This window comes from Pseudomonas sp. FP215, assembly GCF_030687795.1.
GTDB lineage: Bacteria > Pseudomonadota > Gammaproteobacteria > Pseudomonadales > Pseudomonadaceae > Aquipseudomonas > Aquipseudomonas salmasensis.
Genome location: NZ_CP117447.1, coordinates 4,241,263 through 4,298,339, shown reverse-complemented (window position 1 = coordinate 4,298,339; position 57,077 = coordinate 4,241,263). Strand labels below are relative to the sequence as shown.

Genomic DNA, 57,077 nt, shown 5'->3' with positions numbered 1-57,077 from the left:
TTTTCGAATGTTTTTCATCGTGTGCCCGTAGTGCGCGGGATTTTTAACCTCTTAGGAATGTTTTTGTTTATTCTAAAACATCGGAAAGAATATGATATTTTTTTGGCGAACTATAATTTGACTGCATTCCCGGTTGCGTTCGGTGCTTTAGGTACTGGTAAAGGTTTTTATTATATTCAAGCCTATGAGCCCGACTTTTATGATAAGAAAAGTTTTATAGGGTTTTTTGGCTATATTATGGCTTCAGTTTCTTATTTTTTACCGCTTCGACGAATTGTTAATGGCGAAATATATAAAAGTTATAAGCTGCTAGAAGCAGAGTGTGTTGTTGAACCGGGCATAGATCTTGAGATTTTCAAATTTTCTCCTAGGCCGGTTCCTTCTGAAAAAATAGTATTAGGCTGCATAGGTAGAGAGCTAGCATGGAAAGGTACATACGAGATTGTGGAGGCAGTAAAAATAGTTAGGGCAACCACAGGTAAGAACTTAATTTTAAAATTAGCGTTCGAGCTTCCGAAAAATGTAGCTTTGAAAAGTTATGACTTTATCGAGATGAGTGTGCCTCATGGAGATGAGAACTTGGCAGCATTTTATAGCGGTGTTGACTTGTTTATAGCCACAGGACTCCTTCAAGATAATGCCTTTCACTATCCGTGTTTAGAGTCGCTGGCGTCGGGGTGTATAGTTATTTCAAATTACGGGCCGGCCAGTAAAAGTAATTCGTTAATTGTTGAGCAGGTAACGGTTGAAAAAATAGTTTCTCAGATACTGCATTACCTTCAATTAGATCAGCACGCTTTGGCCACCATGCGGGCTCATGCAGAGCGTGACGTGAAAGCGTATGATTGGTCAGCGATAGCAAAAAAAATGCTCGATTCATTCGCTTTTTTACGTTAATTAAGTTTAAGAAAATAAATATGAATACTTCCGTTGCCGCAGTAGTAGTGCTTTTTAAACCTGATCTGATCGTGCTTGATAGGTTGCTGCTCAGCATCTATGAGCAAGTGCAGCTTGTGTACATTATTGATAATACCCCCGGGTCAAATATTGAGGATTACGCGGGTAGGTTTGATGATCGAAAATTGTTTTATAAATCCCTCCACGATAATTATGGTATCGCCCGTGCACATAATGTTGGTGCTCAGCTGGCTGAAAGTGAAGGCTATTCACACGTTTTGCTGCTCGACCAAGACAGTGAGTTATTACCTGGCACCGTTCAAACATTATTAGCTGAAGAGAAGAAGCTGCTCGATAAGGGCGTTAAAGTTGGTGCAATAGGGCCCGTATTCGTCGATGAAAAAACAGGCGATGCTGCTCCTATACTTAGGCCATCATTTTTTGGCACTAAGAAAATTGATATTGATTTAAGTTCTAAATTACCTGTGCTCAGTAACTATATTATCGCCTCAGGGTCATTGATCCGCGTTAGTGTTTTTAAGGTGGTCGGGTTGATGCAGGAAGATTTGTTTATTGATTGGGTCGATATAGAATGGGGAGAGAGAGCTTCTTCAGTAGGTTATGGTTCATATTTGACTCCGTTTGTGACAATGCGCCACAGCATTGGTGACGAGTTCGTAACTTTGATGGGTAAGCGAATTACGCTACACAGTGATTTTAGAAATTACTTTATTGTCCGAAATGCCGCTTACCTTGCCATATGGAGTAAGGCGCGTATTCAAACTCGCCTCGAGTTTGCGCGAAAGGTCCCTTATTATATTATTTGCTATACGCTTTGTTCTAAGAGGAGGTTTTACTCTGCGAAATTATTGTGCCAAGCTCTTTATGATGGCGTAGCGAAAAACATGTTTAAAGGCAGATTTTGATGTTGTACTTGTCAGTTTTTTTGACTGCTTCAATGTGCAGCTTTTTTTCTTTGGTTCGCAGCCAGGAAAATATAATAGCGATTTCACGCGCTTTGTTTGTACTTTTATTTTTGTTTTTGGTTCTCTTTGCGGGGCTGCGTGCGCCAGATGTGGCACCCGATTATTCAAATTACATTGACTGGTTGTATCGAGTCGGAAACTCATTCGAGTCCATTTTTGAAGAGTTTAAGGATCCTGGGTTCTTACTTGCTTTCGGTTTTATACATTGGTTTGGCTTTCCGGATTATATATTTTTCTGTTTTGTTGCATTTGTTTCTTTGTATGCCAAATTAGTATTTTCAAACTTGGCCTTGCGCGGGTTTTTCTCTTACTTGCTTTTTTTTATGATCTTGTCTCGATTCTATATCGTTCACGACATGGTTCAGGTTCGTGTTGGGGTCGCGATATCGCTGGCTTCTTGTGGCATAATGTTTTTTTATATGGGGCAGAGAACCAAAGGCCTAGGTTTATATTTTTTAGCGCTTAGTTTTCATCTTTCGGTCATAGTATTTGTTCCTTGTTTTGCTCTGGTAGTGTTGGGGTTTAGGTACATTGGACGAGTTGGTATTGCTGTTTTATTAGGCTCGGCTTTTGCGTTGAGCATATTGATTTCTGGTTTTGCTGATCGTTTAGTTGGGTTCAGTCGTCTGGCACCTTATATTAATGGTGAATATCATACGAGTGCGCTGTCTTTATTATCCTTCTATTTTATTTCTCGCATGGTGCTGATTTCTGCGATTTTGATTATGCTTTATCAACGACTTACTGATGTCGAACGCTTTATTTTAAGTTTGTCTGCCATCGGTTTGGTTCTGCAGATTTCTCTCTCATGGAATGATTCGTTCTCATTGAGGGCTGCCGAAATTTTCGGTTTTTTCGATATGACGTGTTTTGTCATGCTGATGCGATTATTTGACTATAGAAGTAGAGTTTTCTATTGGTTAGCTCTTGTGGGGATGTCTGCCGTTTTCTATTTTTCATCGTTGAAAATGGTTGAAGATTATCATTGGATATTGTCTTGAATTTTACGAAGGTATATTGTGAGTCCTAATTTTCTTGTTCTTCTCGCTGCTTATAACGGCATGAAATGGATCTCCGATCAAGTTCATTCCATACTCAATCAGAACGGGGTTTCGGTAACACTGATCATCAGCATTGATAGCTCAAATGACGGAACGGAGGAGTGGGCTCTTGCGTTATCGGAGCGCAATCCGAAAGTCCTCGTTCTTGAAACGGGCAAAAAGTTTGGTGGCGCAGCACCTAATTTTTTCCGGCTAATCAATGAGGCCTCGCTCAAGGAATTTGATTATTTTTCTTTTGCTGATCAAGATGATATTTGGTTGCCTAATAAGTTAATTGAGGCTGTTGAAACTATCTCTTCCGCAGGTGCTCAGGGGTATTCAAGTAATGTCACCGCATTTTGGCCTGATGGTAAAGAAAAACTTATCGTTAAGTCGCAACCACAAGTGCAATTTGACCATCTGTTCGAGGCCGCGGGGCCTGGTTGTACCTATGTGTTTTCAAAAGAATTGTTTCGTGATTTGCAGCAACATATTTCTAATCAGTTTTCGGAAGTTCAAAACGTTACCCTTCATGATTGGTACTGCTATGCGTTCAGTCGTACTCACGGGTACAAGTGGGTCATAGATAGTCGCTCTCACATGCTTTATCGGCAGCATAGTAACAATCAGGTTGGAGTGAATACCGGCCTAAAAGCTTTTAAAGCGCGCCTATCGCAGGTTTTCAACGGTTGGTGGCTAAATCAGGCCGCTTTGATTTCGAGGTTAGTCGGTGTCGAAAATACTCCTTTCGTTCAACGTTGGATAAGCTTGCGTCGGGTCGCCCTCATTCGTTTAGCCTTCTCCGGTTATAAGTGCCGTAGGCGTGTTCGCGATAAGATCGTCTTTTCGGTATTGTGCGTTATACTGGCGGTTTTGAGACACAAGAAATGACCAGAATAGTGGTTACCGGTGGTAGTGGGTTTGTGGGAAGGCGCTTAATTGAAAAACTCATAAGCGTTGCGGATTATCAGGTAGGCGCGATTGTTCGTCAGGTACCCGCGCAGCCTCTCAACGCTGTCGTTTATCATCATGTGCCCGATTTTTCCACTATAGAGATGGATCACGATGCGTTAAAAGGCGCTGAGGTTGTGATCCATCTAGCATCACGGGTCCACGTCATGAACGACACTGAAGTTGACCCTTTGGGTGCTTTTCGATTGGTGAACGTTGGATATACACTGAAATTGGCGCGCAGTGCAGCGATGGCTGGCGCGAAGCGGTTTATCTTCATAAGTTCGGTAAAAGTAAATGGGGAGGGCTCCGGGCCTGGGCTTCCTTATCGGGAAACTGATGTTCCCGCCCCCGTTGACCCTTACGGTATCTCCAAGATGGAAGCCGAAGCAGGCTTGCGCCTGATCGCTGCCGAGACAGGCCTTGAAGTTGTCATTATTCGTCCAGTACTCGTTTATGGTCCGGGAGTAACCGCCAATTTTGAAAGCATGATGAAATGGTTACGAAGAGGTATACCGTTACCATTCGGTGCAATACATAATCGACGGAGTCTGATCGCTTTGGATAACTTGGTCGACTTTATCATGACGTGCGTCAGTCATCCTGCGGCTCGCAACCAAACCTTTTTAGTGAGTGATGGCGAGGATGTTTCCACTACGCAATTACTACAAAAACTTGCAAATGTGCTTAACAGTCCCGCGCGACTGCTATCTGTACCTGAGTGGTTACTGAAAGCTGGCGCTAAGTTTTTGGGTAAGGGAGCACTTTCTCAACGGCTCTGCGGTTCTCTTCAAGTAGATATTACCAAAGCTCGCAGCATGTTGGATTGGAACCCTGTGATCAGCGTGGATCAGGGATTGCGCAAAACTGCAGATCACTTTCTCAACGAGCGAATTAAATGAAGTATTGGTATGTTTTTTCAATAGTCGCGCTGTTATCTTTGCTTTTGACGTCGGTTTTACGACGATACGCGTTGCGCCGCAGTATTATGGACGTCCCCAACGAACGTAGCTCCCATTCAGTTCCAACTCCTCGGGGTGGGGGAGTTGCGATTGTTGTCACGTTTTTAGTTTGCTTAGTCTTGCTCGGGTATCTCCAAGTACAACCTTATGTCTGGCTAACTGGCTTACTAGGTGCCGGCAGCTTAGTCGCAGTGATCGGTTTCATGGACGACCATGGGCATATTGCTGCACGCTGGCGCCTGTTGGGGCATTTTGTTGCTGCGCTATGGGCGCTATTTTGGCTTAATGGATTGCCAGCGTTCTATATTCTAGGGTTTTCTATTAATTTGGGCTGGGTAGGTCATGCGCTTGCAGCGTTTTATCTAGTATGGATGCTCAATCTTTATAACTTTATGGATGGTATAGACGGTCTAGCTAGTGTTGAGGCCATCAGTGCCTGCTTAGGTATGTGTGCCATTTACATTTTTTTCGGCTTTGAAAATTTGGTTTGGACTCCAGCGATACTCGCGATGGCGGTAGCCGGCTTTCTTTTTTGGAACTTTCCGCCGGCTAAAATATTCATGGGCGACGCAGGTAGCGGTTTTCTGGGGATTACATTGGGTATCCTGTCGCTCCAAGCGGCATGGGCTGAGCCGGGTTTTATCTGGGCTTGGCTGATTATGCTCGGCGTATTTATTTGCGATGCGACCTTTACCTTGGTCCGCAGATTGCTGCGTGGGGAGAAGGTATATGAGGCCCACCGAAGTCATGCTTACCAGTTTGCATCGCGTAATTTTGGTAAACATTTACCTGTTACGATGGCCGTGCTTTGTATCAATATTTTTTGGTTGTTGCCGATTGCTTTTTTAGTCATGGAGTTTCGATTGATAGGTTTTGTTGGGTTGGTTATTGCGTACGCTCCGCTCATTTATTTGACGGTTAGATTTAACGCGGGCGGAGTTGAGCGTTCTAACGTAAAGTAAATTGAAGAATTTGGTTTTCATAGTGTGCCCAGGGCACGCGATGCACGTCTCTGGATGCTCAGAGGCAGATAATAAAGAACGGCGGGCAACTTATGGATAAAGTCAGATTGTTTCTATTGGGGCTTTCGCGCCGACAAAAGCGTTTCATCCAGGTTGGGACGGACGTAGTGCTGGTCTGGTTATCCTTGTGGATGGCTTTTCTCGTTCGCCTAGGCATTGACGAAATGATAAATCCCGTCAGCCGCCATCTCTGGTTGTTTCTCGTTGCCCCAGTGGTATCCGTCCCTCTGTTCATTCGCTTCGGGATGTATCGTGCGGTAATGCGTTATTTTGGTAACGACGCGTTAATAGCAATCATCAAGGCCGTCAGCTTGTCAGCCCTTATCCTTAGTGTAGTTGTTTATTGGTACAGCAATCATCAAAACGTGGTTCCACGGTCGATCATTTTTAACTATTGGTGGCTTAGCCTAATCATGATTGGTGGGCTGCGCCTAGCGATGCGTCAGTATTTTCTGGGCGACTGGTTTGCCGCATCGCAACACGTGCCGTTCACCAATCGTGACAATGGTCTCCCACGTGTTGCGATTTATGGGGCAGGTGCTGCGGGTAACCAATTGGTCGCTGCTTTGCGCATGGGTAGAGTTATGCGGCCGGTGGCGTTTATTGATGATGACACCAGTATCGCGGAGCGTGTCATTTCAGGCCTGCAGGTCTATAAACCCAAGCATATCCAACGCATGATCGATGCCACTGGCGCGCAGGAGATCCTACTTGCTATACCGTCTACCAATCGTGTTCGCCGGCGTGAAATCCTTGGTTTTCTCGAAGGCTTTCCACTACATGTTCGCAGTGTCCCCGGGTTTATGGACTTGGCCAGCGGCCGGGTTAAGGTGGATGACATTCAGGAAGTTGACATCGCTGACTTACTTGGACGTGATGCTGTACCTGCGCAGAACGAGTTGTTGGAACACTGTATCAAGGGGCAAAGCGTACTGGTGACAGGGGCCGGTGGGTCGATCGGTTCAGAGCTCTGCCGGCAGATTCTTACCTTGCGCCCGACCATATTGCTGCTGTTTGATCACGGCGAGTTCAACCTATACAGCATCCTTTCGGAGCTGGAGCAACGTATCACTCACGAGTCGCTGCCAGTGAAGTTGTTGCCGATTTTGGGATCTGTTCGCGATCATTCCAAACTGCTGGATGTGATGAGCACATGGCACGTAGACACTGTTTACCATGCTGCGGCTTACAAGCATGTCCCGATGGTTGAACACAATATCGCCGAAGGTGTGTTGAATAATGTAATCGGCACTCTCAATACAGCACAGGCAGCGTTGCAGGCTGGCGTATCGAACTTTGTGCTGATCTCCACTGACAAAGCGGTGCGTCCGACCAATGTAATGGGTAGTACCAAGCGCCTAGCAGAGCTGACCTTGCAAGCGCTCAGTCGTGAATTGACGCCGGTATTGTTCGGCGACGAGTTGAACATCTCAAGAAATAACAAGACCCGCTTTACCATGGTGCGTTTCGGCAATGTCTTGGGCTCTTCGGGCTCTGTAATTCCGCTTTTTCACAAGCAGATCAAGTCTGGTGGCCCGCTCACGGTGACCCACCCCAAAATTACTCGCTATTTTATGACGATTCCCGAAGCTGCACAGTTGGTGATTCAGGCTGGGTCAATGGGGTTGGGTGGTGATGTATTCGTTTTGGACATGGGCGAGCCAGTTAAAATTGTCGAACTCGCAGAGAAAATGATTCATCTGTCTGGCTTGAGTATTCGCTCTGAGAAGAATCCTCATGGAGACATTTCAATTGAGTTCTCGGGGTTGCGCCCAGGCGAAAAGCTTTATGAGGAGTTGCTTATTGGTGACAACGTAGTCGCAACGCAACATCCTATGATCATGAGTGCTAACGAAGATCACTTGGTTTGGGATGCTCTTAAACTCAAACTGAAGGAGCTGTTGGTAGCGGTGGAGCAAGATGACTATCCACGCGTTCGCCAGATATTGCGCGAAACTGTAAGCGGCTATGCCCCAGACGGCGAAATCGTTGACTGGATCTACCAGCAACGACGTCTGGAGCCGTGACAGTATTCGAACCACTCCGTCCTGATCATATTATTTAATGACTTGGCTGCTTCCGAGCGGCTTTGTTGTTTCGTAAGCGCTCCATGAACCCCACATTCTAAAAGATGGGGATCTGTTGGCGCTGATTGAAAACTGACCCACCCAGCCGATTGAAAATTGACCCAGGACGGATTGCTGATTTCTGTCCCAGCAATTGTGGATAAGCTTAGCAGCAGTGTTCCGATTAAAGACGCATCAAGCCCCACCGCATGCAGCAGGGCGTTTATGGTGCGGATCAAAAGTAAGCGCTCCATAAACCCCACCTAGTCAAAAATGGGCTGTGGGATCCGGGCTTGCTGTTCCACGGCAACAGAGCTTCGTAATCTTCGAGCGAGGATGCCTGTGGTAGGCGCTCCAGTGCGTGGCGCAGCCACGCATAAGGCTCTTGACCGTTGGCTTTGGCGGTCTCGACCAGGCTGTAAAGTTGAGCACTGGCCGTCGCGCCTTTGGGCGTATCGCGCTGAACAACCAGTTCTTCCTTCCGATGACGAAAGGCCGGATTGCGCGCTCGGCGGTATTGTTGTCGATGGGCAGGTAGCCTTGTTCGACGTACCGTTCCAGTTTGCTCCAGTTGTTTGCCAGATAGGTCACAGCCTTGCCCAGTGCATTCTGCGTGGTCATGTATGGGAGCGTTTTTTCCATCCAGGCCTTCAGCTCACTCATCACCTTGAGACTTAAATCCTGACGTCCATTTTTCCGCCCCTCATCGCTGCTCTCTTTGAAGGCGATCTCGATGCCGTATAGCTTGCTGATCAGCTTCAGCGCTATATCCGCCCGGCCTGTCTTGCCTTTGGGTTGCACTTTTTGCGCTTCGACAAACTTACGGCGTGCATGAGCCCAGCACCCTAAACGCTCGACTCCGTCCTGCGCGCCAAGCGCGTTGTAACCGGCGTAATCATCGCTCATGAGATAGCCGCAGTAGCCATCGAGCAGGCGCGTTGTAACCTCCTGCGAGCGGCTGGTGGAGTAGTCAAAAAGGATCACTGGTTTGTCTGGCGGGCCGCCGGTTTGCACCCACATCCAGGACTGACTGCTTGGCTCCCGGTCAGGCTCTTTCAACACCTGCACGCGTGTTTCATCGCAGTGGATGACCCGACTGGCCAAGAGGCTGTCGCGCATTAAATTCAGCAAAGGCTGAAAGTGCTCACCGCATTGGATAACCCAGCGAGCCAGGGTCTGACGTGGAATATCGATGCCATGGCGGCCCAGTACTTTTTCAAAGCGGTGGAGCGGCAAACCGTCCACGTATTTGGTGGTCAGCAGCATCGCCAGAACACTTGGGCTAGCCATGCTTTTTTCAATCAGTTGAGCCGGCTTGTCCGCAATGACCGGGGCCGTCTCGCAGTCGCGGCAACCGTAAACTTTACGAACGTGTTTGATCACTCTGATCTGCATCGGTACGATTTCAAGCTGCTCGCTGACTTCCTCGCCAATGACGTGTTTGCGGCAGCCGCAGGCACACGTCAGTTCATGCTCGGGAAGTTCGTGGATGACTTCGATACGTGGCAGGTCGGCAGGCAGCGGCTTGCGTTTGCCGCGACGCTTGGCCGGAGCGATAACCTCTTCTTCAACGTCTTCGCCGACAGGCTCGGCGATGCTTTCCGCCTCGTTGAAAAGGGCTAGCTGAGGCGTTGCCAGATCGGTTGTCTGCTCGGACTTACGTCCGAACAGGCGCTGGCGCAGCAGCGCGTTTTCTTCTTCAAGATGAACGATGCGGCCCTTGTTAGACTCGCGCTCAATCAGCATCTGCTCTAGCAATTGCTTGAGCAGCGCAGGGTCGTCAGGAAGGTCTTTGGGCATCGAAATCATGCCCTGGATTATACCGAATCAGGCCACGAATCGTGGCGTCAAAACCTGATGGGGACGGTTACGCCAGAGGTCAAAACCGTCGAGCATCCAGTTGAGTTCCTGGACGGTCAGGACTATCGCCTCGTCGCTGGCATCGGGCGATTTTTTAAAGCGCTCGGATTCGAGGCGCTTGAGCCATAGGCAGAAGCCATTGCGCTCCCAATATAAAATCTTCACTCGGTTGCGGGGCTTGTTGAGGAAGACGAAAAGCACGGGGTCAAAAACCGCGACCTTAATGTCCAACTCGACCAGCGCAGCCAAGCCGTCGGTGGACTTTCGGAAGTCGACGGGTTTGGGATACAGATATACTTTTTCGACTTTTGCATCGGGTCGCATCATGGCGAACGAGCTTCAGAAAGAATCGGGAGCACAGCATCCGGGATCAGCTAAGCGCTTTGAATGTTGGGTTCATGGAGCGCTTACGTTTCAACGATATGGCAGTGGTGTATCAGCCGATCCAGCAGAGCCGTAGTCATTTTGGCGTCGCCAAACACACTCGACCATTCCGAGAAGCTCAGGTTGGTGGTGATGACCACGCTGGTGTGTTCGTACAGTTTGGACAGCAGGTGAAATAACAGGGCGCCACCGCTTTGACTGAAGGGCAAATATCCGAGTTCATCCAGTATCACCAGGTCTGTGCGCAGCAGTGCCTGGGCGATTCGCCCTGCCTTGCCATCGTACTTCTCACGTTCCAGAAGATTCACCAGATCCACCGTGGAAAAGAAGCGCACGCGTTTGTTGTGGGCCGTGATTCCGGATACAGCCAAGGCACTGGCCAGGTGTGTTTTCCCGGTTCCAGGGCCGCCGATGAACACGATATTCTGCGCGGTTTCAGTGAACGCCAAGCTTGATAGATCGCTGACCAGCCGCGCATCAGCGCTGGAAGCGCTGAAGTCAAAGCCAGCTAAGTCACGGTGCATGGGGAGTTTTGCCATGTTCATCTGATGATTCACCGAGCGCACCGCACGATCCGCATGTTCCTGCCGAAGCAGATGTTCCAGCAGCCATTTCGATGAAGCCGTCGACGCTGTTCCTTGAGAGATCAGTTCTTCCCAAGCACTGGCCATGCCGTGCAGGCGCAGTTCTTTGAGTTCAGTCATCAGGTCACGCATTGCGATTCTCCTCATCGGTCGTACGGAGCCGGTCGTAGCGCGCCGTATTGGCAACAGGCGCGACCTTGAGTTGCAGGCTGGTTTCTACACAGGGAGGTGGTGCGGTGGAGGTCAGGCGGGCAAGGACATTGAGGATGTGATCTGCGCTCAGACTTCCCGATTCAAGTACCAGCTCCACCGCCACCAGCACAGGTTCGAGACCCGCAATTGGCACAGCAGCCAGTACCTGCATCATGATTCGATCACCGTTGGTGTGACGCCTCAGTCCGCGTTTGAGAAGCTGTAACGGTTTTGGCAGATCCGCAAATGGAGCGCCATTGCGTAGTGCACCAGGCTTGCGTTCGATGAGTGGGATGTAGTGCTGCCAGTCAAAACTGACCTGATCTCGATCAAAGACGCGCTCATGGCTGGCGATCACCGTTTCGTCGGCAATGACCACGACCCGCGAAGGGTACAAACGGCTGCTGACCCACTGACCAACACGCTCGCAAGGCACCGAATAACGATTGCGCGCCACGCTGATCAGGCAGGTGCTAGAGACACGGACGGTGCGTTCCACGTAGCCATCAAAGGCCGTCGGCATCGGCGTCATTTCAGCCTGCTCCAGCTCCAGGACTTCTGCCACCGTCAAACCGTTGTACTGCGGATGTACAAGTTCGGCCCAGAACGTACGACAGCGTTGGCCGAGCCAGACGTTCAGCTCCTCGAAGGTATGGAACATGCAGTTTTGAGCATCGAGCCAGATTCGTCTCTGGCTGTCCTGCACGTTCTTTTCGACGATGCCTTTCTCCCAGCCAGAGGCCACGTTGCAGAAGTCCGGATCGAACAGATAGTGCGCGCACATCACGGAAAACCGGGCGTTGACCGTGCGGCCTTTGCCTTTGTTGACCTTGTCGACAGCCGTTTTCATGTTGTCGTAGATGCCGCGACGTGGCACGCCACCCAACGCTCCAAACGAACGGGTATGGGCATCAAACAGCATCTCGTGGCCTTGGCTGGGGTACGCAACCAACCAGAATGCGCGACTGGCGCACAGCTTCATGTGGGAGACCTGGATACGTCGAAACAGGCCACCGATCAGCAGACTCTCTTCGCTCCAGTCAAATTGAAACGCCTCGCCGAGCGCAAAAGTCAGCGGTACAAAAGCGCGTAAAGACTTGCCTTGCTCACCTCGCCAAGAGCGTACAAACGCCGTGAGCTGGCAGTAGCCGCCGTCGTAACCCTGGGCCTTGATCTGCTCGAAAAGCGCTTTGGCGCTCCTGCGGTTGTGTTTTGGCCGGAACGAATCGGCCTTGAGCGCCTGTTCCAGCGTCTCGTGGAAAGGGCCGAGTTTGTTGAAGGTTGCGCACCGTTGGTACGCCGGTTGAGTGGCTTCGGGCGCTCTGACTGTTTCTAGTAAGCCGGTACGCTTGGCTATCTGATGCAGCGAGAGCTTGTCGCGGAAGTACATCCGCCGGATTTTCCCCAACATTTCCATGCTGATCACCCTGTGTTCTCCTGCTCAAAAAGTGAGCAGAAGCAGTTGAACACCTGGGTCAGTTTTCAGTCGGTAGAACAGCCTCTACTGGGTCAGTTTTCGGTTAGCGGCAACAGGGGATCTATGCTTATCTTAGAATTTGCGGTGAATAGTTCCACGGCAGCAAGGCCTTGAAGTCTTCTACGCTTGAGGCTTGCGGCAGATGCTCTAGTGCGTGGCGCAGCCACGCATAGGGCTCTTGACCGTTGGCTTTCGTCGTCTCGACCAAACTGTAAAGTTGAGCGCTGGCCATCGCGCCTTTGGGTGTGTCGCTGAACAGACACTTCTTGCGTCCGATAACGAAGGATCTGATCGCACGCACTGCCGCATTGTTGCCGATCGACAAGTAACCGGCTTCGGTGTAGCGCACCAACTTGATCCAGTTGCTGGCAGGTGCTGGCTTTGCCCAGTGCATTCTGCGCCGTCACTTGTGGCTGGGTTTTCTCCAGCCATGTGTGTAACTGCGCCAACACCGGCAGGCTGTTTTGCCGTCGGCTTTCGTGGAGATGTTCATCGCCGACTTCTTTTAAATCTCGCTCGATACCGTACAGCTTGTTGATCAGGTTCAGGGCGATATCCGCCCGCCCGGTTTTGCCTTTAGGATGCACCTTTTGCGCTTCGACGAACTTACGTCGAACGTGTGCCCAACGGCCCATACGTTCGACACCAGGCCGCACACCCTGCGCGTTGTAACCGGCGTAATCATCGGTCATCAGGTAGCCGCGATAACCTGCGAGCAAGCGGGACGGAACCTCCTGCGCTCGGCTGGTCGAGTAGTCAAAAAGGATCACCGGCTGATTCGGCGGCCCGCCGGTTTGCACCCACATCCGGTGCCGACTCACAATCGCGGCAGCCATAGACCTTGCGCACATGCTTGATGACGCGGATTTGTATCGGAACGATTTCAAGCTGTTCGCTGACCTCCTCGCCGATGCCGTGTTTACGGCAGCCGCAGGCACACGTCAGCTCATGTTCGGGAAGTTCATGGATGACTTCGATTCGGGGCAGGTCGGCGGGCAGCAACTTAGGTTTGCCGCGACGTTTGCTCGGCACGACAATTTCTTCTTCGCAGGCTATCATCGATAGGCTCTGCAACGCTCTCTGCTTCATTCAAGAGCGCTAGTTGCGGCATTACCGGATCAGTCGTTTGCTCGGACTTACGCCTGAACAATCTCTGGCGCAACAGCGCGTTCTCTTCTTCAAGATGAATAATCTTGCCTTTGTCAGACGCGCGCTCACTGATCATTTGCTCAAGCAATTGCCTGAAACAGGATCATCAGGAAGGTCTTTGAGCATGGAAATCATGCCGCGGGCGAGATATCGAAGCGTCAAAACTTGAAGCGGACGGTTGGGCTACAAATCAAAGCCGTCCAATAACCAGTTCAGTTCCTGGACGGCCAGGACAATGACCTCGCCGGTGGCTTCGGGCGATGTTTTGAATCGCTCGGACTCCAGGCGCTTGAGCCAAAGGCAGGAGCCGTTGCGTTCCCAATACAAAATCTTCACGCGGTTTCGGGACTTGTTGAGGAAAACGAAAAGCACAGGGTCGAACACGGCGACCTTGATATCCAATTCGGCTAGCGCGGCCAGGCCATCAATGGACTTTCGGAAGTCCACGGGCTTGGAGTAGAGATAGACTTTTTCGACTTTTGCGTCGGGCACCATGAGTTGCTGGCTCCACAGGGAATCGGGAGCACAGCATCCGGGATCATCTGGCCGCTTCGAATGTGGGGTTCGTTGAGCGGTTACGATTGTTTTCCACGAAAGGTTTGTCCTCCGTGTTCGGGCTGGTCCTGAATCTACAAGGATCAACAAAAACTGCAAGCACAGGGAATGCGATAGTTACCATTAACGGTACTCCGGTGGCAACAATACCTGTCGCCCAGCTTGGAACCGGATTGGTGAAACTAGATATACAGCTGCAGACCATTGCCCCTGCGGACACCTACACCATCAACCCCGCTGACATCTGCGGCGACATGGGATTTGCGTCGGCGGTGTTTGAGTTGCAAACGGTAGAGTCATGACGCAGGATCTAGCAAAATAGCCGATGTCGCAGACGGCAACCGATGATGGTTGCCGTCCACCCTAATTCAGGGCTCAGTCCCGAATGAGCGGGTGACTATGATCGCGGACATCCCTTAGTGTATTGTTTGGCTCCACTGGAAAACTCATAAATCATGCAAGTTACGATTTCGCCCGACTCAAGCTCAGTCTGCCAAACACTCACCCCTCCACCAGATTCAGCGCGAATCCTCCCGGAGGAATAAGGTTGATTATCAAGCTTGAAGGTCCTGTATTGATTGTCTTCTAGAGACGAAACGTCTAAATCTAAGCCTGTCTCCTTACCATCCTTCGTTGTGAATGTGACCTTGGCTGCCCCTTTGTTTTTGCGTACGTGTGTTGCAAACAGAACGCTAACAGAACGTAGGACTGCGTCGCTTTTCAGGTGCTGTGTGTCGAAGCGTAAAATTATTGGATCGGCTGTCGACAATTGCGCGCTGGGTGTAATTTTTGCTGGAATGACTGGTTGTTGCTCGGCCCCAATGAAATATCTGGATATTAAAAGCGAGCTAGTAACGTACGTTGAAAAGAGGAATAGGATGGCTAGCATTCCTGCGTTTAAATATCGGATTACGACGTATTTTTTGTTTTGGTCGTTTCCTATTGAATATGCGAATAAAAGTGCCGGTATGAGTAGATACCTACCTTGCACCCCCTGGATTAGCGTAGCTGGATGTTGTAATGCGTTCCACTGTATTAGAAGCGCTACAAAGGTTAATCCAATAGATGCAATGCCACACGCAATCAAAAGCGCTATGTAAATGCCTACGTTCTTTACCCTGGCTGTCAGAATGGATAGCGCGAGAATTATAATTATCAGGGTATATATAGTTTCGTATATTGTTAATGAAAACTTGGTATCAAGCCAACCTAGAATACCCACAAAGGATTGCAAATAAAACGTTCGGAGCGTGTCATCCATAATTGTGTGGAATATTACTCGGGCGAGCGCTATAGGGTCCTTTATGTAGTAGGCAGCTATTGTAGCCGCAGATGGCGCTCCCTGGAACGTAATGTTGGTAGTTAGCTTTATCGAAACTAACATCCAAGATATCACGAATACCAAACAAGCCAAGCTTGCCGCAAGAGCTTTTCTATCTCGTGTATAGAAGTAAGATGCAAATATTAAAGCGAAAAGTGGCAATGCATGCGCTCGACTTGACGTTACTATTAATACGCAAAATATCAAAGTGTAGCTTAAATATTTCTTTGATCTCTGTCGGTCTATTGTTATTCGTGAAAAACACGAAATGGCAAGTATAAATATTGCTGTGGATATTCCATCTATTGTCGCTGTGGAAAATTGAAATAGGCTCATTGGCAGCACCAAAAGCGCTACAGCTATGATTGGTGGGCGATGAATTAAAAATGCCCATGCCAGCACTAATGCTGTGCTGACAAGCACGAAGAACCTTGCCATTCTATAGGATGTATCGACAGTGAACCCGAATGCCTCTCCAGCGGCTAACCCTATCGCCTGCGGCGTATAAATCAAGGGGAAGTAATATCCTGTTCCTGACGGAGCGTCGAATTCTTTATGTCCAGTCCATCGCAAATTGTTAGCCTCATCTATCTCCACTTGTGACATTTTGGTATCAGGTCTGGAAATAAATTTGCTGTAAGCTTGCAAGTAGGCACGCAGGCCTGAATCAATCATCCCCCCCGAGGAGCTACCCTCGGGTGTTTCGAGCATTAATTGCCCTTTGCCAAGCAGGTAAATTCTTTCCAGATGCGCTCCCTCGTCGGGCGACTGAAGAGGGGGTATTAGCATTGATAAAATAAAACACGTTATGAAGAGTGCGGCGGTTAGCGGTGCCCATGGCACGTGCCGCTTCATCGTGGTTTGAGGTGAACCCGTCATGGTTATTGTATTCTCCATCATGATCTAAACGTCCTTAAGCTTTTACAGTAACTACAATGCCCACAATTATAAGCGCGACGCCAACCATATATTGTGGCTGAAAGCGTTCGCCGAAAACGAAATGGCTACCAATCGGGACTATTACAAATGCCAAAGCCATGAGGGGATATATCTTTCCAAGGTCCGCTCGCTGCAATACGTAGACCCATAGAATAGTTGTCAGTCCATATAGTGCGAACGCAGAGAAAAGAACTGTCAGAGTTTGCATATCAAACCATGATCCCGACTTACTAAGAGATGATGAACTCATCTTGAATAAGATCTGGCCGGCGGCAATTCCAATTACACAGACTATAGCTAACAGATAAGTCACTTCAAGCTCCTTTTCTTGTGAAATGGTCGTTTAGGTATTGATGCAATATCATATCCGATAAATGCAAGCAATAACTGTACTCCGAGTATAAGAGGGAGCGATGAAATCATTACCTTACCTGCTGTAGCTGGCGTTCCTTGCTGTATGGATTCAATCCATCCAGAGATGCCGTACGAAAGGCCAAACAATATCAATAGAAGGCCGATAGGTAGCTCAAGCGAAGCCAGCGACATATCGCGTAAGTAATAGTTGTAGAAAATTCTCTTGCCAAAGTTTCTAACGTGTTTTACGAAGAACTCACCCACTATCTTTGAGATTTTGAGGTTTGATTCCTCGTCCTCGTATTTTGCTTCCATTGGCATATCTACGACTACTGCACGGACAGTATTTAATCTGAATAGTATGTCAGTCTCGAAAAAGTACCGCTTACTGATTTTTTCAAATGGAAGATGTTTGGCTACGTCGGCATGTATAGCGGTATAGCCATTGGTTGGGTCGAATAAATCCCAGTAGCCAGACGACATTTTTGTCATGAAAGAAAGCACAGCATTGCCAAAGAGTCGAATTCTTGGCATCGCTCGGACGCTTTCCAAATCGAAAAATCGGTTACCCTTCGTGTAGTCAGCGTTACCTGAGATGATTGGCTCAACGAAATATGGAATTAGACTAGGGTCCATTTGCCCATCACCGTCCACTTTGACGATGATATCAACGCCTTCTTCAATGGCAGCTCTGTAACCAGACATAACTGCACCACCCACACCCTGGTTTACCTCATGGCGAATTATTCTGACGCGAGGATCATCACAGTGCGCCTCCACAAAGTCTCCTGATTGCTCAGGACATAGATCATCTACGACGTAGATTCTTTCTACCTCATTTCCTATCCCGGAAATCACTTCAAGTATGTGTTTCTTGACCCTGTAGCTAGGGATGACAACCGCGATGCGTTTATCGGCTTCCATTAAATAAGTCTCGCTTAGTTGGTAGAGCGGGTGCTGGTTAGCAAGGTCGATGGAGAGCCCTTCGAATTCCGTTTGCTGGTCATAACCGCTCCATAAAATGCTCAATTTCGTAGGGTGAACACGTTGGGGCGGAGGGCAATGATCGCTTTTTTTTTACCAAAAGTCCCGTATCAGATACTTATGGCTATTGGGCCGAACGTGTGTGATGGCGGTTAGGAGCTGCCTCGCTCGGTTGGGCGGTTTCATTGTGAATTTACGACTATCTTCGTGAATCGCGGTTGCGCACTGTTTGGGCATCGTTGCAGTGAGTGTCAGGCGCATTTAGCGAGCGGTACAGATTCCCGCTTGCATGAGGTGCTAGGAACCGTGAGTTAACACTCTGTTACTCACCCATTTTTGACACCCTCCACCCATCGCCTAACGTAGAAAAGCAGCTTCGGAAAAGCTGCTTTTCTCTTACCGATGTCATGGAGCGTCACCAATGCAAAACCTCTACATTTCCTCCCTCATCTTCGCCTTCCTCACCAGCCTCTCCGTCGCCACCACCGCTGCGCCGCCCATCAAGCCGGAACCCCCAACCCCGATCTCCACCCAAATGACCAAGACCGAGCAATCCACCAAGGTCAACCTCAACGCCGCCGACGCCGAAACCCTGCGTCGCGATCTCTTCGGTATCGGCGCTTCCAAGGCGAAGGCAATCATCGCCTATCGCGAAAGCAACGGCCCGTTCACGGCGGTGGATGAGTTACTGGAAGTGAAAGGCATCGGCAAGGCATTGCTGGAAAAGAATCGCGACAGGCTGGTTATTAATTGAGGATCTGAAAACAGCGCGGAGGGCCGGTCATACACCGGCCTTTCCTTTAACTAACGGACCTTGCGAATTCCTCACTGACGCAGCATTGGCACGAAACGTGATTACCTCTTCCTCAGTGATTGTTCAACAATCTCGAGGTAACAATGCCACTCACTTTATCTTTAGCCGACCAAATCGCCCTGGAACTACGCGCCGACATCATCGGCGGCCGGCTGTTACCTGGCATGCCGCTGATCGAGGCCGACCTGGTCAAAGCCTACAACGCCTCACGCAATACCATCCGCGAGGCGCTGCATCGTCTCGGCCAGGAGGGCCTTACCCGCTATGTCCGCAATAAGGGCGTGATGGTACGGCGATTGGAGCGAGCAGAAGTGCGCGACCTCTTCGTCGTCCGTCGCACCCTGGAATTGCAGGCCATAGCCCAAAGCGGCCCGCTGACGGAAGCTCAATCGAGGCTTATGCAAAACGCCATCGACGCCACCACCCTGGCCCGGGAGCGCGAAGATTGGCGAGCCGTGGCCACCCACAGTCTGATGTTTCACCAACAGATCGTCGCGTTGATGGGCAGCTCGTTGTTCGACGAGTTCTTCGCCCAGGTGATTGCCCAGTTGCGCCTGGCGTTCTGCGCCGCGCCTGACGAGCAACGTTTCCAATCACCCTGGCTGGAGCGTGACCATGAGATATACACATTGCTAACCCGCAACCAAACCCAGGCCGCCAGCGAGGCGATGAGTCTGTACCTGGATGACTCGGAACACCTTTCTCTCGCTTTGTTTGATCAACCTTGATGGAGGATTGCCCCATGTACAAAGACTATCCCGCCGCGTACCAGGTCAGCAAAGGTTCGGCGTTGCAGGTGGATACGGCGTTCTATGAGCGCATTCGTGATCAGAAAACCCAGCGCACGTTGATCGAACAGTTCGAGGTGCCGATTCGAACGGGGAGGGCGTGGAAGGTGCCGGCGGGGCATGTGTTTCGTGTGACCACGCCGGTGGGTCCGCAGGTGGGGGATTTCAATGTCTGGAACGCTAACGACCCACGCGAACGTTTGTGGGCCGCGCGCACCCGGCAGCTTCAAGGCGCCCATGTCAGCACCCATGATCGGTTGTGGTCGAACCTGCCTTTTCTACGGCCCTTGGTCACGATCACCGATGACAGCCTGGCCAGCTACGGCATTGATGAGCACGGTGGGCGTTTGCACGATTTGTTGGGCACGCGATGCGACCCCTATGTGAACCGTATGTTGACCGGGGAGGACTTTCATCACCATTGCCACTCGAACCTGACCCGTGCGGTATTGCCCCATGGGCTGACGGAGTTCGATGTGCATGACGTGTTGAATATTTTCCAGTGCACCGGGCTCAATCACGATGACATGTACTTTATGAAGGCCTGTCCGGCGCAGAAGGGCGATTACCTGGAGTTCTTTGCCGAGATTGATTTGCTGTGTGCGTTGTCGACGTGCCCAGGCGGGGATTTGTCGTTGCCGATGTGGGGGCCGGAGGCGCAGGACCCGTTGACGGTGTGTCGGCCGTTGGGGGTTGAGATCTATAGGCTGGAGGATGAGTTGCTCAGTGGCTGGAGCCAACCGGAGCGTGCGGCCTATAAGGGGCAACATGGGTTGCATATTGCCAAGGCGGATTGGGAGTAGGGGGGGGCTGCTTCGCAGCCCAGCGGGAGCAAGCTCCCTCACCACGGGGTTACGAGCGGTTTATCTGTCTTGGGCATCCTTGGCATCCGCCTGCGCATTGCGCTCGGCCACGCGTTTGCGTTGTTCGTCGGTGAGTTCGACTTTGTTGGCGCTGTCGCGCAGCATCATCAGCCCTCCGACGATCGACCCGATCGCGACTACCATAATCAACCACGCATACCACGGCATAAGGCTCTCCTTGAGGCAGATGTCCGTGAGAAAGCTTCCCACGGTAATGACTGCTTTGAGTCACGGGCTTTCTGAGTAGTTCAGTGTAGGCCCGTTCTGCCTCATAGGCGCTACTGTCCGGTCAACATTGCATCCGCCGGCGCATCGATGCGGTCTTGTGCGGTCATCTGGAAGTAGATAAAGCCCACCGCCATAAAGCCCAGGAAGATCAGCCCGATCAAGGCATTGAACCAGGCCATCGCCACCAGGCATACCACCGCTAGCGCCAGCGCAATACCCGGCACGATGGGGTAGCCCGGTGCGCGGAAGGTGCGCTCCAGTAGCGGCTCGGTCTTACGCAGTTTGAACAGGCTGAGCATGCTCATGATGTACATGACGATGGCGCCGAACACCGCCATGGTGATCATCGCGGCGGTCAGGGTCATGCCGCCCAGGTTGATCAGGCCGTCGCTGTAGATGGCGGCGATGCCCACCACGCCGCCGGCGAGGATGGCCCGGTGCGGCGTCTGGAAGCGTGAGAGTTTGGCCAGGAAGGACGGCAGGTAACCGGCACGGGCCAGGGCGAAGAACTGGCGCGAGTAGCCGAGGATGATGCCGTGGAAGCTCGCCACCAGGCCGAATAGGCCAATCCATACCAGCATGTGCAACCAGCCGGAGCTGTCGCCCACCACGGTTTTCATCGCTTGTGGCAATGGGTCGTTGATGTTCGACAGGGTGCGCCAGTCGCCTACGCCGCCAGCGAAGAACATCACGCCCATGGCCAGGATCACCAGGGTGAGGATGCCGCTGATGTAGGCTTTTGGAATCGTGCGTTTGGGGTCCTTGGCTTCTTCGGCGGCCATGGCGGCGCCTTCGATGGCGAGGAAGAACCAGATGGCGAAGGGGATGGCGGCGAACATCCCGGCAATCGCCGGGGCGCCGAAGGTGTCAGAACCGGCCCAGCCGTTGAGGGCGAAGTGGCTGAAGCTGAAGGCCGGGGCGACTACGCCCATGAACACCAGCAGTTCGGCGACGGCGAGCACGCAGACTACCAACTCAAAGGTGGCGGCGAGTTTCACCCCGAGGATGTTCAGGCCCATGAACACGACGTAGGCGCCAACGGCGGCGTGCTTGGGGTCGAGTGCCGGGAACTGCACGTTCAGGTACGCGCCAATGGCCAAGGCAATCGCGGGCGGGGCGAAGACGAATTCGATCAAGGTGGCCAGGCCGGCAATCAAGCCGCCTTTTTCACCAAAGGCGCGACGGCTGTAGGCAAAGGGGCCTCCGGCATGGGGAATCGCGGTGGTCAGCTCGGTGAAGCTGAAGATAAAGCAGGTGTACATCGCGGCGACCAGCAGCGAGGTCACCAGAAAGCCCAAGGTTCCGGCGACGCCCCAGCCATAGCTCCAGCCGAAATATTCGCCGGAGATCACCAGCCCCACGGCGATGCCCCAGAGATGCAAGGTGCCCAAGGTGGGCTTGAGTTGTGTGTTCATTGTGCTGCGCTCCCTGAACCGTTTGGAATGATTCAAGGTGTTGCAGTGGCTATGCCAAGCCTCAGAACTGTGTCGTAAAGCAGTGCCTATGTCGCCGGGGGGACGGTTTGGCGTTTGAATGTGGCATGAGTTGCACCACATAAGTGCGGTGGTGACTTGGCGGGCGCTTTCGCGGGCAAGCCCGCTCCCACACTTGACCGAGTGTTAACTGAAAGAATGCAGTCGAATGTGGGAGCCGGGCTTGCCCGCGATGAGCATAGGTATCTACACAACTCTGTAGCGCTCAACGGTAACCACGATGCGAAGCGAGCCGCTCTTGATCTTGATCTGCTTGTGATCTTGATCTTAAGCGCCCCGTTAAACCACGCTGGCCGGAATTCGACAGGGATTTCGGGGGTAAACCGGCAGGGATGCCGGTTTAGCCGCCCCGCGCCATGGATGGCGCGTGGCGGCGGCCCCCCAAATCACTGGCGGATTACGGGCACACCGAGCCTAAGCGAGGTGCCGAGTGGTGGGGCAAGAGCCTTTTGCTTACTTTTGGGCTCTTTTCAAAAGTGAGCCGCTGTCAGAGCGGAACCCTAGGTGGCCGTTACCGCAGGGATGGATATGTACACCATCCAACTGTGTTGACTGTCAGGCCGTCTTCGCAGGCAAGCCAGCTCCCACATTTGGATCCTGGGGCGTCAGGGAGATAGGCGCCGGCCGTCAGTCCGCCACGGGAGCAAGCTCCCTCGCCACCAGTCCAGCGTCACACCAAAGTTGTGTAGATACCTATACCGCGATGAGGCCCTCCCAGCCACTGCACATCTCCCTGTAAACCCCGCATAAACCCACTCTTTACGCCATCTTTACGCCCCACCCAATACCTCGCTCTCGTTCCTTTACACCGCTCCTGCGGACAATGCCCCCACACGCGGCAATCGCCGCACGAAGGGGAGACTTCCATGAGCGTTCTGGACGGGGTGTCACTGCTATTGGCCGTGGCGCTGTTCATTTATCTGCTGGTTGCGCTGTTACGCGCGGATCGGAACTAGGAGCGGGCTATGCACAGTTATGACTATTGGCTGATCATCGCCTTCTTCGCCGTGGTACTGGTGCCGGCACCGTTTCTGGGGCGGTTCTACTACAAGGTGATGGAAGGCCAGCGCACCTGGCTTACGCCCGTATTGGGGCCTGTTGAAAAGACCTGTTACCGCCTCTCGGGCGTGGATGCGCAGCAGGAACAGAGCTGGCAGAAATACATGCTGGCCTTGCTCGCGTTCAACCTGGCGGGCTTCTTGCTGTTGTTCTCGATCCTGCTATTCCAGGGCTCCCTGCCATTGAACCCGCAGAAATTGCCCGGCCAGGAATGGACCCTGGCGTTCAACACCGCCGTCAGTTTCATGACCAATACCAACTGGCAGAACTACAGCGGCGAGGCGTCCTTGAGTTACCTGAGCCAGATGGCCGGCCTCACGGTGCAGAACTTCGTCAGTGCGGCGACCGGTCTCGCGGTCCTGGTCGCGTTATGCCGTGGGATAGGGCGCAAATCTGCCCAGACCCTGGGCAACTTCTGGGTCGACATGACCCGCGCCACCCTCTACGGCCTGCTGCCGTTGTGCCTGGTGCTCGCGCTGTTTTTGGTATGGCAGGGCGTGCCGCAAACCTTCGCCCACTATGTGGATGCCGTCACCCTGCAGGGCGTGGACCAGGTGATTCCCCTGGGGCCGGCTGCCAGCCAGATTGCGATCAAGCAACTGGGCACCAACGGCGGTGGCTTCTTCGGCGTGAACTCGGCGCATCCGTTTGAAGACCCGACGGCCTGGGCCAACCTGTTTGAAGTGGCCTCGATCATTCTGATCCCGGTGGCGTTGGTATTTACCTTCGGCCATTACGTCAAGGACCTGCGCCAGAGCCGGGCGATCCTCGCGTGCATGCTGGCGCTGTTCCTGATCGGCGGCGCGACGTCGCTGTGGTCCGAATACCAGCCCAACCCAACCTTGAACAACCCGGCGGTGGAGCAAACCGCACCGTTGGAAGGCAAGGAAACACGCTTTGGCACCACCGGCACTGTGCTGTGGTCGGTGACCACCACCGCGGCCTCCAACGGCTCGGTCAATGGCATGCAGGACAGCCTCAGCCCCCTGAGCGGGATGGTGGCATTGGTCAACATGATGGTCGGCGAAGTGATCTTCGGCGGTGTCGGTGCCGGCATGTACGGCATGTTGCTCAACGTGTTGATCGCAGTGTTCCTCGCCGGCTTGATGATCGGCCGTACCCCGGAGTACCTGGGCAAGAAGCTGCAAGCCAAGGAAGTGCAATTGCTGGTGGTGACCCTGCTGGTGATGCCGGTCGGCGTATTGGTGTTGAGTGCCATCGCTGCCAGCCTGCCCGGCCCGGCGGGCGCCATCAGTAACCCTGGCCCCCATGGGTTCAGCCAGTTGCTCTACGCGTATACCTCGGCCAGTGCCAACAACGGTTCGGCGTTTGCTGGCCTCGGCGCCAACACCCCGTTTCATAACCTGATGCTCGGCCTGGGCATGCTGATCGGCCGTTTCGGCTACATCCTCCCGGTGCTGGCCCTGGCCGGCAGCCTGGCGATGAAGAAGGCCGCACCGATTGGCCAGAACAGTTTCCCCACCCATGGCGCGCTGTTCGTGACCCTGTTGACCGTGACCGTTTTGCTGGTGGGCGGCCTGACCTTCCTGCCGACACTGGCGTTGGGCCCCATCGCTGAACACCTGAGCATGGGCTTCTAGTTAAGGGATATGAAAATGAATATGCCTGCAAAAAACGCGGCCCCGGTCAAAACCCAGGAGCCTGCCAAAACCGCAATCTCTGCGCTGTGGCGCCCGGCGCTGGTCCAGGCCTTCGTCAAGCTGGACCCACGCCAACTGCAACGCTCGCCGGTGATGCTGGTGGTCGAATTGACCGCCATCCTTACCACCGTGCTGTGCTTTGTGCCCGATACCACCGTTCCAACGTTTGTCGCCGTGCAAATCGCCGTGTGGCTGTGGTTCACCGTGCTGTTCGCCAACTTCGCCGAAGCCTTGGCCGAGGGACGTGGCAAGGCCCGTGCCGATAGCCTCAAGGCCGGCAGCGAAGGCTTGAGCGCGCGTCGCCAGGAGGCCGATGGCAGCTTCAAAATGATACCGGCCACCAGCCTGCGCAAGGGTGATGTGGTGCGTGTGGCCGCCGGGGAAATGATCCCCGGTGACGGCGAGGTCGTCGAAGGGATTGCGGCGGTCAACGAAGCAGCGATCACTGGCGAATCCGCCCCGGTGATCCGCGAGTCTGGCGGCGACCGTTCAGCGGTTACCGGCAACACGCGGTTGGTATCGGACTGGCTGCTCATCCGCATCACCGCCAACCCGGGCGAGTCGACCCTGGACCGCATGATCGCCCTGGTGGAGGGCGCCAAGCGCCAGAAGACCCCCAACGAAGTCGCGCTGGATATCCTGCTGATCGGCCTGACCCTGATCTTCCTGCTGGTGGTGGTGACCCTGCAGCCGTTCGCCCACTTCGCCAATGGCAGCTTGCCTTTGGTGTTTCTGGTGGCACTGCTGGTGACGCTGATTCCTACCACCATTGGTGGCTTGTTGTCGGCCATCGGCATTGCCGGCATGGACCGCCTGGTGCGCCTCAATGTGATCGCCAAGTCTGGCCGCGCCGTGGAAGCGGCGGGGGACGTGCATGTGCTGTTGCTGGACAAGACCGGCACCATCACCTTCGGCAACCGTCGTTGCTCGGCCGTGGTCGCGGCGCCTGGCGTCAGTGGCCGCGAATTGGCCGAAGGCGCGCTGCTGGCGTCGCTGGCCGATGACACGGCGGAAGGCAAGTCCATCGTTGAATACCTGCGCGCCTTGCACCCGCAGGCCGAGCCGAGCCTGGAGGCGTTGACCGCCGTGCCTTTCAGCGCCGAGACCCGTTTGTCCGGTGTCGACTACCAGGGCCGGGTGTTCCGCAAAGGCGCGGTGGACTCGCTGCTGGCGTTTATCGGCCAGCAACGCAGCGACCTGCTGCCTGCGCTGTCGCGGGAAATCGACAAGATCGCCCAAAGCGGCGGCACGCCCTTGCTGGTGTGCGCCGATGGCAAGTTGCTGGGGGCGATCCATCTCAAGGACGTGGTCAAACCCGGCATTCGCGAGCGTTTTGCCGAGTTGCGCAAGCTGGGGATTCGCACCGTGATGGTCACTGGCGACAACCCACTGACCGCCGCCGCGATTGCCGCTGAGGCGGGTGTGGACGACGTGCTGGCCGAAGCCACGCCAGAGAAGAAACTCGCGCGTATTCGTCATGAGCAGAACGATGGTCGACTGGTCGCCATGTGTGGCGACGGCGCCAACGACGCTCCGGCTCTGGCCCAGGCTGACGTCGGCATGGCGATGAACGACGGTACCCAGGCCGCGCGCGAAGCCGCCAACATGGTCGACCTCGACAGCGACCCGACCAAGCTGCTGGACGTGGTGCAGATCGGCAAGGAGTTGCTGGTGACTCGCGGCGCGCTGACGACCTTTTCCATCGCCAACGACGTGGCCAAGTACTTCGCGATCCTGCCAGCGCTGTTCGCCTCGATCTACCCGCAACTGGGCGTGCTCAACATCATGCACTTGCAGAGCCCGCAGAGCGCGATCCTCTCGGCCATCGTGTTCAACGCGCTGATTATCGTGGTGCTGATCCCACTGGCCCTGCGCGGCGTGCGCGTGCAGGCCGCGAGTGCGGCGGCGTTGTTGCGGCGCAATCTGCTGATCTACGGGGTGGGCGGGCTGTTGGTGCCGTTCGTGGGGATCAAGGCCATCGACATGCTGCTGACCGCGCTGCACCTGGTTTGACCTGGCCGCTGATCGTTCCCACGCTCTGCGTGGGAACGCCGCCGCCCCGGACGCTCCGCGTCCCACCGCACCACTGAATTGAGGAGTCTGAAATGTCCAACATCATCCGCCCAGCCCTGAGCTTGCTGGTACTCATGACCCTGATCACCGGCGTGGCCTACCCGTTGGTAGTCACTGGCGTGGCGCAAGTGGCCTTCCCCGACCAAGCCAATGGCAGCCTGGTGCACGACGCCAGCGGCAAGGTGCGCGGCTCCAGCCTGATCGCCCAGGACTTTACCGGCGACCGCTGGTTTCACCCACGCCCGTCCGCCGGTGCTTTTGCCACCGTGTCCAGCAGTGCCAGTAACCGGGGCCCGAGCAATCCGGCCTTGGCGACCCGCATAGTCGAGGATGCCAGCAAGCAGTCAGTGCCGGGCCAGGGCCCGGTGCCACTGGCCTCGCTGACCACCTCCGGCAGCGGCCTTGATCCACACTTGCCACCGCAGGCGATTGCCTATCAACTGGCGCGAGTAGCGGCGGCGCGAAATGTGCCGGTGTCGACCTTGCAGCGGTTGCTGGATGAGCACATCGAAAGCCCGTTGGTTGGCCCGCCCGTAGTAAACGTCCTGGCCCTCAACATGGCCCTGGAACAACTCTGACCCCCTGTAGGAGCGAGCTTGCTCGCGAAGGTCGTTAACGATGACGCGGGCGCCCAGAATAAACGCGGCGCTCTTGAGTTTTTCGCGAGCAAGCTCGCTCCTACATTAATTATCGAAGGACCACAGCATGAGCGACGCCGGCCGCGCCGATGCCCTGTTAGCCGATCTGCCCCGGGACGGCCGTGGCCGGCTCAAAGTCTTCCTCGGCGCTGCGCCCGGTGTGGGCAAGACCTACGCCATGCTCCAGGCGGCCCATACCCAACTGCGCCAGGGCGTGCGCCTGATCGCCGGGGTGGTCGAAACCCACGGCCGCGCCGAAACCGAAGCCTTGCTCAGCGGCTTGCCGCAACAACCACTGTTGCGCAGCGAATACCGTGGCGTGATGCTCGAAGAAATGGACCTCGACGGCCTGCTCGCCGCCAAGCCAAAGCTGGTGCTGGTGGACGAACTGGCCCACAGCAATGCCCCCGGCAGCCGGCATGAAAAACGCTGGCAAGACATCCAGGAACTGCTCGCCGCCGGCATCAACGTGTTCACCACGGTCAACGTCCAGCATCTGGAAAGCCTCAACGATCAGGTGCGCGGCATCACTGGCGTGCAAGTGCGCGAAACCCTGCCGGACTGGGTGCTGCAAGAGGCCGACGAACTGCTGCTGATCGACCTGCCGTCTCGCGAGCTGCTCGAGCGCTTGCGTGACGGCAAGGTGTATGTGCCCGAACAGGCGCGTGCGGCCATCGATGCGTTTTTCACCCAGACCAACCTCATGGCCCTGCGCGAGCTGGCTATGCAAACCGCCGCCGCCCATGTCGATGACGACCTGGCCCAGGGCTACCGCCAACTCGGCCAGGCCGCGCCGGCGGTGCGCGGGCGTTTGCTGGTCGGCGTGGATGGCGATGCCCAAGCCGAACGCCTGGTGCGCCATGCCAGCCGCGTGGCCCAGCGTCGGCATTTGCCTTGGAGCCTGGTGCACATCGACAACGGCCGTGCGCGGGATGAGCAATCGCGCCTGCGCCTGCAAAACGCCCAGCAACTGGCAGAGCGGCTGGGCGGCGAAGTGGTGTTACTGCGCGCTGGGGAGGTGGCCAAGACTCTGATCCAGCATGCTGCTGAGCGCCGCGCCAGCCTGGTGCTGGTGGGGCAGTCGCGGATGCGCTGGCGGCGGCGTTTGTTCGGTGGCGGCTTGGCGGCGCGCCTGTTACGCAATGCCCGCGGCTTGGAAATCAACGTCCTCGACAGCGATGACATGCCTGCACCGCCACGGCTGCCCGATGTGCGCGGTTTGGTGTGGTTCGATTACGCCTTGGCGGTGGTGGCGACCCTCGCCGCTACGGCGGTGGCCTGGGCCGTGTCCAGTGCGTTGGCGCTGCCGAACATCTCGTTGGTGTTTCTCGCCGCCGTGCTGCTGGTGGCGGTACGCAGTAGCCTGGGGCCGTCCCTGGTGTGTGCGGCGCTGTCGTTTCTGACTTACGATTTTCTGTTTATCCCGCCGAATTTTTCCTTCGCTATCCAGCGTGAAGAAGACGTGCTGACCCTGTTGTTCTTTCTGTTAATGGCGGCGTTGACCGGCAACCTCGCCGCACGCCAGCGTCGCCAGTTGCAGGCGTTGCGCGATACCCAGGAAGAAACCAGCGAGCTGCTCGACCTGTCGCGCAAGCTCACCGCCGCCACCGACCGCCAAGCCGTCATCAGCGCCGCCGCCCACCACCTGCAAGGTTGGAACGACCTCGACCTGTGCCTGGTCAATCGCGACGGTCAGGGTGGCTGGAAGGTCGAGACCGGTGGCCCGTTGACCTTCACCGAAGCCGAACGCGCCGCCGCCGATTGGGCCTGGCAGCACGATCAGCCGGCTGGCATGGGCACCGGCACCTTGCCGTTTGGGCGTTGGTGGTGGTGGCCGCTGTCGGGTGAAGAGGGGCCCTTGGGTTTGCTGGGTGTCAGTGCCAAGCCTGGCCTGGAATTGAGCGGGCAACGTCGGCGCTTGCTCACCGCGTTGAGCCAACCGCTGGCCCAGGCGCTGGCGCGGGCACAATTGGGGCAGGAGTTGGAATCGGCGCGCCTGCACGGCGAAACCGAACAACTGCGCAGCGCTTTGCTCGCCTCGGTGTCCCACGACTTGCGCACGCCGTTGACGTCCATGCGCGGCAGCATCGACAGCCTGCTGGCCCTCGGTGAAGCCATCCCGCTGGAGGATCGCCGCGAACTGCTCGAAGGCACCCGCGATGAAGCCGAGCGCCTCGACCGCTATATCCAGAACCTGCTGGACATGACCCGCCTTGGCCACGGTGCGCTGAAACTGGCACGGGATTGGGTGTCGCCCGGCGACATCGTCGGCAGTGCCCTTGGGCGATTGCGCGCCGTGCTGGCGCCGTTGCAGGTGAGCACCGATGTGCCGCCGGAACTGCCTTTGTTGTATGTGCATGCGGCGTTGATTGAGCAGGCCTTGGTCAACGTGCTGGAAAACGCCGCACGGTTTTCGCCGCCCCAGGGCCGCTTGCAGTTGCGCGCGGGCGTGGAGGATGAGCAATTGTTTTTTGCCGTGGCGGATGAAGGGCCGGGGATTCCCGAGGAGGAGCGTGCGAAGATCTTCGACATGTTCTACACCGCCGCCCGCGGTGATCGAGGCGGGCAGGGCACGGGCCTTGGCTTGGCGATCTGCCAGGGCATGGTCGGCGCGCACGGTGGGCATATCAGCGTGGCCGATGGCATTGACGGCCGGGGCACCTGCATCACCTTGTTTCTATCACTGCCCAAACAACCCGCCCTGGAACAAACCTTGTAGGAGCGAGCTTGCTCGCGAAGGTCGTTAACGATAAAGATGGCTTCCTGAATGCACGCGGTGCCTAGAAGTTTTTCGCGAGCAAGCTCGCTCCTACAGGAGGGGTGATTTTTTAATGGGTTTTGATGAGACACCATGAGCCAGACCGCGACGATTCTTGTCATTGATGACGAACCCCAGATCCGCAAATTCCTGCGCATCAGCCTGGCCTCCCAGGGCTATAAGGTAATCGAAGCCGGTACCGGCAACGAAGGCCTGGCCCAAGCGGCCTTGAGCAAACCGGATCTGCTGGTGCTCGACCTGGGCCTGCCCGACATGGACGGCCAACAGGTGCTGCGCGAGTTTCGCGAATGGTCCACGGTGCCGGTGCTGGTGCTGTCGGTGCGGGCCAGCGAAGGTCAGAAGGTCGAGGCCCTCGACGGTGGCGCCAATGACTACGTGACCAAACCGTTCGGCATCCAGGAGTTTCTTGCCCGTGTACGCGCGCTGTTGCGTCAGGCACCAGCCGGAGAGGCCCAGGAAGCCGCCTTGAGTTTTGGCCCGCTGACCGTAGACCTGGCTTATCGACGCGTACTGCTGGACGGCGCCGAGGTGGCGCTGACCCGCAAGGAATACGCAGTGCTGGCGCAACTGGCACGCCATCCGGGGCGGGTGATTACCCAGCAGCAATTGCTCAAGGACATCTGGGGCCCAACCCATACCGAGGACAGCCACTACCTGCGTATCGTGGTGGGGCACCTGCGCCAGAAGCTGGCAGATGACCCGACCCAGCCGCGGTTTATCGTGACTGAGGCGGGGGTGGGGTATCGGTTGCTAGGTGCCTGAATCTGTGGTGCCTGCGCTGGCGCCATCGCAGGCAAGCCAGCTCCCACAGTTGAAATGCATTCCCCTGTGGGAGCCGGGCTTGCCCGCGATGAGGCCATCCGCAACACCCACACGCTCAACTCTGTTCGCTTTCATACCGATCCAACGTATCACTGGCAATCTCCCGCCCCAACGCGATCAACTCCGGCGCTTTATAGAACTCGAAAAACCGGCACACCCGCTTCGGCACGTTGATCAGCACATCCGGCGGATACCCAGCGATCTTGTATTGCGCCAATGAGGTTTGCATCACCTCGAAACTCTGGTTGATCAGGTCCAGCAGCGATGCAGGCCCGACGTTGTCGATGATGAACGAGCCGGTCGCCGACTTCGGTGCGCCGGCTTTCTCCGGCGCCGCGGCAGGTTGCTGGGCTTCGGGTTCGGCAGACTCCAGCCACGGGTTGATTTCAGCGGCCTGGGCCTGCAAGGCTTCTTGTTCCAGCTTCATCAACTGCTCGGCCTGTTTGCGGCGAAACGGCAGGTGCGAGCCCAGGGACTTGGCCAGGCTGTTGAAGCGGCTCTTGAACGCGGGCGGGCGCTGGATCACCGGCAATTGGTAGTGCTTCTGGTTGGTGGCGTTGAGGTTGACCGCAATGATCAAGTCACAATGGCTCGACACCACCGGCACGATGGGCAGCGGGTTGAGCAGGCCGCCGTCCACCAGCATGCGGTTGCCCTGCATCACCGGTGTGAACAGGCTGGGGATCGCCGCCGAGGCGCGCATGGCCTGGTGCAGGCAGCCTTCCTGGAACCAGATCTCCTGTTGGTTGGTGAGGTCGGTGGCGACGGCGGTGTAGGGGATGCGCAACTCCTCGATATTGATATCGCCGACAATCTTGCGGATTTGCCCGAACACCTTTTCACCACGAATCGCTCCCAGGCGAAAGCTCACATCCACCAGGCGCAATACGTCGAGGTAGTCCAGGCTTTCGATCCAGTTGCGGTACTCGTCGAGCTTGCCGGCAGCGTAGATCCCACCCACCACGGCACCCATGGAACAGCCGGCGATACAGGCGATGTCATAGCCGCGTCGTTCGATTTCTTCGATCACCCCGATATGGGCGTAGCCCCTGGCCCCACCGGAGCCCAGCACTAAGGCAACACGTTTCTTCATGGCCAGACCCTTCGCAAAACAGGGGCCCACAATGCACCCATCAAGGGGCCTGCTTCAATCCTTGCTGACAGCGTGCAATATTTTTCCAGGCTGGCGATCAGGCTCGGGTATGCTCTGGCAATAGGTACTACTGATTTCAGGCTAAGGACAAGGCACTTTTCCCTGTAGGCAACGTCTACAGGCTACGACTGAATTTGTATATTTGAGGTGTCATCAATGAAAGCCTGGATCTGTGTGCCTGTGATCGTGTTGGCCTTGGCTGGCTGTGCCGGGAAAACCGCGTATCGCGACAGCTGCGGCTCGCAATTGGACGCCGCCTGGAAAGAACTGGACCTGGCCAAGGCCGAAGGTTTTGCCGGCACTGTCAGCTACTCCAAAGCGTTATCGCTGTTGACTGGCGCCAAGACTCAGCAGCAGTTCGAAGCCTTCGAGGGCTGCTCCAACAAGGCCGAAAAGGCGCGGTTCTACATTCGTGAGTCTCGCGCCGGGCGATGACCCCGCGGCGGGTAGGATTTTTCATCGGAAAGTGAGGGCAGGATGTCAGCGTTGGTCAATCAGTTAGTCGCTCAGGTCATTGGCCTGGAAGTAGGGTTACTGAGCTGCCAGGCTCGCCTCGCCGCCGTCACTGACGATGAAGCCCTGCATGATTTGCGCACCACGGTACGCCGCCTGCGCAGCCTGTTGCGGCCTTTGCGCGGGCTGCCCGGTGTCGAACAGCTTGAATTGGCCGCCAGCACGGTTGGCCAACTGACTACGCCGCTACGCGACCGAGAGGTGCTGGCGGCGTATTTGCATCAGCACGGTTATCACGACGCGGCTGATCGGCGTCTGCGTCTGCAGCCCGAGGCTTATCGCCAGGTGGCGCAAAGCCCGGAGCTGGCGCACTTGCTGCTGATCCTGGATGCATTCCCGCGGTTTATCCGTGCGTCCCAGCATCAGAAACTGCTCAAGGGCTTGCGCCCGCGTATCCAGAAGCGCCTGGCCAAGCAATGGCAGAGACTCGATGAGGCCCTGAAGGATCCCGATCATGATCGCCACCGGCTACGGTTGCTGATCAAGCGTGTGCGCTATGCCGCCGAGGCGTATCCGGAGCTGGACAAATTACCCGCCAACGCCCTGTCCCACTTGAAGAAAGCCCAGAGCGCCCTGGGTGATTGGCATGACTGTTGGCAGTGGCTGGCCCAGGCCGGTCACGAGCCAGACCTGCAACCCTGCGTAGCGGTGTGGCAGCGCACCATGCTCAAGGCGCAAGGCAAGGCCGACCGCGTGCTGGATAAACTTAGCGCCGAGTGTTTTTAAACCGGTCCGGTTTTTGGCCGGAATAGGCGCTGTGCCTGTGCAATTGGATGGTTAAGATTCCTCCACGATTTACTTGATGTGAGGTCGCCATGCGCTTTAGTGATTTGCTCGATGCTGCCCGTAGCAATCCGTTGGATGTCACCATTCCTGCCGAATGGGCCCAGGGCCGGGCCACCTTTGGTGGCCTGGTCGCCGCCTTGCAATACGAGGCGCTGCGCGCTCAGGTGCCGGCGGATCGACCGCTGCGCTCCCTGGCCATCACCTTTGTCGGCCCGGTAGCGCCGGATGTACCTGCCAGCTATCAAGTCGAAGTGCTGCGCGAAGGCAAGGCGGTCAGCCAGTTGCTGGGGCGCGTGGTGCAGAACGGTGAAGTGGCGACCCTGGTCCAGGCCAGTTTTGGCGCCTCTCGCCCGTCGGAAATTGACGTGGCAAGTGAGCCGCCACCGGTCTTCAAACATTGGGATGAGTGCCAGGAACTGCCCTATATCAAGGGCGTTACCCCCGAGTTCATGCGCCACTTGGCGATGCGCTGGAGTGTCGGCGGCCTGCCATTTACCGGCAATAAATCCCGCGACATGGGCGGTTGGGTACGGTTGCGAGGGGACGTAAAAGAAGAGCCACTGACCGAGGCGCATATCCTCGCCCTGGTCGACGCCTGGCCACCTGCATTGCTGCCCCACCTGAAAAAGCCCGCGCCGGGCAGCACCCTGACCTGGACCATCGAGTTCATCCAGCCACTGCAAGACCTGACCACCCTCGACTGGTGCCAGTACCACGTCAACATCGAACACGCCCGCGACGGCTACGGCCACGCTGCCGCTGCCTTGTGGAGCCCGACCGGCGAGTTGATCGCCCTCAGCCGCCAGACTGTGGTGGTATTCGCCTGAACCTGCCAGTCAGTGGTGGTGCCGCTGCCGCCAGGCGCGCCACCAGCCACCGCTGAGCACAAAGCGCGGGAAAGTCACGAACTGCTCCACCACCAGGCGCTGCACCGCATCTTTACGATCGCTGAACGGCTCACTGGCCTGGGCCTCCAGGCTATGGCCATGACGCTGCAACGCCAAGCCCGCGACAATGCCAATCACACCGACGGCGAAGCTGGCCAGGCTGAGACTGAACACGCCCGACACGATTAGCAGAAAACCGACGATAAACAGCGGCACGGCAATCAGGTGCAGCGCCAGGTTGGTCGGGTGCTGATGGTTCTGTGGGTACTGACGCCATTGCCAGGCGGGGAGATTGGGGTGACGTTTGCCCATGGTGGTGAATCCTCTGTCCGTTGAAACAACATGGATGGAGTGTAGATTGGGCTGGAGGGCAGGGCGAATTGGCCTTTGCTATGGCTCTCATAGTTGCGGTTTCGTAAATAAGCTCATGGGTTTTTATATGGAGTCGTCTGACCAGTTGTGATCTTCTGGTTCAGGGCAGTTCATATAGACCGAGGGGCCGGATAGGGATAGCCATTTAGCCTTGAATTCAACAGATGCATTTTTCGATTTCGCTGTGAAAAAGAAATGCTCGTTTTCTTTTAGTATTTCTATGTTAAAAACTTCTCTGAGAGGGAGGTTTGTTATTTTTAGTTCGGTAATGTTGGAACAGGTCAATCCAATTCTGCATGTATTATATCCTTTGTCTTTCCATTTTTCGGGGAGCCGGTCAGGAAAGTCTGGTATGTCAAAACCGATGCCGAAATCATTCAGATCATTTTCTATGCGGAGCGAGTGTATATAAGCTTTTCCGACTTCAATAGGTCGGCTGAATACTTTGTTGAAAAAGATAGAGCCATCAAGGTCATTCCAGTTTTTCATTTCTTATCCTTGAATAAATAATGGTCTTTTGCTCCTGGTATCTTACCAGTTCGAGGTGTATCAATAGGGCGCAAATTAAAGTGAGCGCCTTGGTCTCCTGTCCCGTTTTCAGAACCGAATTTATGCCCGGCCGAATGGTCCTGAATTAGCACTTTAGAATTATCTGCTCTCGTGTATTGGTATACCCTGGTGTTAATAGGTTTTCCTGAGCTGTTTAAAATTTTTCGGCCGTTCATATCCGACATCTTGACTATGCCATATTGCTTCGGTAACCCGGAGTCCGAATCTATCAGAACGTCAGGTTGTTGTGACATTGGTATGTTGGCATCTCTTTTAGCTTCTCTGAATGCTCCTCTACGAGAGAGATTTGGGGCATTGGGGTCAGTGTGTACTGCACAGGTTTGATTGTTCTTTCCTTGGCCAGGGCAATTAGGGTTCAGCCCCAGAGGGTCTACCCACCCCGTAGGATTGGGCACATACCGATACCCATTGATCCCCCCCGCCAACTTCACCGGATCTGGCGTCAGGTAGCGACCAATATCCGGATTGTAGTAGCGATGGCGGTTGTAGTGCAGGCCGCTTTCCGCATCGAAATACTGCCCTTGAAACCGCAGTGGATTGTCGATTTTGCTTACGTCGAGCCGGGCGATCTGGCCGTAGGCGCGGTAGTGGGCGGACCAGACGATTTCGCCTTCGGGGCTGGTGAGTTCCTGCGGGGTGCCGAGGTGGTCGAGTTGGTAGTGGTAGGGCTTGGTTTCTTTTGGGCCGAAGCCTTCCAACAGGGCCAAGGGGCGGAAGCTGTCGGGCTCGTAGAGGTAGCTGCGATGGCGCTCTGCATGGTGTTCGGCTATCAGCTTGTCGCCTTGCCAGAAAAACTCTGTGGTTTTGTCGTCCACGGTTTTGCTGATGCGCCGTCCAAACGGGTCGTAGCGATAGCTGGCGGTCTGGCCGTTGGGTTGGGTGACGCTGATGAGCCGATGCTGGCAGTCGTAGCGGTATTCGGTGATGAGTTGCTGGCCTTTGCCGCGCCGTTCGCGGATGAGGTTGCCGAAGGCGTCGTAGTCGTAGTGGCGGTCGCCTTGGATCATCAGGCGGTTGGCCGCGACGATGTCGGGGCCGGGGCGGTCTTGCATCAGCAGGTTGCCGGTGGGGTTGTGGCCGAAGCGTTCCTGTACGTCTTGGGAGTGGTCGGCGCGGGTCAGGCGGGCGAGGGGGTCGTAGTGGTAGCGGTGTTCGCCTTTGCGGGTGTCGAGCAGGCGGGTGAGGTTGCCGGCTTTGTCGTAGTCGTATTGGCGTTGGTAGAGGTGGTTTTGCTGTTGGGTCACCGCGTGGGCATGCAGGCGGTGTTGATCGTCGTAGTGGTAGTGGCTGAGCAGTTGGCCTTGCTGGCGCTGGTGTTCGCGGCCGCTGTTGAATAGATGGGAGGTGAGCACTCCTCCGTTGAGTTCGACGGTGGCGAGGTGGCCGCCTTTGTCGTGGTTGAAGGTGACGCGGTTGTTGTCTGGCAGGCACAGGTTTTTCAGCTGGCCGCAGGCGTCGTAGCCGTAGCGCAGGGTGCCCCAGCCTTGGTGCTCGGCGGTGAGGCGGTTTTGGCGGTCGTACTCGTAGGCCAACGCCCAGTGACCGTCTTCGACGCTGAGGAGGTTGCCTTGGCGGTCGTAGGCGTAGTCGACAACGTTGCTGTCGGGCAGGGTTTTTCTTACGAGGCGCCCGGCGTAATCGCGCTGGTAGCGGGTGATGAGCTGACTGCCATCGTCGCCGTATTCGGTTTTTTCCAGCAGGTTGCCGTTGAGGTCGTAGGCATACGCGGTGCGCTGGCCGTCGAAGCCGGTTTCCTGGCGGATCAGGCCGTTGGGGTGGTAGTCGAGTTGGTAGGTTTCGCCGGTTTCGTTTTCGATCTCGGTAAGCAGCAGCCGCACGTTGTCGTAGCGGTACTTGACCTGGGTGCCGTCGGCGTTGAGACGGCGGCTGATCAGGTGTAGGCCGTCGGCGTATTCGTAGCGGGTGACGTGGCCCAGTTCGTCGCGTTCGGCGATGATTTTGCCGTAGGGGTTGTAGCTGAACTCCCTACAACCACCGCCTGGCAAGACGAGGCGAATCAGCCTACCGACGCTGTCCCATTCAAAGACTGTTTGCGCGCCGTGCTCATCCTCACGGGCGATTTGCCTTCCGAGGTCGTCATAGCGATAACGCTTGATCCCACCATGGGGCAATTGCTCCTCAAGCAACTGCCCACGCTCATTCCACACCAGCCGATGGCAACTGTGATCCGGGTACCAAACCCCCGTCAGTTGCCCGTGTTTGTTGTAGCTGTAGTCGATCGCGCTGCCATCCGGATCAAACTTGCGGATGACGTCACCCTGGTCATTGCGCTCATATTTCCAAACCGCCTCACCGCGCCTTACAACCCTTACGAAGCCGTTGTCATGCTCGTAAGACGTCGGCTCGTCATCCCCCGGAAACAACGCCACCAAGCGTCCGGCTTCGTCGTACTGATACGCCGTCACCGCGCCCAGCGGATCCTGTTCGACGGTCAGCCGCCCCTCGGCATCGTAGGATTTGAAATGCTGCGCGCCGTCCGGATCGATGCGCTGCACCAACCGCGCCCGCTGGTCATGGACATACACTTCCTGGCTGCCATCGGCGTTATGCACGGTGACACGGCCGTCATCCCCCCAGGCATAGCGCGTGTCCATCTGGGAAAAACTCCCAATGCCGGACACACCGCGCCGCTTTGCCAGATCGTTCCCACGCCCAGAAGAAACTCGCCCCACCGGCCAGTTGGCGTTCAAGAATGACGTGCTGATCGTCGTACCGATAACGCTCGCTTTCACCGACAGCATTGGTCGCGCAAACCAGTCGTCCATCTTCGTCATAGGCGTAGGAAACGACGTTCTGCTCGGTCTCCCACACGTAGGGATCACGGCCTTTGGCACGATGAACCTGGTAGTCCACCGCCACGATGCGATCCAATTCATAACGCAGCAGCAGCGAGCGGCCAGCACCGTTATCCAGCCGCTCAATCCGCCCGGAGGGATCACGGCAAATGCGCAGCCGGTTGTCATACGCATCGCTGATCGAGACCAGCACACCATCGCGAAAGTGATAGAACCGCGACGCCTGGGCCAGCACTAACTCATCAGGAGCCGAGCCCAAGTAGATCGCTGCTTCCGCCAGGCTATTGGTGATCGCGGGTCGGGCAGATGTGGGCAAGGGCAGGGTAGTCGAGCGGTTCTCATGGTCGGTCCACACCACCGAATCGCCCGACACACAAAGCCTGTGCGCCAGCGCATGACTCCAGCCAAACCCCAACCCGCAATCCACATCCACCGCACTGGTGCGATACAGCCGCGTCCACTCAAACGGCAAAACCCCGTCCAGCGCGCCATCGGTGAGGGTGAGCAATTCTTCCCCGGTGACCATCGACACCGGGCAGCCGTTGGTGACCGTCTTGTCCGCTGGCGCCGTCGCATCCCCTTTCGGATTCGACGCCACGGCAGGCACATCATCGACGTGTTCCTGACGGACCAACACGGTCTGTCGGGTCTTGTTGCGAACCACCGGCACCGGGTTCGAAACCAGCGTGTCGCCAGCCTTCAACGGCACCACCGGCACCGCCTTGACCGGCGTCGCTGCACTGCTCAGCAGCACAGGCTTGGCGGTCTCAACATGCGTCTCCAACCGAGGCCCCGAGACGTGTTTGGCCAGCATCTCCAACAACGCCCGCGCCCGCCCGGACTTGACGTGACTGAGCGTCTGCGCACCCAGGCGCAGCTGTACCCCAATGCCTCGCGTGGCCCAGATCAGCAGCACATTGATCAACACTTCGCCGGTGATTTTACCCAGCAGTTCGTACATGTCCGGCGGCGGCAGCATGCGTATCCAGGCCACCAGCGCCGACAGGTAGATAAACAACAGCGGCTCATCACTGAGCACAAGCAAACCCTTGGCCAGCGTGTCTTTGCCCAGCGTGAGCAGCGCCTTCAGCTCGGCTTCGGACAGGTATTTCAGCAGCTTCTCGCTATTGGATTTGAGATTCGCGAGCAGGTCGTACAGCTCGGTGATGTTGTCCCACAGGTTATAAAGCGCGCCGCCAAGCCCGGCAGCAAAGGCCATACCCTGTAACGCACTGCGCTTGTAGGCGGGCGCTTTGGCAAAGTCTGCCCATCGAGGCTTGAAGTGCTCGGCCCAGGCCTTGCGCAAATCCGCTTCCAGCCCGGCGATCACAGACTCATAGGAGGCATACAGCGCCTGGACGTGAGCCTTGGAAACGTTGGGGTAAAAGGTGATTTCGTACGTCTGGTCGCGGGTACAGTCGTTGACTTCAAGAATGCCGCTGGGGCCAATGGTGCGATGCAGTGGCGCACCTACCGGGCTTCTGTCTTGTGCAACGGCTTGCAGCCTCACGGGCGTGTTGCCGATGGGCACGAACTGCGTGCTTTCGAACAGATGCACCAAGGTCAGCCCGCCTTGGGCTTTGCATTGAGCGACCGTGCGACTGGGTTTTTTCGAAGAAACCGGTGCGACCAGTGCGACCTGTTCTCCAACCTTGAAGACCTGCTCCACGCTAAGTGCCGAACCACTTAAAAAGCTGTCGGCCCACTTATCAAAGGTATTCAGGCAGGTGCGGAAATCCGCGAATACGCGCTCAACCTTCGGCGCTTCGGGATCCATCGGCACCAGCACCAGGTTGGCCAGCACCGAGATCAAGAGACAGCCCCATCCACCAGGGCTTTAACGAACACCACCATCTGCACTCCCTCGCACTGTTTGATCAGGCGAGGGACTTTGCAGCGGTTGTCAGGTAAAAGAAGTCGGCGTTATTCGCGAGAGGGGCGAGGAAGTTTCGTCTTAATCTCAGGTAAATCGAGGCTTGGTCGTAGGAGTCGGATTACAGCTGGAACAGTCTTACAACTTCAACTGCCCAATCGCCTTGCTCAACTCTCCGGCCAGCGTCGCCAGTTCATTGCTGGTAGTCGCGGATGCCACGGTTTGATGTACGGTGTTTTCGGTCACGTCGCGAATGCTCACCACGGCGCGGTTCATTTCTTCGGCGACATGGCTTTGTTGCTCGGCGGCCACGGCAATCTGGGTGTTGCTCTCACGCATCTGTGCCACGGCCCCGGTGATTTCAGCCAGCGCGAGGCCGGCTTCCTGGGCCTGCTGTACGCAGTCGTCGGCCTTGAACGAGCTTTCCTGCATGAAGTCCACGGCGTCGCGGGTGCCGGCTTGCAGCGCCGAGACCATGCGGGTGATTTCGTCGGTGGAGCTTTGCACGCGTTTGGCCAGGTTGCGCACTTCGTCGGCGACTACCGCGAAACCGCGGCCCATTTCCCCGGCGCGGGCGGCTTCGATGGCGGCGTTGAGGGCGAGCAGGTTGGTCTGTTCGGCGATGCTGTGGATCACCCCGACCACGCCGTTGATTTTCTGGCTGTCTTCGGCCAGTTTCTGGATCATTTCGGCGGTCTGCTGTACGCCACTGGACAGCCCGGCGATTGAGCGCTGTACCCGGGTGACCACTGCCTGGCCGCTGCCGGCGAGGGTGTCGGCGGACTGGGACAAGTCACGGGTGGCGCCCGCGTGCTGGGCGATGTGGTAGACGGTGGCGGTCATTTCGTTGATGGCGGTGGCGGCCTGGTCGGTTTCGCTCTGCTGGCCAAGCATGCCGTGCTGTACCTCGTTCATGCTGCTGGCCAGGCGTGCGGCGCCGTCGTCCAGTTGCCGGGCGGTGCGGGCCACGGTATTGACCACCCGCTGGTAGCCGGCTTGCATGGCGTTGAAGGCGCTGGCCATCTGGCCGACTTCATCCTTGCAGGCCAATGGCACCCGCGCCGACAGGTCGCCGGTTTTTTCAACGTGCAGCATCACATCCTTGAGGGTGTTGAGTTGGCTGAGCAGAAAACGGATCAACAACTGCGAGGCGCCGAGCATGGCGAGCATCAGTACGGCCACGGCGACGGCGTAATGAGTGAAGCGTTCACGGAACACCTGGCTCAGGCTCGGCGCGTAGGCCAGGACTGCGACCTGCTGGCCGTCGGCCCGGCTGATCACTTCGGCGCCGATCAGCGGGTTTTCACCGAACAACGGCATGTGGTTGAGTTCAGTCCAGCCGTTGGCAGTGCTCAGGGCGGGCAGATCCTGGGGGGGGTGGCCTTTGGCAAAGGTGAGCCAGTGCTCACCCGTGGGCAAGGTTTTGTCGGCTGGCCAGGCGCTGAGCAAGCGCCCCTGGGCCTGGGCCGATGCCTGCGCTGCCTGGCTGCGCGCCTGTTGTTCAAGCTGTACGGCGTACAGCACCAGCAGCAGGGTGGTGATAAAGGCGACCGCATTGACGGCCCAGAATTTGTATTTGAGCGAGATATTGCTAAGCCAGGCACCCATGGAAGGTTTTCTCTGATAGCGGAAACAGTATTGGCAAGGTGCCATTATTGTGCCGCTATTCAGAACAGCGCTTTTGACATGGGTCAATGCGCCGCATTAATCGATGCCAGGCAAGCCGAAAAAGCGCCGGGCGCACGCGGTGCTGTGCAGCGCCAGGTCTTCCATTGTTTCGTTACGGTGCAAGGCCACTTCGCGCAGTACTTCGGGCAGGTACGCCGGTTCATTGCGACCGTTCTTTGGTTTGGGGCGCAAGGTGCGTGGCAGCAGGTAGGGCGCATCGCTTTCCAGCATCAGACGGCCTCGGGGAATTTCCCGGACCAGCGGATGAAGGTGGGTGCCACGGCGTTCGTCGCAGATCCAACCCGTGATGCCAATGTGCAAGTCCAGGTCCAGGTAGCTGAACAGCGCCGCCTGTTCACCAGTGAAGCAGTGCACCACGGCGGCTGGCAGGTGGTCGCGGTAGTCCTTGAGGATCTCCAGCAGGCGCTGGTTGGCATCGCGTTCATGGAGAAACACCGGCAGTTGCAGCTCGACCGCCAGGGCCAGGTGTTCTTCGAAGACTTTTTCCTGCTGGGGGCGAGGGGAGAAGTCCCGGTTGAAATCCAGCCCGCATTCACCCACGGCGCGCACTCGGCTGTCGCCCAGCAAGCTGCGCAGGCGTTGGGCGCTGTCGCTGTTCCAGTCGCTGGCAGAGTGAGGGTGAATGCCGGCAGTGCTGAAGAGTCGCTGGCCGCTTTCGTCGAGTTTTACACACAGTTGCAGGGCCTGTTCGCTGCCCTCGACGCTGGTGCCGGTGAGTACCAATTGCTGCACGCCAGCGGCGTAGGCGCGTTCGAGAACGGCCATGTGCCTCTCGTCGAAACTGGGGTTGGTCAGGTTGACGCCAATATCAATGAGTTGCATGGTGCTATCTCCGCCTGCGGCCGGAAAGCATATCAGAGCTGTAGATTGATAAGAAAAACCAAGAACTACAATGCGTTAACGCTGTCTTTGAACGTCGCAAGCGACATTGTGGTGGGCCGATTGCCTGCCACTGTGGCGCCGTTGCACGCCTTGCCAGCGCATAAAGCGCTCTGTTTCTGACCACCAGCACTGCGTTATTCGCGCAGGCGCTGGCCAGTTTTCTTTCCGGAGAGCGGATGATCCGACCCTCGGCGTTGCTTATGTTGTGTCTGACGTTATGGCTGCCCATGGCGGCGGTCGCACGTCTGGATGGGCCGCTGCAGGTGGCCAAACCCGGCAAGGTCCGCGACCTCGCGCAAATTCGCTCCAGCCGCACCCTGCGCGTCTTGGTCAACCAGAGCCGCAACAGTTCCGGTGAAGTGCAGGGCCAGGCCATCGGTGTCGAATACCACCGGTTGCGCGCCTTCGAGCAGTACCTCAACGGCCATGCCCGTGATGGGCAGGCCATCAACCTCAAGATCATCCCCAAGGCGAAGGACCAGTTACTCGGCGCGCTGGCCCGCGGTGAAGGCGACCTGGTGGCGCCCGGTGAGTTGCTGGACGTGAAGGGCGTGCGCAAGGTCAGCGCCAGCGACCCGATTGTCAGCGATGTGCCGTTGTGGCTGGTGGGCGTCAAGGGCGAACGGCGGTTTACCAAGCTGGAGCAACTGTCGGGTCGCACGGTGACGCTGACCACGGGTAGTGCGGCGGCGGATGCCATCAGTCAGGTCAATCAAAAACTGGCCCTGCACAAACGCCCACCGGTGAAAGTGGAATGGGTTGACCCCAGCCTGGCGGTGGAAGATGTCCTGGAGATGGTGCAGGCCGGGATTTTTCACCTGACGATTGTGGAAAAGCCGATTGCCCAACGCTGGGCGAAAATCCTGCCCAAGTTGCGCTTTGACAAACAGGTAGTGATCAGCGAACCGGGCGACGAGTTCTGGTTTGTGCGCCAGGACGCGTCGATGCTGCGCGCCAGCATTGATCGGTTTCTCAAGACCTATCACACGCCTTCCGACCAGGATGTGGCTTTCCAGCGTATCTATCGACGCCTCTACCAGGTCCGTAACCCATTGGCGCGGGCTGACCGCCAGCGCCTGGAAAAACTGCGCCCGGTTTTGCAAAAACATGCACGTGAGCAAGGTATGGACTGGCTGAACCTGGCGGCGTTGGCGTTCAAGGAGTCTTCCCTGGACCCAGGTGCGCGCAACAGCGGCGGCCCCACCGGCCTGATGCAGATCACGCCGTCGGCGGCCCAGCGGGTGGGGGTCAACAATATCGAGACGCTCGACAATAACGTGCAAGCGGGGGCACGTTACCTGGCGATGATCCGTCGCAAGTTTTTCGCCAGCCCCAAGCTCAATGAGCGCGAGCGCATGGCCTTTATGCTGGCAGCGTACAACATGGGGCCGGAGCGAGTGCAAGGCATGCGCACCGAGGCCAAGCGCCGTGGGCTTAACCCCAATCAGTGGTTTTTCCAGGTTGAACGCATTGCCATGGAGCAGGTAGGGATGGGCGGCGTCAGCTATGTTAATAGCGTCAACAAGTATTATTTGGCGTTCGATCGGGAGCGGGAGTCCCTTGAGCCGGTAGCTGCTAAAATTGCCTCGCGCAAATAATCGAATTGTTAGATATTAATTAGGCAATATTTCGGCTTTTATCATTGCTTAAACTGATTAATATAGCGGCCAACCAACCCCTACCTGGAAAAGGATTTACCCCATGAGCCCAATGATTACCCGTGTACTGTCCACTCGCGCCGGTTATGGCCTGACTATTCTGCGCATCTTCGTCGGCATCATCTTCGCTGCCCACGGCTCGCAAAAACTCTTCGGCTGGTTTGGCGGTGGTGGCCTGGCGGGCACCGCACAATGGATGGAAAGCATCGGCCTGGCGCCGGGTACGCTGATGGCGCTGCTGTCGGGCGGTACCGAGTTCTTCGCCGGCCTGGCCCTGATCATCGGTTTGCTGGTTCGCCCTGCTGCATTGGGCCTGACCTTCCTGACGCTGGTGGCGATTTTCTCTGTACACATCCACAACGGGCTGTTCATGGCCAACAACGGTTATGAGTTCGCACTGGCGTTGCTCGGCGGCGCGCTGGCGGTGTTGCTGGAAGGTGCGGGCAAATTGTCTGTCGACCGCGCGATCACTCACTGATCGTTTTGCACGCTGCACAAAAGGCCCGCTGATGCGGGCCTTTTCGTTGCCCGGGATTCTTGACACTGCCCCACCGGCTTCTCTAGGATGCTGCTCATGCGCCGATTTAAACAGCTAATTGCGGGGCGCCACTGGGTCTCAATGCAGCCCGACAGAAGCACGCTTGCTCACGCAGGGCGTTCCTCGAAATACCGCTAAAGCGCTGGTTCGGTGTTGCCTCTCACCTGCCCGCAGACTTTTGAGGCAGAGACACGACACGATGAATGCACTACGCCCCCTCATACGCCTGGCCCCGATCACCGCGGACCTGACTCAACGCAATCCGAAAATCCTGTTGGGCGGCAAGCACCAGCCGACACTGCTGCGCTATCTGGACGGCTGGCCACGTCGTTCCGGTCGGCCCTCGGCGTTCCTGATCCAGTTTGTTGAAGACGGCGATTCACTGGCCCGTTTTGCCAGCGACAGTTTCGATCTGGCAGTTATTCAGGCACCGAGTGCCAGCAACGCTCATGAGGTGATCCACCAACTGACGCGCATTGCCCGGCAAGGGCTGATTGCCCGTCGCTGAGCGATTAGTGAAAGATCGCGGGGGTACGACGCCGGCGCTGGTGTAGGAAAAGTAACCAGGCAATCAGGCACAACAGCAGCGGAAGGGGCACGATTATCAGCCCTTTGAGCTGTCGCTCGAAACGCTGCACCGGGGCATAGGCCTGCGCCTTGAGTGCTTGCAACTCGATGGGCAACTGCAGGCGCTCCTTGTTCAGTGCCTGCAACTGGGTACTGGTATCCACCGCTTGGGTAATAAGCCGTGTGTGCAGTGGGTTCAACCTTCGCCACGCTTGCTCCGTCTGCTCAAGTCGTCGCTCCAGCTCAACCGAATTTTTCCGATACGCCTGTGCGGCTTGGTCCCGCATCTGATCCAGCCTGTGCAACGGTTGGTGCATGACACGGGGTCGAATGCGTTTGAGTGCGTCGGGAGCCGCCAGGTTATCCAATGTGTTCAATACCAACTGCGCGTTGCCGTTGGGTCGTGCCTGGCTGAGAGTGTCCGCTAGCAGGTCAGTGTCGGCCACGACTACCACCTGAATCAGTTCTGCTTTTTGCAGCCCGGGCGGCTGGCCCTTGAAACCGTCGGGAAACGCTGAGTAAGCGGGCCCCTCAATGCGCGCTGCGATTACGTGGCGCTGCCCTGAAGTTGCCGTTTCATCGATGAGCGAGTCGAATGTGGTCGCTGAGGCAAAGCGTTTTGCGTCCAACAGGGCTGATTGCCCTGAGCTCAGTAGAAGTGGGGTCAGCAGTGAGCGGCTCTTGGGCGCTAGCGAAAGCGCGCCGCTGCTTGAGACGATGACGCTGTCCAGTCCCCAGGTGCTGATATCCGTCGTGGCCATGGCCTGTCGCGGCAGGTGTAGCCGGGCGGGGTGCAGTACCCGGGGCATTCCCGGACCGGGCGTGGCTGATGAGGCATAAAGATTGTCGATCAACAGCTTGTCCTCCGGCATCTGGATGCCCCACGCGTTCAGCAGCCCCTCCATTCTCGCGTTCGCTGACACGGCGTCAGCGCCTATCTCGCTCACAGGGTCGATGAACATCATCAACGGGGTGCCTTTCAATACCGATTGCTCAATGGCATATAAGGCCCGCTCAGGTAAGGCGTGCGGCTGTATGACCATCAATGTCGCGATGGATGGCGGTACCTGAGCAATGTTCGACGCCAGTTCCACCACATTGAATTGCTCGCGCATCAACGCCAGCAGCTCGCTGGCTGGTTTATCCAGCGACAGGCCCGACAGCAGGCCGACAGTGGCACGCTCAGGGTGCCCCAACTTATAGATCAGGTGGCTGATCTCATATTCTAGTAATGACTCGTGCTCAGGGCGGAACGCTTCGATGCGTTGGGCGCCCTGGCCAGCGCGGGTGCCGATAAGACCAAGAAATCCTTGCGTGTCATCAAGCCCGAACAAGCTGGCTTTGTAGGCGTCTTCAGAAAAGGGAGCGGGGTTGATGATATGTAAGTTGATCATGCCGTTTGCCGCTTTTTCGAACGCCTTGAGCACGTCTTCGACGCGCCGGCCATAACGTTCTAATGCCTGGCTTTTTTGCGGCGCATTGAGGGCGTTGAAGTAATACAGATCCAGTGGGCTTTCAAGTGAGGCAAGTAGTTGCCGCGTTGCTGGCGATAACGTATGGATTTTTTCTTGGGAAAAGTCCCATTGGACAGTAGGTAGTTTGGGTACCCAGACTAGATTGAGTGCCAGAAACAGCAGTGATATGACGAGAAGTGTCATACCCGCACGAAAAGCGGATCCCATCAGTGGTCTTCCTTTTCTCAACTGCTTTTGTAGTTGAGTGTGAGGGTGGTTGCAAACAGAAAAGCAACGATCATGCTTATAAAGTACAGGCTGTCATGCAGTGTGAGTCTGCCGTTATCCATCGCGCTGAAGCGGGCGATGGGATCCAGGGACATCAAACTGTCGATAACCCATATCGGTGCTTGTTGTTCAAGTGCATCCAGTACTGACGAAAGCCCACTGGCGGTCAGCAACAAGCCGAGGGTGAAAAAGAAAATCAGCAGGCGTTGGTTCGCAAGTACACAGATGAAGCAACCCACGGAAAGATAACTTCCCGCCAGCAACCAACTGGCCAGGAACTGCGAAGCGATAACGGTATTGTCAGGCGTGCCCAGATAATTGACGGCAATTACCAAGGGGAAGTTAAGCATCAGCGCAATGCCACAGACAGTCCATGCTGCGATAAATTTTCCGATCACTCGTTCCACTGAGGTGACAGGCAAGGCATTCAGGGTGTCGTAAAAGCTGGCGTTGGATTCATCCGACCACAACTGCGTCGATAACAGGGGGACCAGCAGGAGATAGAGCCAGGGATGCAGCTCGAAAAAGGCCTGCAGATCGCTGCTGTTGCGCTCCATCCATTGGTTGGAATGCAGTCCCAGCACGGCGCATAGCGCGAGAAAAATTGCCACGCTCAGATAGGTGCTGGGCGCGCAGGCGTAGCTGGCGAGTTGTCGTTTGAAAATGACAGGTAGCAGTCTCAAGGTGTTACCTCTTGGCTCAGATGGTGAACGACATCGTTCAGGCGACCCGGCTCCAGATTCATTGACGTGATGTTCCAGCCGCGATGGGTGATAAGCGCGTTGATTGCGGGAAATACGGAATGCCCAGGCATGGCCAGGACCGTCACCTTGCCGGGTGCATGTCGGTCTTCTTCGATGCCGGCGACGCCGGGCAATACGGCCAGCGCGAGCAAGTCCAGCGGGGTGTCTGCTGCGAGGGTGACGGCCTGGAAATGCCGGGAGCTGCGCTGTAAGTCGGGCAGCGAGGCATCGGCCACCAGGCGGCCACCGGCCATAACCAAGGCACGGGTGCAGATGTCCGCCAGCTCCTGGTAATGGCGGGAGGCGATGATGATGGTCATTTCATCGCTCAGGGACTCAATGAGTGCCCGGAACTTGAGCCGTTGATCAGGACAGAGCCCTTCTGTGGGTTCATCCAACAGCAGCAGGCTTGGTGAATGCAGGAGCGCCTGGGCCATTGCCACTCTGCGCTTCAAGCCAAGGGAAAGTGCGCTGATGGCGCAGTCGAGCACGGGCAGCAGTTCCAGGCGTGCGACGACCTGCGCCACTTGGCTGCGTTTTTCCAGCCCGCTCAAACCGCGAATGGCAGCAATGAAATTGAGCATGTGTTTGACGGACATCGTGTGATGGTCGAGGCCGCCTTGAAGTTGATAGCCAATGACTTTTTTGGCTTGAGTTGAATGGGTATGGGTATTGAAACCTTGAATAGTGATATGCCCGGCCGTCGGCTTGATCGCCCCGGCGATCAAGCTCAATAGTGTGGTTTTGCCTGCACCGCTCTCTCCCAGCAGGCCCACACACTCCTGGCGCTGGGCACAGAAGGACACGTTGCTGATTACGCGTGTTTTGCCCAGCTGTTTTGTCAGGTTGCTTATCTCGATCATGGTTTTACCGAATAAGTTTTGCAGGGCGTGTGAGAGGGGCCGGCTGTAGGGGGAAGTGCTTTAAAAAGGGTACGTTCAATATGAAGGCTTGGGAACGCGAAGTATGCTTAATAAGAAGAATCCTACGTTCACTCCGATAATTCGCTGAAACAATTGTTTTGTTTTGAATACTTATTAATGCCCGGATGTTTATCGGATGTTTATATAAAGTTTTCTTTTTTGTAATGAGGCCTGATTGCCATGATGCTTCTACGTACTCTTGTTCTTGAGCGCAACGATGAAGGGACGCCGGTTAACGGCGCCTTGTTGTGCGGGTTTGCTGTTACGCAAACGGCATCCAACTTTCTGGTGTACAGCCTGGATGAGGAGGCGGAGCCCGGCCACTCCAGGGTTTATATCGCCGCATTACGTAAAAAGATTGAACGGTATTTTCTGGGAGGCGTTGATTCCAAAGAGGACCTGCAATTAGCCATGCAAGTCTTCAAACAGATCTTGACGATGGCAGCCGCAGCCGGCTCGAAGACGACGCCCATTGCCGAACCCCAGGTTCCCTTTCATTTCATTGATTTGAAAGGCTGCCGGTTACCGCCGGCCAGGCCAGAGGATCACCACTCGGTGATCATCAAGAAGGCCCTGGTCATGAAGGTCATCACCCTGGGCATGTCAGCCCCGGCGTTGCCTGCGATCGAAAGCAGTGCAGTGATCGTGCCGTCCATTCGCTTCTCGTCGCAAATGGTTGCGCCGCCGCGAAATCCGCGCTCAGCCACGACGGCGCCGCAGCCTATGGATGAAGACACCGTTGAGGAACCGGCGCGGTCGCTGGTCGCGATACCGCAGGAGCAGGTTGAGAGCAGTGCGTCGCCTGTTCCGGTTGAACAAGATGACAGTCACTTTGAGCCAAACAACCTGCGGTTGGACCCACCCGAGCCGGAGCCCGAACCCTTGGACCCGCCTGCTCAGATGGACCATACCTCTTTGCTCGAAATGGACAGCGCACTGAGCAACCTGGCCAAGGTCGCCCAGGAATTGACGCAAAAAAAATGCGCAGTACTGGAGAAGGAACAGATGCTGGAACAGTGGCAGGCGCGATTGCAACAGCAGCAGAGCCAGCTGGAAGAGAAGGGCCGTGAACTTGAACAGCGCCATGCCTATTTGCAGGAGCAGGGCTTGGAGGTCAGCCAGAAGGCCGAAAAGCTGGCGATGATGATGTTGCAGTTGTCGGGTATGCGCCAGCGTATGCAGGGCACGTTGCTTGAGTTGGATCAAGTGCTGGAGGGGCATGGGTGAGGTAATGGGGCGCCGGCCTGGATACTTTCCAGGGTTCATTTATCATCAGTCCCAGCCAGCCGCTGCCTGGGCATGATGCCCTGGCATAACGGCACCATTGGACATTGCCTGGGGATGCAAGCGTTTGAGTACCAAGCTGATTACCAAAGAAGGTCATGAAGCGCTGAAAAAAGAGCTGGATTACCTGTGGCGTGAAAAGCGCCCGGATACCACGCGCAAAGTGACCTGGGCGGCCTCCCTGGGAGATCGCAGTGAAAACGCCGATTACCAGTACAACAAGAAGCTGTTGCGCGAGATAGACCGGCGCGTGCGTTACCTGCGCAAACGCCTGGAAGACATGCGGGTGGTGGAGTACATGCCCGAGCAGGAGGGAAAGGTATTTTTCGGCGCATGGGTCGAAATCGAAAACGAACAGGGCGAGACCAAGCGTTTTCGCATCGTCGGTTATGACGAGATCTACGACCGTATGGATTACATCTCCATCGACTCACCTATGGCACGGGCCCTGCTGCGCAAGGAGGTGGATGACGAGGCAATCGTACAGACCCCCGGCGGAGAGGTGTGCTGGTGGATCACCAAGATCGAATATGTGAAGCCCGCCTGATGGCACGTACCTTGGCTGGGTACGTGCCATCCGGGTTTCAGCCTTCGCGCAATACGGTCAGCGGGCTGGCATTCAGCGCACGGCGCGTGCCGAACACTCCGGCAGCGCCAATCAACAAAGCACCGATCACGGGCAGCAGTAACAACCACGGGTGGGGATGCCACGCCAGGTCAAAGGCATAGCGGTACAGCACCCAGGTCACCAGTTCGGTGCCCAGTGCCGCCAACAAGCCGCTGACGGCGCCCAGCAGGCCGAACTCAATGCGTCGGGCCTTGACCAGCAACTTACGCTCGGCACCCAGGGCGCGCAGCAATGCACCCTGGCGGATTCGTTCATCCAGGGTGGCCTGCAGGCCAGAGAACAACACCGCCATGCCCGCCGCGAGTACAAACAACAGCACGTATTCGACGGCCAAGGTCACTTGGGCAAGGATGCCGCGCAACTGCTCCAGCAGGGCCTCGACCTGCAGGATAGTGACCGCCGGGAAGGCCCGTGACAGGTCGACGATCTGTTGGTCATGGCCGGGAGCCAGATAGAAGCTGGTGAGGTAGGTCGCGGGCAGATCCTTCAAGGTGCCCGGTTGGAAAATCATGAAGAAGTTGGGCTGGAAGTTATCCCAGTTGATGGTGCGCAGGCTGGTAACCCGCGCCTCACGGTTTTCACCGCCGATGGTGAACACCAGATGGTCGTTGAGCTTAAGCTTCAGGCTCTCGGCCACTTTGGCTTCCACCGACACGCCAGGAACCCCATCAGTGGGTTGCGCCGACCACCAGGTACCTGCTGTCAGGACGTTACCCGCCGGCAAGTCGGCTGCCCAGGTCAGGCTCAGGTCGCGTTGAGTGGCACGGTCGCCGCTGGAGTCCTTGCTGACAATTTCCTGCACCGGTTCGCCATTGATGCTGATCAAGCGCCCTGGCACCACCGGGTAGAGCGGCGCTGCTTGCGCCTGGACATCCAGCAGGCGGGCGCCAAAGGCGTCCTTGTCGGCCGGCAGGATATTCAGGGCGAAGTAGTTGGGCGCATCCTTGGGCAACTGGTTTTGCCAGGTGTCGAGCAATTCGCCCCGCAAAAGCGCGATCAACCCCATGGAGAGCAGGATCAAGCCAAAGGCCAGGGACTGGCCTGCCGCCGCCAACGGGTGACGCAACAACTGGCCCAGGCCCAGGCGCCAGGGCAGGGAGGCGCGAGCCAATAACCGCCGCAGGCTTTGCAACAACAGCAACAGCAAGCCCCCCAGGAGCAATGCAGCCACCACACCGCCGCCGAGTAACGCGAAGGTCAATACCAGGTCCAGGCTCAGGCGCCACATGATCAGGCCCAAGGCAAACAGCGCCGCGCCGTAGACCATCCAGGTGCTTGAGGGGATAGGCAGCAAATCGCGGCGCAACACCCGCAGCGGCGGTACCCGACCCAGTGCGGCCAGCGGCGGCAGGGCGAAGCCGGCGAGGGCGACCAGCCCGGTGCCGATCCCGGCGACAGCCGGCAGCAACCCGCCCGGCGGTACGTCGGCGGGCAGCAGGTCGTGCAGGAAATAGAACAGGCCAAACTGCGCCAGCCAACCGAGCAGGGCGCCGGCCAGGCTCGCCAGCAAGCCCAGCACACTCAGTTGCAGGGTGAACAACAACATCGCTTCACGGCGCGACAGGCCCAGGCAGCGCAACAACGCGCTGGCATCGAAACGTCGACTGGCGAAGCGGTTGGCCGACAGCGCCACGGCCACCCCAGCCAGCAGCACGGCCACCAGGCTGGCCATGTTCAGGTAGCGTTCGGCCTTGCCTAGCGCGCCGCCGATCTGCTGGTTGCCATCGCGGGAGTCCTGCAGGCGCTGGTTGGCGGCCAGGCCCGGTTTGACCAGGTCGCGATAGGTTTGCAGCGCAGTGCTGCCTTGCGGCGCACGCCAGAGTTCGCGGTAGCTCACCCGGCTGCCTGGCTGCACAACACCGGTGGCGTCCAGGTCCGCCAGGTTGATCATGACCCTGGGCGTAAGGCTGTAGAAGTTGCCGGCGCGATCGGGCTCATAGGTCAGGATGCGCGCCAAGCGCAGGGTCTTCATGCCGACATCAATGCTGTCGCCGACTTTCAGGTCCAGCGCCGTCAGCAATCGTGCTTCCACCCAGGCTTCGCCGGGTTTTGGACCACCGCCCGGAACTTCAGCGCCGAAGGGCTCGGTGCTGCTTTTAAGCTCGCCACGCAACGGGTACTGCTCGTTGACCGCCTTGATGCTGGAAAGCTGGATGCCGTTGTCGGTGGCGATAACGCTGGAGAACTCCACGATGCGAGCGTGATCCAGGCCCAGTTCGGTCCCTGATTTGATTTGCTCGGGACGGGCAGGCGAGCTGCCTTCGAGCACCAGGTCGGCGCCGAGGAACTCGGTGGCACGCAGCAGCATGGCGCCGTTGAGGCGCGCACCAAAGTAGCCGATGGCGGTGCTGGCGGCCACGGCCACCAGCAGGGCAAAGAACAACACGCGCAATTCACCGGCGCGGGCATCGCGCAGTAACTGACGCATGGCAAGGCTGAACAGACGCAACAGCGGCAAACGTGCCATCAAGGCTCCAGGGGCGCGACCATCAGGCCGGCTTCAAGGCGGATCAGGCGTCGGCAACGATGGGCCAGGCGCTCGTCATGGGTGACCAGTACCAGGGTCGTGCCGCTCTCTTTATTCAACTCGAACAGCAGGTCGCTGATGCGCTCGCCAGTATGGCTGTCGAGGTTGCCGGTGGGCTCGTCGGCGAACAGCACGTCCGGTTCGGCGGCAAACGCGCGGGCGATCGCCACCCGCTGTTGTTCGCCACCGGACAGCTGGCGGGGCGAGTGGGTCAGGCGCTGGCCCAGGCCTACGCGCTCCAGCAGGTGTTTGGCCCGCTCGCGGGCGTCCTGGCGGCCGTCCAGCTCCAGCGGCAGCATCACGTTTTCCAGTGCATTCAAGCTGTCGAGCAATTGGAAGGATTGGAATACGAAGCCCACATGTTCGGCACGGATGCGTGCGCGCTGGTCTTCGTCGAGGGTGCTCAGGGCTTGCCCGGCCAGGGTGACTTCGCCGCTGCTGGGCAAGTCGAGGCCGGCCAGCAGGCCCAGTAGGGTGGATTTGCCGGAACCGGAGCTGCCGACGATAGCCAGGCTATCGCCCTTGTTCAGTTCCAGGCTCAGTTCGTGCAGGATAGTCAGTTCACCTTCCGCGCTGGGAACCACTTTACTAAGGTTTCGCGCGGTGAGAATGCTTGCGCCCATGGAGAATCCGATGCGAGTGTGGTTTTTGAGTGCTGGCCTGGCCTTGATGTGCATGGCCCAGAACGCAGCGGCGGGTACAGTCCTGATCGTTGGCGATAGTATCAGTGCCGGTTTCGGCCTGGATACCCGCAAGGGGTGGGTCGCGTTGCTGGAGCAACGGCTCAAGCAGGAGGGTTTTGACGATAAAGTGGTCAATGCTTCCATCAGCGGCGACACCAGTGCAGGAGGCCTCGCGCGGCTGCCCGCGGCGCTTGCAACGCACAAACCGGATGTGGTGGTGATCGAGTTGGGTGGCAACGATGGCTTGCGCGGCCAGCCGCCTGCGCAATTGAAACAAAATCTTGCGTCGATGATTGACCAGTCCAAGGCCGGTGGTGCCAAGGTGCTGTTGCTGGGCATGCAGTTGCCACCCAATTATGGGCCCCGATACACCAATGCGTTTGCACAAGTCTATGGTGCATTGGCCCAGGAAAAAGACATTCCTCTGGTACCGTTTTTCCTTGAGGGCGTGGGCGGTCATCCTGAGCTGATGCAGGCTGATCAATTGCATCCGGCAGTCGCCGCGCAAGGCAAGTTACTGGAAAATGTCTGGCCAACGCTAAAACCGCTGTTATGACGCTTTTCTACCGGCAGGCTTTCGGCTAAGGTGGCGCCCCCCCGATTTGGAGCCCTCGATGTCGCGCCCTGCCTGGTCCCTGTTTAACTACCAACTGATCGAGCCGGACGAGCAGCTGGACCTGTTCGCCTGCCAGGAAGTGCGGGTGCATTTGGTGGCGCGTCAATTGGAACTGGGCGGCTCCATTGATCGCACGCTCTGCGGCACTCTATTGCCGGCACAGCCACGCTGGTCATCGGTCAACCGCTCGATTTTCCAAGACCAGCGACTCTGCCCTTTGTGCCGGGCGATTCTCGAATCGCAAAAGCGCGGCACGCCGCCGATCTGGCCGGAGCTGCGCTTCGAGCTGTAAAACCGCTTGAAGCTTGGCGCTGCGAAGCCGTATACAATCAATTTTTCCCTACCCGTCGTCTTGCGAAGGATTTTTCGGATGTTGTCGCGCCTTTCCGTCGTTACCTGCTGCCTGTCTCTTGCTGCGCTTTGTGCGGCGGGTTCGGCGGCGGCCTTGCAGTTGCCCTTGCCACCGCCCGGTGAGGACATTGTCGGCCAGGTCCAAGTGATCAAGGCCAAGTACGAAGACACCTTTGCCGATCTGGGTACTACCTACGACCTGGGCTATTCGGAAATGGTCGCGGCCAACCCGGGTGTCGATGCCTGGTTGCCGGGCGCGGGCACCGAGATTGTGCTGCCGACACGCTTTATCCTGCCGCCCGGGCCGCGGGAAGGCATTGTGATCAACCTGGCGGAATACCGGCTCTACTACTATCCCAAAGGCCAAAACGTCGTCTACACCTTCCCCTTGGGTATTGGCCGAGAAGGCTGGGGTTCGCCGATCGCCCATACCAGTATCATCGCCAAGACGCCGAATCCGACCTGGACGCCACCGGCCTCGATCAAGGCCGAGCACGCCGCCAACGGTGATCCGCTGCCCAACGTGGTGCCTGCCGGCCCCGATAACCCACTGGGGCCGTTCAAGTTCACCCTGGGCACGCCGGGTTACCTGATCCACGGCTCCAACATGAAGTTTGGTATTGGCACACGAACCAGCCACGGTTGCTTCCGCATGTTCAATAACAACGTGTTGGAAATGGCGGGCATGGTGCCGGTGGGTACGTCAGTGCGCATCATCAACGACGCGTACAAGTTCGGCAGCAGCGGTGGCAAGGTCTATCTTGAAGCCCACACGCCGTTGAACGATGACGGTACGCCATCGGTGGTCGACAAGCACACCGCAGTTATCAATGCGTTGCTCAAGCGCGAAGACCTGTCCAATAACCTGCGGGTCAACTGGGACCAGGTACGTGATGTGGTCGCCGCCGAGGATGGCTTGCCGACCGAAATTGGTGTGCCAGGCGCGGCTCCGGTGGCCTCAAGCACGCCGGCCGACCTGCTGTAGGAGCGAGCTTGCTCGCGAAAAACCCGAGGGCGCCGCTGTAAATCAGCACGCCCGCGTCATCGTTGACCACCTTCGCGAGCAAGCTCGCTCCTACAGGTGGCGCGTGCCAAATCAAAGGCAAAAAAAAGCCGACCCATAAATGGATCGGCTTGATAACAACCCCGAAGGATTATTACTTGCGGCTTGCTTTTTCAAGCATGCGCAGAGCGCGCTCGTTAGCTTCGTCAGCAGTCTGTTGTGCTTTTTGAGCAGCAGCCAGAGCTTCATCAGCTTTACGGTAGGCTTCGTCTGCACGGGCCTGGGAGCGAGCTGCTGCGTCTTCAGTTGCAGTCAGACGAGCTTCGGTTTCTTTGGAGACGCTGCTGCAACCGGTAGCCAGAACTGCGGCCAGAGCCAGAGCAGAGAATTTCAGAACGTTGTTCATCGTGTTCCCCTTCAAGGACTTTCAATTTAATGGCTACTTTCTCAGAGTGAGCTAATAGCCGGCGTACATACTACCCATTACTTGTAGTAAGTAAACTGACGTTGCGCAAGAAGCAAAAAAATTTCTTGTGCCGAATCTATTTTGGCTAATCTTTTGACGGTTTGTATGAAAACCGTCCAATTTTTTGCGCCTCGACGAACATTGGATCCAGGCTGAAAGGGCCGGCCCGCATGTGTTAAGCCTTGTAAACAGATGAAATTTTATATAACGAAGCGGGGCACTTTGGTTGCGTTTGGCTTTACTGCGGCTGGCATCTTTTGCGCATCTAGAGGTGACTTTAAGAGCGCCAGTTCGTCTCAAGGTTCAACTGCCGGCAATGTTCAGGCTATCGGTCACCGGTTGATCGAGGCCCTTTCTATATCCACCAGCGGCGGGGAATGACGAGTGCGCCTTGAGCAATTTCAGGATTGGTGCCTACTATTCCCTATGTGCTGGTTGTGAGCGCTCACGGTTTTCTCGCTGTCGAAACCGGCACGGGGTGGCGTAGATGTTCCTTCGCCGGAAAAACATCGGTAAGGTAGGGTCGTTAATTCAGACCCGCGAGGAGTAGTGATGAGCGAGGCGTTGTCCATCCACCATGACCAGGCTGGTCATCAGTTCGAGACCAATGTGGACGGTCATCGTGCCTACCTGACCTACATGGACCTCGGGAAGCAGACCCTGGATATCTATCGCACCTTCGTGCCCAACGCACTGCGGGGGCGAGGCATTGCGGCGGCGTTGACCGAGGAAGCCTTGAAGTTTGCCGAAGAGGCTGGCTACACGGTGATCCCGTCGTGCTCCTATGTCGAACGCTACATGGAGCGTCATCAGCGCCATGCCGCGAAGCTGTAACTGACCAGTTGCCAATAAAAAACGCCGGGCTT

The 57,077-nt window shown here is 56.6% G+C and carries 48 protein-coding genes and 4 pseudogenes (1 of these 52 running past the window's edge); 29 read left to right on the top strand and 23 right to left on the bottom strand.

Annotated elements, in window-relative coordinates:
* The 7 genes from PSH76_RS19375 to PSH76_RS19345 all read left to right on the top strand — a co-directional run.
* Window positions 1-897, top strand: the 3' portion of a protein-coding gene (locus PSH76_RS19375) for a glycosyltransferase family 4 protein (RefSeq protein ID WP_305492747.1). It extends 162 nt beyond the left edge of the window; 897 of the gene's 1,059 nt are visible here — the last part of the coding sequence; the start codon falls outside the window, past its left edge; its stop codon occupies window positions 895-897.
* Between the two features lie 20 nt (window positions 898-917).
* The gene (locus PSH76_RS19370; protein WP_305492746.1) at window positions 918-1,823 is read left to right on the top strand and encodes a glycosyltransferase family 2 protein; all 906 of its coding nucleotides are present in this window, start codon (window positions 918-920) and stop codon (window positions 1,821-1,823) included.
* A complete protein-coding gene (locus PSH76_RS19365) occupies window positions 1,823-2,884 on the top strand; it encodes an EpsG family protein (protein WP_305492745.1) in 1,062 nt (353 codons plus the stop codon). The genes PSH76_RS19370 and PSH76_RS19365 overlap by 1 nt, the downstream gene beginning before the upstream one ends.
* A gap of 18 nt (window positions 2,885-2,902) precedes the next feature.
* Window positions 2,903-3,814 carry a glycosyltransferase gene (locus PSH76_RS19360; protein ID WP_370874593.1) on the top strand — a complete coding sequence of 304 codons (912 nt, stop codon included), beginning with the start codon at window positions 2,903-2,905 and terminating at the stop codon, window positions 3,812-3,814.
* Window positions 3,811-4,776: an SDR family oxidoreductase gene (locus tag PSH76_RS19355; protein ID WP_305492744.1), complete on the top strand. Its 966-nt coding sequence runs from the start codon at window positions 3,811-3,813 to the stop codon at window positions 4,774-4,776. Before PSH76_RS19360 ends, PSH76_RS19355 begins: the two co-directional genes overlap by 4 nt.
* Window positions 4,773-5,798: a glycosyltransferase family 4 protein gene (locus tag PSH76_RS19350; RefSeq protein WP_305492743.1), complete on the top strand. Its 1,026-nt coding sequence runs from the start codon at window positions 4,773-4,775 to the stop codon at window positions 5,796-5,798. Before PSH76_RS19355 ends, PSH76_RS19350 begins: the two co-directional genes overlap by 4 nt.
* A 92-nt stretch (window positions 5,799-5,890) precedes the next feature.
* Window positions 5,891-7,885 carry a nucleoside-diphosphate sugar epimerase/dehydratase gene (locus PSH76_RS19345; RefSeq protein ID WP_278918363.1) on the top strand — a complete coding sequence of 665 codons (1,995 nt, stop codon included), beginning with the start codon at window positions 5,891-5,893 and terminating at the stop codon, window positions 7,883-7,885.
* Between the two features lie 274 nt (window positions 7,886-8,159).
* Here the strand turns inward: PSH76_RS19345 and PSH76_RS19340 are convergent.
* From PSH76_RS19340 to tnpB (PSH76_RS19315), 6 genes and pseudogenes are all read right to left on the bottom strand, one after another.
* Window positions 8,160-9,733: pseudogene (locus PSH76_RS19340) on the bottom strand (IS66 family transposase).
* 18 nt (window positions 9,734-9,751) lie between these two features.
* A complete protein-coding gene (gene tnpB / locus PSH76_RS19335; protein ID WP_278918364.1) occupies window positions 9,752-10,111 on the bottom strand; it encodes an IS66 family insertion sequence element accessory protein TnpB in 360 nt (119 codons plus the stop codon).
* Between the two features lie 83 nt (window positions 10,112-10,194).
* A pseudogene (istB, locus tag PSH76_RS19330) lies at window positions 10,195-10,884 on the bottom strand (IS21-like element ISPsy20 family helper ATPase IstB); the annotation flags it as partial.
* A complete protein-coding gene (istA, locus tag PSH76_RS19325) occupies window positions 10,877-12,361 on the bottom strand; it encodes an IS21 family transposase (RefSeq protein ID WP_305494477.1) in 1,485 nt (494 codons plus the stop codon). The gene istA and the pseudogene istB, both read right to left, overlap by 8 nt.
* A gap of 127 nt (window positions 12,362-12,488) precedes the next feature.
* Window positions 12,489-13,705: pseudogene (locus tag PSH76_RS19320) on the bottom strand (IS66 family transposase).
* 48 nt (window positions 13,706-13,753) lie between these two features.
* Complete coding sequence (tnpB, locus tag PSH76_RS19315) at window positions 13,754-14,065, bottom strand: IS66 family insertion sequence element accessory protein TnpB (protein WP_305492742.1); 312 nt, start codon at window positions 14,063-14,065, stop codon at window positions 13,754-13,756.
* A 113-nt stretch (window positions 14,066-14,178) separates the two neighbouring features.
* Between tnpB (PSH76_RS19315) and PSH76_RS19310 the strand changes: the two genes are divergently transcribed.
* On the top strand, window positions 14,179-14,427 hold the full coding sequence (locus PSH76_RS19310; protein ID WP_305492741.1) for a hypothetical protein: 249 nt from the start codon (window positions 14,179-14,181) through the stop codon (window positions 14,425-14,427).
* A gap of 95 nt (window positions 14,428-14,522) precedes the next feature.
* On the opposite strand, the gene PSH76_RS19305 is transcribed toward PSH76_RS19310, so the two are convergent.
* From PSH76_RS19305 to PSH76_RS19295, 3 genes are read right to left on the bottom strand one after another with little or no spacing between them, the layout of a single operon-like run.
* Window positions 14,523-16,346 (bottom strand): DUF2142 domain-containing protein, encoded by a 1,824-nt coding sequence (locus tag PSH76_RS19305; protein WP_278917929.1) that lies wholly within the window; start codon window positions 16,344-16,346, stop codon window positions 14,523-14,525.
* Window positions 16,347-16,359: 13 nt separating this feature from the next.
* Complete coding sequence (locus PSH76_RS19300) at window positions 16,360-16,635, bottom strand: EamA family transporter (protein ID WP_305494476.1); 276 nt, start codon at window positions 16,633-16,635, stop codon at window positions 16,360-16,362.
* A gap of 59 nt (window positions 16,636-16,694) precedes the next feature.
* Window positions 16,695-17,663 carry a glycosyltransferase family 2 protein gene (locus PSH76_RS19295; protein WP_278917930.1) on the bottom strand — a complete coding sequence of 323 codons (969 nt, stop codon included), beginning with the start codon at window positions 17,661-17,663 and terminating at the stop codon, window positions 16,695-16,697.
* Between the two features lie 481 nt (window positions 17,664-18,144).
* Here PSH76_RS19295 and PSH76_RS19290 point away from each other — a divergent pair, with 481 nt between their 5' ends.
* The 3 genes from PSH76_RS19290 (at window position 18,145) to PSH76_RS19280 (ending at window position 20,128) form a co-directional block, all read left to right on the top strand.
* Window positions 18,145-18,477 carry a ComEA family DNA-binding protein gene (locus tag PSH76_RS19290; protein WP_278917931.1) on the top strand — a complete coding sequence of 111 codons (333 nt, stop codon included), beginning with the start codon at window positions 18,145-18,147 and terminating at the stop codon, window positions 18,475-18,477.
* 143 nt (window positions 18,478-18,620) lie between these two features.
* Window positions 18,621-19,265 (top strand): GntR family transcriptional regulator, encoded by a 645-nt coding sequence (locus tag PSH76_RS19285; RefSeq protein ID WP_278917932.1) that lies wholly within the window; start codon window positions 18,621-18,623, stop codon window positions 19,263-19,265.
* A gap of 14 nt (window positions 19,266-19,279) precedes the next feature.
* Entirely contained in the window at window positions 19,280-20,128 is an 849-nt protein-coding gene (locus PSH76_RS19280; RefSeq protein WP_105226230.1) for a DUF1989 domain-containing protein, read from the top strand.
* Window positions 20,129-20,188: 60 nt separating this feature from the next.
* Here PSH76_RS19280 and PSH76_RS19275 read toward each other — a convergent pair whose 3' ends face one another.
* Together PSH76_RS19275 and eat are read right to left on the bottom strand one after the other, a co-directional pair.
* Window positions 20,189-20,356 carry a DUF2897 family protein gene (locus tag PSH76_RS19275; RefSeq protein ID WP_003172675.1) on the bottom strand — a complete coding sequence of 56 codons (168 nt, stop codon included), beginning with the start codon at window positions 20,354-20,356 and terminating at the stop codon, window positions 20,189-20,191.
* 110 nt (window positions 20,357-20,466) lie between these two features.
* Window positions 20,467-21,831 carry an ethanolamine permease gene (eat, locus tag PSH76_RS19270; protein ID WP_305492740.1) on the bottom strand — a complete coding sequence of 455 codons (1,365 nt, stop codon included), beginning with the start codon at window positions 21,829-21,831 and terminating at the stop codon, window positions 20,467-20,469.
* A gap of 944 nt (window positions 21,832-22,775) precedes the next feature.
* Here eat and kdpF point away from each other — a divergent pair.
* From kdpF to PSH76_RS19240, 6 genes are all read left to right on the top strand, one after another.
* Window positions 22,776-22,865, top strand: a complete 90-nt coding sequence (kdpF, locus tag PSH76_RS19265) for a K(+)-transporting ATPase subunit F (RefSeq protein ID WP_003218754.1) — start codon at window positions 22,776-22,778, stop codon at window positions 22,863-22,865.
* Window positions 22,866-22,874: 9 nt separating this feature from the next.
* Window positions 22,875-24,569, top strand: coding sequence for a potassium-transporting ATPase subunit KdpA (gene kdpA, locus PSH76_RS19260; RefSeq protein WP_305492739.1), 1,695 nt, complete (start codon window positions 22,875-22,877; stop codon window positions 24,567-24,569).
* A 15-nt stretch (window positions 24,570-24,584) separates the two neighbouring features.
* Complete coding sequence (kdpB, locus tag PSH76_RS19255) at window positions 24,585-26,642, top strand: potassium-transporting ATPase subunit KdpB (protein ID WP_305492738.1); 2,058 nt, start codon at window positions 24,585-24,587, stop codon at window positions 26,640-26,642.
* 92 nt (window positions 26,643-26,734) lie between these two features.
* Window positions 26,735-27,280: a potassium-transporting ATPase subunit KdpC gene (gene kdpC / locus PSH76_RS19250; protein WP_278918323.1), complete on the top strand. Its 546-nt coding sequence runs from the start codon at window positions 26,735-26,737 to the stop codon at window positions 27,278-27,280.
* A 127-nt stretch (window positions 27,281-27,407) separates the two neighbouring features.
* On the top strand, window positions 27,408-30,059 hold the full coding sequence (locus tag PSH76_RS19245; RefSeq protein ID WP_305492737.1) for a sensor histidine kinase KdpD: 2,652 nt from the start codon (window positions 27,408-27,410) through the stop codon (window positions 30,057-30,059).
* Between the two features lie 132 nt (window positions 30,060-30,191).
* Window positions 30,192-30,881: a response regulator gene (locus PSH76_RS19240; RefSeq protein ID WP_032892766.1), complete on the top strand. Its 690-nt coding sequence runs from the start codon at window positions 30,192-30,194 to the stop codon at window positions 30,879-30,881.
* Window positions 30,882-30,996: 115 nt separating this feature from the next.
* On the opposite strand, the gene PSH76_RS19235 is transcribed toward PSH76_RS19240, so the two are convergent.
* Window positions 30,997-32,034, bottom strand: a complete 1,038-nt coding sequence (locus tag PSH76_RS19235; protein ID WP_003189836.1) for a patatin-like phospholipase family protein — start codon at window positions 32,032-32,034, stop codon at window positions 30,997-30,999.
* 216 nt (window positions 32,035-32,250) lie between these two features.
* On the opposite strand from PSH76_RS19235, the gene PSH76_RS19230 reads away from it, so the two are divergent.
* From PSH76_RS19230 to PSH76_RS19220, 3 genes are all read left to right on the top strand, one after another.
* Window positions 32,251-32,529 (top strand): hypothetical protein, encoded by a 279-nt coding sequence (locus PSH76_RS19230; RefSeq protein ID WP_003189839.1) that lies wholly within the window; start codon window positions 32,251-32,253, stop codon window positions 32,527-32,529.
* 42 nt (window positions 32,530-32,571) lie between these two features.
* Window positions 32,572-33,333: a CHAD domain-containing protein gene (locus PSH76_RS19225; RefSeq protein ID WP_032892765.1), complete on the top strand. Its 762-nt coding sequence runs from the start codon at window positions 32,572-32,574 to the stop codon at window positions 33,331-33,333.
* An 89-nt stretch (window positions 33,334-33,422) separates the two neighbouring features.
* Window positions 33,423-34,220, top strand: coding sequence for an acyl-CoA thioesterase II (locus PSH76_RS19220; protein WP_003189843.1), 798 nt, complete (start codon window positions 33,423-33,425; stop codon window positions 34,218-34,220).
* Window positions 34,221-34,229: 9 nt separating this feature from the next.
* Here PSH76_RS19220 and PSH76_RS19215 read toward each other — a convergent pair whose 3' ends face one another.
* The 5 genes and pseudogenes from PSH76_RS19215 to PSH76_RS19195 form a co-directional block, all read right to left on the bottom strand.
* Window positions 34,230-34,592, bottom strand: a complete 363-nt coding sequence (locus PSH76_RS19215; protein WP_003189844.1) for an Mpo1-like protein — start codon at window positions 34,590-34,592, stop codon at window positions 34,230-34,232.
* Window positions 34,593-34,715: 123 nt separating this feature from the next.
* Entirely contained in the window at window positions 34,716-35,141 is a 426-nt protein-coding gene (locus PSH76_RS19210; protein WP_305492736.1) for an Imm50 family immunity protein, read from the bottom strand.
* Window positions 35,138-39,851: pseudogene (locus PSH76_RS19205) on the bottom strand (RHS repeat-associated core domain-containing protein). The gene PSH76_RS19210 and the pseudogene PSH76_RS19205 overlap by 4 nt, the downstream one beginning before the upstream one ends.
* A gap of 198 nt (window positions 39,852-40,049) precedes the next feature.
* Window positions 40,050-41,519: a methyl-accepting chemotaxis protein gene (locus tag PSH76_RS19200; RefSeq protein ID WP_305492735.1), complete on the bottom strand. Its 1,470-nt coding sequence runs from the start codon at window positions 41,517-41,519 to the stop codon at window positions 40,050-40,052.
* Between the two features lie 96 nt (window positions 41,520-41,615).
* A complete protein-coding gene (locus PSH76_RS19195) occupies window positions 41,616-42,422 on the bottom strand; it encodes a TatD family hydrolase (RefSeq protein WP_305492734.1) in 807 nt (268 codons plus the stop codon).
* Between the two features lie 236 nt (window positions 42,423-42,658).
* Here PSH76_RS19195 and PSH76_RS19190 point away from each other — a divergent pair, with 236 nt between their 5' ends.
* The 3 genes from PSH76_RS19190 to PSH76_RS19180 all read left to right on the top strand — a co-directional run bounded on the left by PSH76_RS19190 (window position 42,659) and on the right by PSH76_RS19180 (window position 45,186).
* Complete coding sequence (locus PSH76_RS19190; RefSeq protein WP_098952293.1) at window positions 42,659-44,080, top strand: transglycosylase SLT domain-containing protein; 1,422 nt, start codon at window positions 42,659-42,661, stop codon at window positions 44,078-44,080.
* A gap of 103 nt (window positions 44,081-44,183) precedes the next feature.
* On the top strand, window positions 44,184-44,618 hold the full coding sequence (locus PSH76_RS19185; protein WP_003189852.1) for a DoxX family protein: 435 nt from the start codon (window positions 44,184-44,186) through the stop codon (window positions 44,616-44,618).
* A gap of 259 nt (window positions 44,619-44,877) precedes the next feature.
* Window positions 44,878-45,186, top strand: a complete 309-nt coding sequence (locus PSH76_RS19180) for a hypothetical protein (RefSeq protein WP_003189853.1) — start codon at window positions 44,878-44,880, stop codon at window positions 45,184-45,186.
* Window positions 45,187-45,190: 4 nt separating this feature from the next.
* Here PSH76_RS19180 and PSH76_RS19175 read toward each other — a convergent pair whose 3' ends face one another.
* The 3 genes from PSH76_RS19175 to PSH76_RS19165 are packed head-to-tail and all read right to left on the bottom strand — an operon-like array spanning window position 45,191 to window position 48,593.
* On the bottom strand, window positions 45,191-46,927 hold the full coding sequence (locus PSH76_RS19175; RefSeq protein ID WP_305492733.1) for a Gldg family protein: 1,737 nt from the start codon (window positions 46,925-46,927) through the stop codon (window positions 45,191-45,193).
* Window positions 46,928-46,944: 17 nt separating this feature from the next.
* The gene (locus tag PSH76_RS19170) at window positions 46,945-47,670 is read right to left on the bottom strand and encodes an ABC transporter permease (RefSeq protein WP_032892753.1); all 726 of its coding nucleotides are present in this window, start codon (window positions 47,668-47,670) and stop codon (window positions 46,945-46,947) included.
* Window positions 47,667-48,593: an ABC transporter ATP-binding protein gene (locus PSH76_RS19165; protein WP_032892751.1), complete on the bottom strand. Its 927-nt coding sequence runs from the start codon at window positions 48,591-48,593 to the stop codon at window positions 47,667-47,669. The genes PSH76_RS19170 and PSH76_RS19165 overlap by 4 nt, the downstream gene beginning before the upstream one ends.
* A gap of 240 nt (window positions 48,594-48,833) precedes the next feature.
* Between PSH76_RS19165 and PSH76_RS19160 the strand changes: the two genes are divergently transcribed.
* Entirely contained in the window at window positions 48,834-49,880 is a 1,047-nt protein-coding gene (locus tag PSH76_RS19160; RefSeq protein ID WP_305492732.1) for a hypothetical protein, read from the top strand.
* Between the two features lie 124 nt (window positions 49,881-50,004).
* The gene (gene greB, locus PSH76_RS19155; protein ID WP_032897540.1) at window positions 50,005-50,484 is read left to right on the top strand and encodes a transcription elongation factor GreB; all 480 of its coding nucleotides are present in this window, start codon (window positions 50,005-50,007) and stop codon (window positions 50,482-50,484) included.
* A gap of 37 nt (window positions 50,485-50,521) precedes the next feature.
* Here greB and PSH76_RS19150 read toward each other — a convergent pair whose 3' ends face one another.
* Together PSH76_RS19150 and PSH76_RS19145 are read right to left on the bottom strand one after the other, a co-directional pair.
* Window positions 50,522-53,032, bottom strand: coding sequence for an ABC transporter permease (locus PSH76_RS19150; protein ID WP_305492731.1), 2,511 nt, complete (start codon window positions 53,030-53,032; stop codon window positions 50,522-50,524).
* Complete coding sequence (locus PSH76_RS19145) at window positions 53,032-53,715, bottom strand: ABC transporter ATP-binding protein (protein ID WP_003189864.1); 684 nt, start codon at window positions 53,713-53,715, stop codon at window positions 53,032-53,034. Before PSH76_RS19145 ends, PSH76_RS19150 begins: the two co-directional genes overlap by 1 nt.
* Before the next feature lie 10 nt (window positions 53,716-53,725).
* Here PSH76_RS19145 and PSH76_RS19140 point away from each other — a divergent pair, with 10 nt between their 5' ends.
* The 3 genes from PSH76_RS19140 (at window position 53,726) to PSH76_RS19130 (ending at window position 55,727) form a co-directional block, all read left to right on the top strand.
* A complete protein-coding gene (locus PSH76_RS19140) occupies window positions 53,726-54,331 on the top strand; it encodes an arylesterase (RefSeq protein ID WP_305492730.1) in 606 nt (201 codons plus the stop codon).
* 58 nt (window positions 54,332-54,389) lie between these two features.
* Complete coding sequence (locus PSH76_RS19135; protein ID WP_003189866.1) at window positions 54,390-54,683, top strand: hypothetical protein; 294 nt, start codon at window positions 54,390-54,392, stop codon at window positions 54,681-54,683.
* A gap of 78 nt (window positions 54,684-54,761) precedes the next feature.
* Window positions 54,762-55,727, top strand: coding sequence for a L,D-transpeptidase family protein (locus tag PSH76_RS19130; RefSeq protein ID WP_003189867.1), 966 nt, complete (start codon window positions 54,762-54,764; stop codon window positions 55,725-55,727).
* A 172-nt stretch (window positions 55,728-55,899) separates the two neighbouring features.
* Here the strand turns inward: PSH76_RS19130 and oprI are convergent, their stop codons facing one another.
* A complete protein-coding gene (gene oprI, locus PSH76_RS19125) occupies window positions 55,900-56,151 on the bottom strand; it encodes an outer membrane lipoprotei OprI (protein WP_003172710.1) in 252 nt (83 codons plus the stop codon).
* 612 nt (window positions 56,152-56,763) lie between these two features.
* Here oprI and PSH76_RS19120 point away from each other — a divergent pair.
* Window positions 56,764-57,045 (top strand): GNAT family N-acetyltransferase, encoded by a 282-nt coding sequence (locus PSH76_RS19120; RefSeq protein ID WP_003189869.1) that lies wholly within the window; start codon window positions 56,764-56,766, stop codon window positions 57,043-57,045.
* Window positions 57,046-57,077: the final 32 nt, after the last annotated feature.

Excerpts from the sequence above, each read along its gene's own strand:
- PSH76_RS19370 (WP_305492746.1), top strand. The coding sequence starts at position 918 with ATGAATACTTCCGTTGCCGCAGTAGTAGTGCTTTTTAAACCTGATCTG.
- PSH76_RS19365 (WP_305492745.1), top strand. The coding sequence starts at position 1,823 with ATGTTGTACTTGTCAGTTTTTTTGACTGCTTCAATGTGCAGCTTTTTT.
- PSH76_RS19355 (WP_305492744.1), top strand. The coding sequence starts at position 3,811 with ATGACCAGAATAGTGGTTACCGGTGGTAGTGGGTTTGTGGGAAGGCGC.
- PSH76_RS19350 (WP_305492743.1), top strand. The coding sequence starts at position 4,773 with ATGAAGTATTGGTATGTTTTTTCAATAGTCGCGCTGTTATCTTTGCTT.
- PSH76_RS19345 (WP_278918363.1), top strand. The coding sequence starts at position 5,891 with ATGGATAAAGTCAGATTGTTTCTATTGGGGCTTTCGCGCCGACAAAAG.
- tnpB (WP_278918364.1), bottom strand. The coding sequence starts at position 10,111 with ATGATGCGACCCGATGCAAAAGTCGAAAAAGTATATCTGTATCCCAAA.
- istA (WP_305494477.1), bottom strand. The coding sequence starts at position 12,361 with ATGGAAATGTTGGGGAAAATCCGGCGGATGTACTTCCGCGACAAGCTC.
- tnpB (WP_305492742.1), bottom strand. The coding sequence starts at position 14,065 with ATGGTGCCCGACGCAAAAGTCGAAAAAGTCTATCTCTACTCCAAGCCC.
- PSH76_RS19305 (WP_278917929.1), bottom strand. The coding sequence starts at position 16,346 with ATGATGGAGAATACAATAACCATGACGGGTTCACCTCAAACCACGATG.
- PSH76_RS19300 (WP_305494476.1), bottom strand. The coding sequence starts at position 16,635 with ATGAGTTCATCATCTCTTAGTAAGTCGGGATCATGGTTTGATATGCAA.
- PSH76_RS19295 (WP_278917930.1), bottom strand. The coding sequence starts at position 17,663 with ATGGAAGCCGATAAACGCATCGCGGTTGTCATCCCTAGCTACAGGGTC.
- PSH76_RS19290 (WP_278917931.1), top strand. The coding sequence starts at position 18,145 with ATGCAAAACCTCTACATTTCCTCCCTCATCTTCGCCTTCCTCACCAGC.
- PSH76_RS19285 (WP_278917932.1), top strand. The coding sequence starts at position 18,621 with ATGCCACTCACTTTATCTTTAGCCGACCAAATCGCCCTGGAACTACGC.
- PSH76_RS19280 (WP_105226230.1), top strand. The coding sequence starts at position 19,280 with ATGTACAAAGACTATCCCGCCGCGTACCAGGTCAGCAAAGGTTCGGCG.
- PSH76_RS19275 (WP_003172675.1), bottom strand. The coding sequence starts at position 20,356 with ATGCCGTGGTATGCGTGGTTGATTATGGTAGTCGCGATCGGGTCGATC.
- eat (WP_305492740.1), bottom strand. The coding sequence starts at position 21,831 with ATGAACACACAACTCAAGCCCACCTTGGGCACCTTGCATCTCTGGGGC.
- kdpF (WP_003218754.1), top strand. The coding sequence starts at position 22,776 with ATGAGCGTTCTGGACGGGGTGTCACTGCTATTGGCCGTGGCGCTGTTC.
- kdpA (WP_305492739.1), top strand. The coding sequence starts at position 22,875 with ATGCACAGTTATGACTATTGGCTGATCATCGCCTTCTTCGCCGTGGTA.
- kdpB (WP_305492738.1), top strand. The coding sequence starts at position 24,585 with ATGAATATGCCTGCAAAAAACGCGGCCCCGGTCAAAACCCAGGAGCCT.
- kdpC (WP_278918323.1), top strand. The coding sequence starts at position 26,735 with ATGTCCAACATCATCCGCCCAGCCCTGAGCTTGCTGGTACTCATGACC.
- PSH76_RS19245 (WP_305492737.1), top strand. The coding sequence starts at position 27,408 with ATGAGCGACGCCGGCCGCGCCGATGCCCTGTTAGCCGATCTGCCCCGG.
- PSH76_RS19240 (WP_032892766.1), top strand. The coding sequence starts at position 30,192 with ATGAGCCAGACCGCGACGATTCTTGTCATTGATGACGAACCCCAGATC.
- PSH76_RS19235 (WP_003189836.1), bottom strand. The coding sequence starts at position 32,034 with ATGAAGAAACGTGTTGCCTTAGTGCTGGGCTCCGGTGGGGCCAGGGGC.
- PSH76_RS19230 (WP_003189839.1), top strand. The coding sequence starts at position 32,251 with ATGAAAGCCTGGATCTGTGTGCCTGTGATCGTGTTGGCCTTGGCTGGC.
- PSH76_RS19225 (WP_032892765.1), top strand. The coding sequence starts at position 32,572 with ATGTCAGCGTTGGTCAATCAGTTAGTCGCTCAGGTCATTGGCCTGGAA.
- PSH76_RS19220 (WP_003189843.1), top strand. The coding sequence starts at position 33,423 with ATGCGCTTTAGTGATTTGCTCGATGCTGCCCGTAGCAATCCGTTGGAT.
- PSH76_RS19215 (WP_003189844.1), bottom strand. The coding sequence starts at position 34,592 with ATGGGCAAACGTCACCCCAATCTCCCCGCCTGGCAATGGCGTCAGTAC.
- PSH76_RS19210 (WP_305492736.1), bottom strand. The coding sequence starts at position 35,141 with ATGAAAAACTGGAATGACCTTGATGGCTCTATCTTTTTCAACAAAGTA.
- PSH76_RS19200 (WP_305492735.1), bottom strand. The coding sequence starts at position 41,519 with ATGGGTGCCTGGCTTAGCAATATCTCGCTCAAATACAAATTCTGGGCC.
- PSH76_RS19195 (WP_305492734.1), bottom strand. The coding sequence starts at position 42,422 with ATGCAACTCATTGATATTGGCGTCAACCTGACCAACCCCAGTTTCGAC.
- PSH76_RS19190 (WP_098952293.1), top strand. The coding sequence starts at position 42,659 with ATGATCCGACCCTCGGCGTTGCTTATGTTGTGTCTGACGTTATGGCTG.
- PSH76_RS19185 (WP_003189852.1), top strand. The coding sequence starts at position 44,184 with ATGAGCCCAATGATTACCCGTGTACTGTCCACTCGCGCCGGTTATGGC.
- PSH76_RS19180 (WP_003189853.1), top strand. The coding sequence starts at position 44,878 with ATGAATGCACTACGCCCCCTCATACGCCTGGCCCCGATCACCGCGGAC.
- PSH76_RS19175 (WP_305492733.1), bottom strand. The coding sequence starts at position 46,927 with ATGGGATCCGCTTTTCGTGCGGGTATGACACTTCTCGTCATATCACTG.
- PSH76_RS19165 (WP_032892751.1), bottom strand. The coding sequence starts at position 48,593 with ATGATCGAGATAAGCAACCTGACAAAACAGCTGGGCAAAACACGCGTA.
- PSH76_RS19160 (WP_305492732.1), top strand. The coding sequence starts at position 48,834 with ATGATGCTTCTACGTACTCTTGTTCTTGAGCGCAACGATGAAGGGACG.
- PSH76_RS19150 (WP_305492731.1), bottom strand. The coding sequence starts at position 53,032 with ATGGCACGTTTGCCGCTGTTGCGTCTGTTCAGCCTTGCCATGCGTCAG.
- PSH76_RS19145 (WP_003189864.1), bottom strand. The coding sequence starts at position 53,715 with ATGGGCGCAAGCATTCTCACCGCGCGAAACCTTAGTAAAGTGGTTCCC.
- PSH76_RS19140 (WP_305492730.1), top strand. The coding sequence starts at position 53,726 with ATGCGAGTGTGGTTTTTGAGTGCTGGCCTGGCCTTGATGTGCATGGCC.
- PSH76_RS19135 (WP_003189866.1), top strand. The coding sequence starts at position 54,390 with ATGTCGCGCCCTGCCTGGTCCCTGTTTAACTACCAACTGATCGAGCCG.
- PSH76_RS19130 (WP_003189867.1), top strand. The coding sequence starts at position 54,762 with ATGTTGTCGCGCCTTTCCGTCGTTACCTGCTGCCTGTCTCTTGCTGCG.
- oprI (WP_003172710.1), bottom strand. The coding sequence starts at position 56,151 with ATGAACAACGTTCTGAAATTCTCTGCTCTGGCTCTGGCCGCAGTTCTG.
- PSH76_RS19120 (WP_003189869.1), top strand. The coding sequence starts at position 56,764 with ATGAGCGAGGCGTTGTCCATCCACCATGACCAGGCTGGTCATCAGTTC.